Origin of the sequence: Pseudomonas fluorescens (genome assembly GCF_018614775.1) — a bacterium.
In the GTDB taxonomy this organism is placed as follows: domain Bacteria; phylum Pseudomonadota; class Gammaproteobacteria; order Pseudomonadales; family Pseudomonadaceae; genus Aquipseudomonas; species Aquipseudomonas fluorescens_BY.
In genome coordinates this window covers 1-57671 of record NZ_JAGGOF010000010.1, presented here as the reverse complement: position 1 = coordinate 57671, position 57671 = coordinate 1, and the positions used below count along the sequence as shown (strand labels likewise).

49 protein-coding genes and 1 pseudogene (1 of these 50 running past the window's edge) are annotated in these 57671 nt (G+C 62.3%); 26 read left to right on the top strand and 24 right to left on the bottom strand.

Going from position 1 to position 57671, the window contains the following annotated elements:
* The 4 genes from J7E36_RS02755 to tagH all read right to left on the bottom strand — a co-directional run.
* Positions 1-1183: the 5' portion of a DotU family type VI secretion system protein gene (locus tag J7E36_RS02755; RefSeq protein WP_214999639.1), read on the bottom strand. Its footprint begins 128 nt before the window's first position; 1183 of the gene's 1311 nt are visible here — the first part of the coding sequence; it begins with the start codon at positions 1181-1183; the stop codon falls past the left edge of the window.
* 6 nt (positions 1184-1189) lie between these two features.
* Positions 1190-2524, bottom strand: a complete 1335-nt coding sequence (gene tssK / locus J7E36_RS02750; protein WP_214999637.1) for a type VI secretion system baseplate subunit TssK — start codon at positions 2522-2524, stop codon at positions 1190-1192.
* A 15-nt stretch (positions 2525-2539) separates the two neighbouring features.
* A complete protein-coding gene (gene tssJ / locus J7E36_RS02745) occupies positions 2540-3052 on the bottom strand; it encodes a type VI secretion system lipoprotein TssJ (RefSeq protein ID WP_214999635.1) in 513 nt (170 codons plus the stop codon).
* A gap of 68 nt (positions 3053-3120) precedes the next feature.
* Positions 3121-4572, bottom strand: a complete 1452-nt coding sequence (gene tagH, locus J7E36_RS02740; RefSeq protein WP_214999633.1) for a type VI secretion system-associated FHA domain protein TagH — start codon at positions 4570-4572, stop codon at positions 3121-3123.
* Positions 4573-4990: 418 nt separating this feature from the next.
* Between tagH and tssA the strand changes: the two genes are divergently transcribed.
* The 15 genes and pseudogenes from tssA to J7E36_RS25450 form a co-directional block, all read left to right on the top strand.
* Positions 4991-6022 (top strand): type VI secretion system protein TssA, encoded by a 1032-nt coding sequence (gene tssA / locus J7E36_RS02735; protein WP_214999631.1) that lies wholly within the window; start codon positions 4991-4993, stop codon positions 6020-6022.
* Between the two features lie 81 nt (positions 6023-6103).
* Positions 6104-6610 (top strand): type VI secretion system contractile sheath small subunit, encoded by a 507-nt coding sequence (tssB, locus tag J7E36_RS02730; RefSeq protein WP_003177230.1) that lies wholly within the window; start codon positions 6104-6106, stop codon positions 6608-6610.
* Between the two features lie 2 nt (positions 6611-6612).
* Positions 6613-8109 carry a type VI secretion system contractile sheath large subunit gene (gene tssC, locus J7E36_RS02725; protein ID WP_214999629.1) on the top strand — a complete coding sequence of 499 codons (1497 nt, stop codon included), beginning with the start codon at positions 6613-6615 and terminating at the stop codon, positions 8107-8109.
* A gap of 213 nt (positions 8110-8322) precedes the next feature.
* Positions 8323-8811: an Hcp family type VI secretion system effector gene (locus J7E36_RS02720; protein WP_214999627.1), complete on the top strand. Its 489-nt coding sequence runs from the start codon at positions 8323-8325 to the stop codon at positions 8809-8811.
* A gap of 80 nt (positions 8812-8891) precedes the next feature.
* Entirely contained in the window at positions 8892-9332 is a 441-nt protein-coding gene (locus tag J7E36_RS02715) for a type VI secretion system amidase effector protein Tae4 (protein WP_214999625.1), read from the top strand.
* The gene (locus tag J7E36_RS02710) at positions 9329-9772 is read left to right on the top strand and encodes a hypothetical protein (protein ID WP_214999623.1); all 444 of its coding nucleotides are present in this window, start codon (positions 9329-9331) and stop codon (positions 9770-9772) included. Before J7E36_RS02715 ends, J7E36_RS02710 begins: the two co-directional genes overlap by 4 nt.
* Positions 9766-10278 carry a type VI secretion system baseplate subunit TssE gene (gene tssE, locus J7E36_RS02705; protein WP_214999621.1) on the top strand — a complete coding sequence of 171 codons (513 nt, stop codon included), beginning with the start codon at positions 9766-9768 and terminating at the stop codon, positions 10276-10278. Before J7E36_RS02710 ends, tssE begins: the two co-directional genes overlap by 7 nt.
* Positions 10275-12134: a type VI secretion system baseplate subunit TssF gene (tssF, locus tag J7E36_RS02700; RefSeq protein ID WP_214999619.1), complete on the top strand. Its 1860-nt coding sequence runs from the start codon at positions 10275-10277 to the stop codon at positions 12132-12134. Before tssE ends, tssF begins: the two co-directional genes overlap by 4 nt.
* Positions 12098-13150: a type VI secretion system baseplate subunit TssG gene (gene tssG, locus J7E36_RS02695; RefSeq protein WP_214999617.1), complete on the top strand. Its 1053-nt coding sequence runs from the start codon at positions 12098-12100 to the stop codon at positions 13148-13150. The genes tssF and tssG overlap by 37 nt, the downstream gene beginning before the upstream one ends.
* Positions 13143-15833 (top strand): type VI secretion system ATPase TssH, encoded by a 2691-nt coding sequence (tssH, locus tag J7E36_RS02690; protein ID WP_214999615.1) that lies wholly within the window; start codon positions 13143-13145, stop codon positions 15831-15833. Before tssG ends, tssH begins: the two co-directional genes overlap by 8 nt.
* Positions 15834-16006: 173 nt before the next feature.
* The gene (locus J7E36_RS02685; RefSeq protein WP_214999613.1) at positions 16007-17938 is read left to right on the top strand and encodes a type VI secretion system tip protein VgrG; all 1932 of its coding nucleotides are present in this window, start codon (positions 16007-16009) and stop codon (positions 17936-17938) included.
* An 18-nt stretch (positions 17939-17956) separates the two neighbouring features.
* Positions 17957-18391 (top strand): DcrB-related protein, encoded by a 435-nt coding sequence (locus tag J7E36_RS02680; RefSeq protein ID WP_214999611.1) that lies wholly within the window; start codon positions 17957-17959, stop codon positions 18389-18391.
* Positions 18392-18403: 12 nt separating this feature from the next.
* The gene (locus tag J7E36_RS02675; protein WP_214999608.1) at positions 18404-22855 is read left to right on the top strand and encodes an RHS repeat-associated core domain-containing protein; all 4452 of its coding nucleotides are present in this window, start codon (positions 18404-18406) and stop codon (positions 22853-22855) included.
* A complete protein-coding gene (locus J7E36_RS02670; protein WP_214999606.1) occupies positions 22856-23134 on the top strand; it encodes a hypothetical protein in 279 nt (92 codons plus the stop codon).
* A gap of 156 nt (positions 23135-23290) precedes the next feature.
* Positions 23291-23413, top strand: a pseudogene (locus J7E36_RS25450) (DUF6124 family protein); the annotation flags it as partial.
* Positions 23414-23502: 89 nt separating this feature from the next.
* On the opposite strand, the gene J7E36_RS02665 reads toward J7E36_RS25450, so the two are convergent.
* The 5 genes from J7E36_RS02665 to J7E36_RS02645 form a co-directional block, all read right to left on the bottom strand.
* A complete protein-coding gene (locus J7E36_RS02665) occupies positions 23503-24354 on the bottom strand; it encodes a universal stress protein (RefSeq protein ID WP_214999604.1) in 852 nt (283 codons plus the stop codon).
* Positions 24355-24365: 11 nt separating this feature from the next.
* Positions 24366-25853 (bottom strand): SulP family inorganic anion transporter, encoded by a 1488-nt coding sequence (locus J7E36_RS02660; protein WP_214999602.1) that lies wholly within the window; start codon positions 25851-25853, stop codon positions 24366-24368.
* 477 nt (positions 25854-26330) lie between these two features.
* Positions 26331-26606, bottom strand: coding sequence for an HU family DNA-binding protein (locus J7E36_RS02655; protein WP_003213368.1), 276 nt, complete (start codon positions 26604-26606; stop codon positions 26331-26333).
* 191 nt (positions 26607-26797) lie between these two features.
* Positions 26798-27946, bottom strand: a complete 1149-nt coding sequence (locus tag J7E36_RS02650; protein ID WP_214999600.1) for an NAD(P)/FAD-dependent oxidoreductase — start codon at positions 27944-27946, stop codon at positions 26798-26800.
* A gap of 37 nt (positions 27947-27983) precedes the next feature.
* Positions 27984-28151: a rubredoxin gene (locus tag J7E36_RS02645; RefSeq protein WP_003177199.1), complete on the bottom strand. Its 168-nt coding sequence runs from the start codon at positions 28149-28151 to the stop codon at positions 27984-27986.
* 195 nt (positions 28152-28346) lie between these two features.
* Between J7E36_RS02645 and J7E36_RS02640 the strand changes: the two genes are divergently transcribed.
* Positions 28347-28910 (top strand): chorismate--pyruvate lyase family protein, encoded by a 564-nt coding sequence (locus J7E36_RS02640; protein WP_231286325.1) that lies wholly within the window; start codon positions 28347-28349, stop codon positions 28908-28910.
* A complete protein-coding gene (gene ubiA, locus J7E36_RS02635) occupies positions 28910-29800 on the top strand; it encodes a 4-hydroxybenzoate octaprenyltransferase (RefSeq protein WP_214999595.1) in 891 nt (296 codons plus the stop codon). The genes J7E36_RS02640 and ubiA overlap by 1 nt, the downstream gene beginning before the upstream one ends.
* Positions 29801-29912: 112 nt before the next feature.
* Here the strand turns inward: ubiA and J7E36_RS02630 are convergent, their stop codons facing one another.
* Positions 29913-30296, bottom strand: coding sequence for a COG4315 family predicted lipoprotein (locus tag J7E36_RS02630; protein WP_214999593.1), 384 nt, complete (start codon positions 30294-30296; stop codon positions 29913-29915).
* A gap of 152 nt (positions 30297-30448) precedes the next feature.
* Here J7E36_RS02630 and phoB point away from each other — a divergent pair, with 152 nt between their 5' ends.
* From phoB to J7E36_RS02615, 3 genes are all read left to right on the top strand, one after another.
* On the top strand, positions 30449-31138 hold the full coding sequence (gene phoB, locus J7E36_RS02625) for a phosphate regulon transcriptional regulator PhoB (RefSeq protein WP_003177195.1): 690 nt from the start codon (positions 30449-30451) through the stop codon (positions 31136-31138).
* A gap of 148 nt (positions 31139-31286) precedes the next feature.
* The gene (gene phoR / locus J7E36_RS02620) at positions 31287-32573 is read left to right on the top strand and encodes a phosphate regulon sensor histidine kinase PhoR (RefSeq protein WP_231286326.1); all 1287 of its coding nucleotides are present in this window, start codon (positions 31287-31289) and stop codon (positions 32571-32573) included.
* A gap of 123 nt (positions 32574-32696) precedes the next feature.
* Complete coding sequence (locus J7E36_RS02615) at positions 32697-34037, top strand: hemolysin family protein (protein ID WP_214999590.1); 1341 nt, start codon at positions 32697-32699, stop codon at positions 34035-34037.
* Between the two features lie 114 nt (positions 34038-34151).
* On the opposite strand, the gene J7E36_RS02610 is transcribed toward J7E36_RS02615, so the two are convergent.
* From J7E36_RS02610 to J7E36_RS02575, 8 genes are all read right to left on the bottom strand, one after another.
* Positions 34152-35048, bottom strand: a complete 897-nt coding sequence (locus J7E36_RS02610; protein WP_214999588.1) for a peptidoglycan DD-metalloendopeptidase family protein — start codon at positions 35046-35048, stop codon at positions 34152-34154.
* Between the two features lie 140 nt (positions 35049-35188).
* A complete protein-coding gene (locus tag J7E36_RS02605; protein WP_214999586.1) occupies positions 35189-36109 on the bottom strand; it encodes a response regulator in 921 nt (306 codons plus the stop codon).
* A 167-nt stretch (positions 36110-36276) separates the two neighbouring features.
* Positions 36277-37038, bottom strand: coding sequence for a phosphate signaling complex protein PhoU (gene phoU, locus J7E36_RS02600; protein WP_214999584.1), 762 nt, complete (start codon positions 37036-37038; stop codon positions 36277-36279).
* 113 nt (positions 37039-37151) lie between these two features.
* Entirely contained in the window at positions 37152-37985 is an 834-nt protein-coding gene (pstB, locus tag J7E36_RS02595) for a phosphate ABC transporter ATP-binding protein PstB (RefSeq protein WP_214999582.1), read from the bottom strand.
* 138 nt (positions 37986-38123) lie between these two features.
* The gene (gene pstA, locus J7E36_RS02590) at positions 38124-39794 is read right to left on the bottom strand and encodes a phosphate ABC transporter permease PstA (RefSeq protein WP_214999580.1); all 1671 of its coding nucleotides are present in this window, start codon (positions 39792-39794) and stop codon (positions 38124-38126) included.
* A 15-nt stretch (positions 39795-39809) separates the two neighbouring features.
* Positions 39810-41843, bottom strand: a complete 2034-nt coding sequence (locus tag J7E36_RS02585) for an ABC transporter permease subunit (RefSeq protein WP_214999834.1) — start codon at positions 41841-41843, stop codon at positions 39810-39812.
* A 473-nt stretch (positions 41844-42316) separates the two neighbouring features.
* On the bottom strand, positions 42317-43315 hold the full coding sequence (locus J7E36_RS02580) for a phosphate ABC transporter substrate-binding protein PstS (RefSeq protein WP_214999578.1): 999 nt from the start codon (positions 43313-43315) through the stop codon (positions 42317-42319).
* A gap of 239 nt (positions 43316-43554) precedes the next feature.
* Positions 43555-44853 (bottom strand): MFS transporter, encoded by a 1299-nt coding sequence (locus tag J7E36_RS02575; protein ID WP_214999576.1) that lies wholly within the window; start codon positions 44851-44853, stop codon positions 43555-43557.
* 378 nt (positions 44854-45231) lie between these two features.
* Between J7E36_RS02575 and J7E36_RS02570 the strand changes: the two genes are divergently transcribed.
* A complete protein-coding gene (locus J7E36_RS02570; protein ID WP_003177184.1) occupies positions 45232-45636 on the top strand; it encodes an acyl-CoA thioesterase in 405 nt (134 codons plus the stop codon).
* A gap of 57 nt (positions 45637-45693) precedes the next feature.
* A complete protein-coding gene (locus tag J7E36_RS02565; RefSeq protein WP_214999574.1) occupies positions 45694-46593 on the top strand; it encodes a D-hexose-6-phosphate mutarotase in 900 nt (299 codons plus the stop codon).
* A 168-nt stretch (positions 46594-46761) separates the two neighbouring features.
* On the opposite strand, the gene J7E36_RS02560 is transcribed toward J7E36_RS02565, so the two are convergent.
* Positions 46762-47703 (bottom strand): LysR family transcriptional regulator, encoded by a 942-nt coding sequence (locus tag J7E36_RS02560; protein ID WP_214999572.1) that lies wholly within the window; start codon positions 47701-47703, stop codon positions 46762-46764.
* A 152-nt stretch (positions 47704-47855) separates the two neighbouring features.
* Between J7E36_RS02560 and J7E36_RS02555 the strand changes: the two genes are divergently transcribed.
* Positions 47856-49025, top strand: coding sequence for an MFS transporter (locus tag J7E36_RS02555; protein WP_214999570.1), 1170 nt, complete (start codon positions 47856-47858; stop codon positions 49023-49025).
* A gap of 33 nt (positions 49026-49058) precedes the next feature.
* On the opposite strand, the gene J7E36_RS02550 is transcribed toward J7E36_RS02555, so the two are convergent.
* From J7E36_RS02550 to J7E36_RS02530, 5 genes are all read right to left on the bottom strand, one after another.
* Positions 49059-49595, bottom strand: coding sequence for a DUF3299 domain-containing protein (locus J7E36_RS02550; protein ID WP_214999568.1), 537 nt, complete (start codon positions 49593-49595; stop codon positions 49059-49061).
* 89 nt (positions 49596-49684) lie between these two features.
* Entirely contained in the window at positions 49685-49930 is a 246-nt protein-coding gene (locus J7E36_RS02545; RefSeq protein ID WP_214999566.1) for a GlsB/YeaQ/YmgE family stress response membrane protein, read from the bottom strand.
* A gap of 103 nt (positions 49931-50033) precedes the next feature.
* Entirely contained in the window at positions 50034-51119 is a 1086-nt protein-coding gene (locus J7E36_RS02540; RefSeq protein WP_214999564.1) for a 5-(carboxyamino)imidazole ribonucleotide synthase, read from the bottom strand.
* A gap of 10 nt (positions 51120-51129) precedes the next feature.
* On the bottom strand, positions 51130-51621 hold the full coding sequence (gene purE / locus J7E36_RS02535; RefSeq protein WP_003196369.1) for a 5-(carboxyamino)imidazole ribonucleotide mutase: 492 nt from the start codon (positions 51619-51621) through the stop codon (positions 51130-51132).
* Between the two features lie 334 nt (positions 51622-51955).
* Positions 51956-52873, bottom strand: coding sequence for a LysR substrate-binding domain-containing protein (locus tag J7E36_RS02530; RefSeq protein WP_214999561.1), 918 nt, complete (start codon positions 52871-52873; stop codon positions 51956-51958).
* 180 nt (positions 52874-53053) lie between these two features.
* Here J7E36_RS02530 and aspA point away from each other — a divergent pair, with 180 nt between their 5' ends.
* From aspA to J7E36_RS02515, 3 genes are all read left to right on the top strand, one after another.
* Positions 53054-54478: an aspartate ammonia-lyase gene (aspA, locus tag J7E36_RS02525; RefSeq protein WP_214999559.1), complete on the top strand. Its 1425-nt coding sequence runs from the start codon at positions 53054-53056 to the stop codon at positions 54476-54478.
* A 490-nt stretch (positions 54479-54968) separates the two neighbouring features.
* On the top strand, positions 54969-56420 hold the full coding sequence (locus J7E36_RS02520) for an alanine/glycine:cation symporter family protein (protein ID WP_214999557.1): 1452 nt from the start codon (positions 54969-54971) through the stop codon (positions 56418-56420).
* Positions 56421-56551: 131 nt separating this feature from the next.
* Positions 56552-57556: an asparaginase gene (locus tag J7E36_RS02515; protein WP_214999555.1), complete on the top strand. Its 1005-nt coding sequence runs from the start codon at positions 56552-56554 to the stop codon at positions 57554-57556.
* The last annotated feature ends 115 nt before the right edge of the window (positions 57557-57671 follow it).

The window sequence follows — 57671 nt, the reverse complement described above, 5'->3', positions numbered from 1 at the left end:
CAGTCTTGGCCGACAGAATTTCCAACACCGAGCGCGCCCGTGCTTCGGACAGCGCCCAGTTGGACGGGAACCGCAGCGTAGCGATCGGGCGATTGTCGCTGTGGCCGGTCACCCGGACCTGGCCCTTGACCTTGCGCACGGCATCGGCGATGCGCAGCATCAACGGCTGGAAATCGTCCTTGATGCCAGCGCTGCCCGAGGCGAACAGCTCATCGCCACGGATGGTCACCACGGAACGGTCCACGGCGTCTTCCACGGCAACCCGGCCGGCCTTGATTTCATCGGCAAGGAAACCGGCCAGGCGCGGTCGCTCGATCAGCTTTGGCTGCACCACGGGGCGGTCGACCGTCTGCACCGGGATTTCCCCCAGGGCATGGATGTTCTTGAATACCGGCTCGGCATCGGCGGCCAGCTTCATGCGCAGGCCGAACAGCAACGCCAGCAACAGGGCGACGCCAATGGCCACGGCGATCCATGGCGGCATGAACTGCGCCAGTCGATCACGGGCCACGGTGACGCCGCGCCAGTGGGGCGACAGTTCGCGCTCGTATTCGCCACGGGCGCTGCGGATCACCGCGCTGGTTCGCTCGCGCAACGCTTCCAGTTGGCTGCGCCCGTCGTTCATCACCCGGTAGCGCCCCTCGAAGCCCAGGCACATGCACAGGTACAGCAGCTCCAGCAGGTACAGGCGTTCCCGTGGGCTTTGCAGGCAATGTTCCAGCAGCTGGAAGACTTTCTCGCCGCCCCAGGCTTCGTTGTGCACGGTGATCAACAGGCTTTGCTTGCCCCAGTCGCTGGTGCCGCCCCACGGGGTGCTCAACACCGCTTCGTCCAACGCGGTGCACAACGCATAGCGAGCCAGCAGCACATCGTTGCGCGCCACGCCGGCGGCCTCGGCGCGCTCTTCGAAGTGGCGCAGGTAGGCCAGCAGTTGTGCGCGTAAACTGGCCGGTGCCGGGTGGGCGATGGTGCTGCGCAGGCGCGTCAGCAGGGCCAGCAGCGGGCCCGCGGCGCTTTCCAGCGGGTTGAGGCCCTGGGCCTTGCCGGTCAGCACCGGCGCGGCCGGCATCGACAGCGGCGCCGGTGACGGGGTCGGCTGGGCGCGGCCCGGGTCCGGGCGGAACGGGTCGGCGCCACGGCCACCGGGGGTCGGCATGAACTGGGTACGATCGTCGTTGCTCATCGCGGTTTATCCTCGGATCGCCCAGAACGCCAGGTTCAGGCCTGGGAACTGGCCGGCGATGTGGAACGCAAAGCCGCCGGAGTTGCTCAGTTGCTGCCAGTGGTCGCTGCCGCGGTCGAGTTCGTAGTAGGTGGAACCGGCGTGGTACGGCAACTGCCGCGGCGCCACCGGCAACGGCAGCAGGCCGATGCCCGGCAGTTGCAGGTTGACCAGGTCACGGATGTGCTCCACCGAGCCGACCTTGCTCTGTTGGCCGAAGCGGCCGCGCAGGGTTTCGGCGGGGACATCGGCGCGCACCACCAGGATGAAGCTGGCGCTGTCGAGCAGGGTCTTGTCGGCCAGCATCGCCACGTGGATGCCGTAGGCTTTCTCGACAATCGGGATCGGCGTCGCCTTGCTGTCGATCAGCATCGACAAGGCCTCACGCAACGCCTGCATCACCGGGGCGTAACTCAGGGCCAGGTCATCGTGCTGGTACGGCGGGTATTCCTGCGGTCGGCGTCCGGAGGCGGTGAAAGTCGAGAACTCGCCGGCCAGCGCCACCAGTTCGCTGTAGAACCGCTCGGGGTGCAACGGGCTCAACTGGCTCAAGTGCTGGATCAGCGGCTGGGCGCGGTTGACCAGTTGCAGCAACATGAAATCGGCGATCTCCGAGGCGCCACCGGCACCGGACGCAACGACCCGCCCGGCCAGGGCTTCGCCGCGCTGGTGGAGCAGGCCCAGCAGCTCGCTGCGAAACGCCGTCAACGGCTTGGAGGCAACCACGTCCAGCAGCGGCGGGATGTAGCTGTCATCGAGCACCAGCGCCCGGTCGGCGCGTTTTTCCTTGATGCGCACCACGCCGACGGCGGCGTAGTCGCCAATGCCGTCCTGGGCGGTCAACAGACGCAGCGCCCGCGAACCGAGGGCCACCGGGGCACGGTTTTCGAACGGTGCGTTGTCGTCGCGCACTTCACTGACCTGGCTGACGTAGCGCGCAGCGCCCAGGGGCTCGCCTTCATCCACGGTGTCACGGGCACCGGCGCGCTTGAGCGGCAAGGCCAGGTACACCAGGCCGTCGCGCAGGTTGTCATCGACGTTCAGCGGCGTGGGCGCCAGGTCATCGTGGGGAATGTTGAAGGGCGTGCCGTCCGGCAACAGGCCTCGCGCCGAGATGATCGCCAGCTTGCCCTGAGCCAGCAGGCCCTGGTCGATCAGCAATTCGGAAAACCCCCAGGCGCCGGCCGACAACGGACGGCTGCGGGCGTCGATGAGGTTTTCCAGGTAACGGTCGTGCTGCTGGAAGTGCTGCGTTCCAATGAACATGCCTTCCGACCAGACCACGCGATTGTTCCAGGACATGGGGGCTCCGATTGCTTATTGGGCAGGGCTGGATGGGGGAACGACGACGCTGCTGCGCACGGCGTGCACGTCGAGGCTGATCTGGTATTCGGTGTATTCGCGCGCCGGCACACTCAACACCGTGCGCCACAGCGACTGATCCAGTTCGCGATAACCCACCAGGATGCCGATGTGCCGCGTGGCCGGGTCGAGATCACGTTGCAGGCTCAACTGTTGGTCGGGCTGGATCAGCACTTCATCCTGATCGATCAGGTCGGCGCCCAGCGTCGCCTGGGCGTGTTCGGCCAAGGCGAAATAATCGGAACGGCCGAAGACGGCGGCATTCTTCAGTTCGAAAATGCGCACCCGCACCGGGGCCGGCTGGCCGGTGGCGCCGGGGTTGAGGCCGGCAATGGCCTGAAAGTGCAACTCGACGGCGGCGGTGTTGGCCTCGGCTTCCGCCTCTTCGGGCTGCGGTTTCGCCGCATCCTTGGCACACGCCGTCAGCAGAAGCGCGGTGGCGACTGCGAGTAAAAACCTGGGAATCATCCTGCGTCCTCAATGACGTTTGAGCTATCCGTTGTGTGCTTGTAAGTGGTGTTAGGGGACGGCGACGCTCAGCGACGTCGCTGTCGTGTGCTGTGTTCTTCGTAGGCGCGGCTGAATTCACGACCGAACAGGTCCTGGAAATCCTCTTGGGCTTCCCGGGAAATATTGCTGTAGAGCTCGGTGAATTGCTGCCAGTACTGGGCCTGTCGCGAGCCATTGAAGATGCTGGATAACCCGCCGGGCTTGCCCATGCGCTCTTCCAGCTGCGCCGGTTCGAAGCGCGCCAGCAAATGCTTGATCGCGGCTTCCACGCCGGCCATCACCGCCAACTGGTGGGCGCGCAAGTCATCGAAACTGTCACGCACCGCCGCGTCCGGCGCCATGAACGCCTGGTTGCCGTGACGCAACAGCAACAGCATCGCTTCATCGACATTGGGGGCGAACTTCAGCGGGTTGTTTTCCACCGGCTGGATCATCGTCTGCTGGATGCGGAACTCGCCCTTGAGGCTGCTGCGGGCACGCAAGACATCGATCAGGCCTTCGACCATCAGCCGATAACTGCGGCCGATGCTCTCCATCTGCGCTTCGGCCTGGGCCTTGTCCAGGCGCAACTGATCCAGCCCGGCACCGCGCAGGAAGGCTTGCAGCAGGTCCGGCTGGGCAGCGTCGCCCCGGGTCGCCGGCGCTTCGGCACGGGTAACCGGGGGTTCGCGCAACGGCGCAGGCTCGACCGGCACACTGGCAAGGGGGGCGGCCGGCATCGGCGGCACGGGCGCAGGTACTGGCTCAACCACTGGCGGCGGCGCCACAGGCAGTGGCGCGACGGCGACCGGGGTCACCGCCACGGGTGCCGGCTTGTCGCTGAACAGGTCCCAATCCTCGGGAATCACCGGGGCAGCGCTCATTACCATGGGCTCGATCACCGGTGGCGGGTTCGGCCGCGGGATCGGGGTCGGCGGGCGGAAATCATGCTGCTCGGCGGGGACGTGGTCAGGCTGGGTGGCCGGCGGGACGCTGGCGGGCGCGAGGAAATCGAACAGGTCCGGGAGGGTGTCCATGGCCGACACGCCCTGGAAGTGCGCAGGCGAGGCCACGGGAATGAACGATGGCGCAGGGGCGGCGGCGCCTTGGCGGCCCATCAAGGCCTCGAAACTGCTGGGCGACTCGGCGAACGGGTTGCTGTCCGTGGCCGGCAGGCTGAAGTCGACACGCGCCTGGATTTCATAATCACCGATGCGGATCACCTCGCCATCCTGCAGCGGCTCACTGTTGCCCTTGCGCAAGCGGATACCGGCCTTGACCAATTCCACACCGTTGGTGCTGTTATCGGTTAAGTAATAGCGCCCGTCTTTGTATTGAATAACGCAATGTTTGCCGGACACCAGGCGCTCAGGGTCCGGCAACACCCAGTCATTATCAGAATTACGGCCAATTGCCATCACGCCCTGGTCCATGGACTTTTCCGAACACTGACCGGGGGTAATCTTGTGATAACTAGTGATAGTCAAACACAGCGGCATTTCGCCTCCTTGCTGAATACTTCTTTTCACGTACGCGACTTCGCGCGGGCGAACGCAGGGTGCATGACCCGCGAGGCGCCGAAAATCCTGCAAACAACCATGAAACGGCGTTTTGCCAGCATATTGGCCAATATTAACCGGCTTGCATGACAAAAAGCCTCTCTTGATACCCTTCCTCGACCAGCCAGTCGCGCGGGTTGTTAAGCGCCTCACAACTGTAACAGAGTCGAAATAGCTTACCTTGACAAGCGATAAGTACTACACCAAAAATGCACAACTTCTTGATGATCACTGATGGCACTTTAAGATCATATCGCATCTATCGAGCCATTACCGTCAAGGAACATGCGAAGTTCCACCCGGAACTTGCATGTGAACTGCCCGATAATGTCTCCGGGCGATAGGGAGATCGATCCAAGTGGATGTGCCTTTGTTGCTCGCCGCCGTTTCCGCGAACTCGCCTTGCGGTGAAGACCTGGAATATGACGCGGATTTCTTGCGCCTGGAACGCGATTCCCGAGGCCAGCCCGAGCGCAGCATGGGCGACTCGATCCTGCCGGCCGAACCGCCCGAGTGGCGCAGCATCCAGCAACAGAGCCTGGACCTGCTGCAACGCAGCAAAGACCTGCGCATTACCCATTTCCTGTTGCAAAGCAGCCTGGCCCTCGAAGGCATTGCGGGGCTGGCCCGTTCGCTGACGCTGATCAGCGAATTGCTCAAGCAGTACTGGGCCGACCTGCACCCGCGCCTGGACGCCGATGACGACAATGATCCCACCGTGCGCATCAACGCCCTCGCCGGCCTGACGTCCGACGTGACGATTCGCTTGCTGCGCGAAAGCATTCTGGCCCGCTCGCGAACCTTCGGTGCGGTCAGCCTGCGCGCCGCCGCCAACGCCAGCGGCCTGCAAAGCTTCGCCGATGAAAACCTCGGCGCCGAGCAACTCGCCGGGGCCCTGCTCGACAGCGACCCCGAGCAGTTGGAAATCACCCGTGCCGCGCTGCTGGAAGCCCGCAGCGCCGCCGAAGCCATCGAGCAACAGGTCAGTGACCAGGTCGGTTCCGCCCAGGGCGTGGACCTCGGTCCGCTGAAGCAGCCGCTGAAAATGGCCCTGCAGATCCTCGGCCAGTTCGCTCCGCAGAGTGGCGACAGCGCCCTGGCCGATCCGGTCGGCGACGACAGCACGGCGACGGCCGAGTCCGCCGCCACACCAAGCGCCCCGCGCAACACCGCCACGCTCAGCGGCGATATCAACAACCGCGACGACGTGCTGCGCAGCCTGGATCGGATTCTCGCCTACTACACCCGTCATGAGCCTTCCAGCCCGCTGCCGGTGCTGTTGAACCGGGCGAAGAATCTGGTGCACGCCGATTTTGCGGCGATCGTGCGCAACCTGATTCCCGACGGCATGAGTCAATTTGAAAACCTGCGCGGCCCGGACAGCGATTAACAGCGAGCGGATCACGCAGTCACGTCACCGGTTCCGCCGGATGACGCCAACACCGTCGCTCAAGCGACCAGGAGCAGCAACGTGGCGAAGCAAAGTTCTCAGAAATTCATCGCGCGCAACCGCGCGCCTCGAGTGCAGATCGAGTACGACGTCGAGCTCTACGGCGCCGAGAAAAAGGTCCAGTTGCCCTTCGTCATGGGCGTAATGGCTGACCTCGCCGGCAAGCCTGCCGAGCCTCTGGCACCGGTGGCCGATCGCAAGTTTCTCGAAATCGATGTCGACAATTTCGACTCGCGCCTCAAGGCCATGCAGCCGCGCGTGGCGTTCCATGTGCCCAACGAACTGACCGGCGAAGGCAACCTCAGCCTGGACCTGACCTTCGAAAGCATGGACGACTTCAGCCCGGCTGCCGTGGCTCGCAAGGTCGACTCGCTGAACAAGCTGCTTGAAGCGCGCACTCAGCTGGCCAACCTGCTGACCTACATGGACGGCAAGACCGGCGCCGAAGAAATCATCATGAAGGCGATCAAAGACCCAGCGCTGTTGCAGGCCCTGGCGAGCGCGCCGAAGCCAGCACAGGACCAATGATCATGACTGACAATACCGCCCGCGAAGGCGTCCAGAATCTCGGCGCGACCGAAGAAACCAGCGAGTTTGCGTCCCTGCTGCTGCAAGAATTCAAACCCAAGACCGAGCGTGCCCGCGAAGCCGTCGAGACTGCCGTGCGCACCCTGGCCGAACAGGCCCTGGCGCAGACCGACCTGGTGTCCAACGACGCCATCAAGTCGATCGAATCGATCATCGCCGCCATCGACGCCAAGCTCACCGCCCAGGTCAACCAGGTCATCCACCACCCCGACTTCCAGCAACTGGAGAGCGCCTGGCGTGGCCTGCACTACCTGGTCAACAACACCGAGACCGATGAGCAGCTCAAGATCCGCGTGCTCAACATCTCCAAGCCGGACCTGCACAAGACCCTGAAGAAATTCAAGGGCACCGCGTGGGACCAGAGCCCGCTCTTCAAGAAAATGTACGAAGAAGAATACGGCCAGTTCGGCGGCGAACCTTACGGCTGCCTGGTGGGCGACTACTACTTCGACCAGTCGCCACCGGACGTGGAGCTGTTGGGCGAACTGTCGAAAGTCTGCGCGGCCATGCACGCACCGTTCATTGCCGCCGCCTCGCCAACTGTCATGGGCATGGGCTCGTGGCAGGAACTGTCGAACCCGCGTGACCTGACCAAGATCTTCACCACGCCTGAGTACGCCGGCTGGCGTTCGCTGCGTGAATCGGAAGACTCGCGCTACATCGGCCTGACCATGCCGCGCTTCCTGGCGCGCCTGCCGTACGGCGCCAAGACCGACCCGGTGGAAGCCTTCGCCTTCGAAGAAAACACCGACGGCGCCGACAGCTCGAAGTACACCTGGGCCAACGCCGCCTACGCGATGGCCGTGAACATCAACCGCTCGTTCAAACACTTCGGCTGGTGCTCGCGCATCCGCGGCGTGGAGTCGGGCGGTGAAGTGGAAAACCTGCCAGCCCACACCTTCCCCACCGACGACGGTGGCGTGGACATGAAGTGCCCGACCGAAATCGCCATCTCGGACCGCCGTGAAGCGGAGCTGGCGAAGAACGGTTTCATGCCGCTGCTGCACAAGAAAAACACCGATTTCGCCGCCTTCATCGGTGCGCAGTCGCTGCAGAAGCCGGCCGAATACGACGACCCGGACGCCACCGCCAACGCCAACCTGGCCGCGCGCCTGCCGTACCTGTTCGCCACGTGCCGCTTCGCCCACTACTTGAAGTGCATCGTGCGCGACAAGATCGGTTCCTTCAAAGAGAAGGACGAGATGCAGCGCTGGTTGCAGGACTGGATCCTCAACTACGTCGACGGTGATCCGGCGCACTCCACCGAGACCACCAAGGCCCAGCATCCACTGGCTGCAGCCGAAGTGATCGTCGAAGAAGTCGAAGGCAACCCGGGGTACTACAACTCCAAGTTCTACCTGCGCCCGCACTACCAGCTCGAAGGGCTGACCGTGTCGTTGCGCCTGGTATCGAAACTGCCTTCGGCCAAGGGCGCGTAAAGCAAGCTGAACGGTACGCGGTAGAAGTGTGGGAGCGAGCCTGCTCGCGATGGCGGTGGATCAGTCATCCGTTGTGTGGCCTGACACGCCGTAATCGCGAGCAGGCTCGCTCCCACAGGGGGCCTTCATTGAGTTGAAGGTCACTGCTGTACAAAGAATTCGCAAGGTCGGCGTCAATCAAACAACGTGGTAGAGACCACACAGGGAGAAAACATGGCTGTTGATATTTTCATCAAGATCGGCGACATCAAGGGCGAGTCCATGGACAAGGCCCACAAGGACGAAATCGACGTCCTGAACTGGAGCTGGGGCATGTCCCAGACCGGCAACATGCACTCCGGCACCGGCGGTGGCGCGGGCAAGGTGAATATCCAGGATCTGTCGCTGACCAAGTACGTCGATAAGGCATCGCCGAACCTGATGATGCACTGCGCCAGCGGCAAGCACATCGACAAGGTCAAGCTGACCGTGCGCAAGGCCGGTGGTGAAAGCCAGGTCGAGTACATGATCATCAACCTGGAAGAGGTGATCATCACCTCCCTGAGCACTGGCGGTTCGGGCAGCGATGATCGCCTGACCGAGAACGTCACCCTGAACTTCGCCAAGGTGCTGGTGGACTACCAACCGCAGAAAGCCGACGGCACCAAAGAAGGCGGCCCGGTCAAGTTCGGCTGGAACATCCGCACCAACACCAAGGTGTAATCGAACACGCCCCCGGTGCCACGCGCCGGGGGTGTTTGGTGCTTGCTCGAATCCATTTTTCTGCGCGCGGTGTCTGAGTCATGGCCAAACCTTCGTTTATCAATTTGTGGAACAGCTATCCCGATACGCCAACGCCCTGCGACGGCCCTTGGGACAATCAATGCGCAATCCGCATGAGCGTCACGCTCAACGCGGAAAAAACCATCAAGGTCAACAAATCCACCTACACCGAACCCAAATGCGCCCACGAACACGCACGTGGCGCGGAGTCGTTGGCCAACTGGCTCTGGCGGCACCATCTGGGGCGTCCACTGATTCTCTCGGGAAGTGCCGAAGATCGGCGCAAGCTCGCTCAAAAGACCGGGATCATCTTCTTCAAGGACTGCTTTGCACGGCACGGGCAATCCCTGGAAGCGCGTACCGGCGACCACATCGATCTGTGGAATCGCGGCAGGGTCACGGGCGACTTTGCCGACCAGGCCCATCGCTCAAAGCAAGTCTGGTTCTGGGAACTGCCATGATCAAGCGTACGCTGCATTCACTGCTGTCGAGTTGCGTGCTGTTGAGTCTGTACGCCTGCGCCGAAACGGCCCCGGCCACAACCACCGCACAAGACAATCAGGTCGATCTTGGCGGCCAAGTATTGACCCTTGAGAACCACGATCAACGCTGCGCCTTGCGTAAACCGGATCAGAGCCTGTTGACCCTGGACATGCCCTGGCCTTGTCATTTGGGCGTCGATCGCCAAGGTAAACCACGCGTCGAAAACTTCAATAACGCCCAGATTATTATCGTCCAGCACTTTGCACCGGAACCTGCGCCGAGCACTGAATGCCGTTCTCAGTACCAGGCGATCAGGAAAGTCGCTGGTCAGCTGGAAGCCTCGATGGTAGCTGGCGGTGGTCACTGCCTGCCCGGCGCTTTCGACCAGAAAAACTTCGTGGCCCTTTTTACGTGGTAACCGAAATCGCCACCCGCGATCGCCTGCAACCGTCCCTGCTGGACCGGTTGACCGATGACGATCCGACCAATCCCAAGGAAAGCGCCGACAAACGCGTGCTCTCGCTCACCCAGTTGAAAGCCTCGGTGCTGCGTGACCTGGCGTGGCTGCTCAACACCACGTCGCTGCTCGGCCACGATGCCACGCTGCATACCCCGGCGGGCACTTCGGTGGTCAATTTCGGCTTGCCGGCTTTGGCCGGCAACAGCGCGTCGAACGTCGATATCCCGGCCCTGGAAGCGTTGATCCACCAGGCCATCGCCACCTTCGAACCGCGGATCCTGCGGCACACCCTGCGCGTGCGCGCCCGGGCGACGGCGGAGATGAACCACAACGCCTTGAGCTTCGAGATCGAGGGCGATCTCTGGGCCCAACCGGTGCCGTTGCGCCTGCTGTTGCAAACTGATCTGGACCTGGAATCCGGGCATGTGCGCGTGGTCAACGCCGATCAGCGGAGGCGCCCATGAACCCGCGCCTGCTGGAACTGTACAACCAGGAACTGCACCACGTGCGCGAAAGCGCGGCGGAGTTCGCCAAGGAATACCCCAAGATCGCCAGTCGGCTGACGTTGTCCGGCATGGACTGCGCCGACCCTTACGTCGAGCGCTTGCTGGAAGGCTTCGCCTACCTGACCGCGCGGGTGCAGCTCAAGCTCGACGCCGAGTACCCGACCTTCACCCATAACCTGCTGGAAATCGCCTACCCCCATTACCTGGCACCCACGCCGTCGATGACCGTGGTGCAGATGCAGGCCGACCCGGACGAGGGCTCGCTGAGCAGCGGCTTCACGCTGCCCCGCGACAGCGTCCTGCGCGCCGCTTTGGGCCGGGAAACCCAGACCTGCTGCGAGTACCGCACCGCCCACGCGGTGACGTTGTGGCCGTTGCAGGTCAGCCAGGCCGAGTACTTCGGCAACCCGTCCACCGTGCTCGGGCGCCTGGCAGCCAGCGAACCAAAAGCCAAGGCTGGCCTGCGCCTGACCCTGCGCACCGGCGCCGAACTGCCGTTCAACAGCCTGGCCCTGGACAACCTGCCGCTGTACCTCAGCGGCGCCGACGAGCAACCTTTCCGCCTCTACGAACAACTGCTGGGCAATGCCTGCGCGGTGTTCGCCCGCAAACCCGGCGGTGATTGGGTCGAACGCCTGCCGCAAGACGCGCTGCGCTCCCGTGGCTTCGATGATGCCGACGCCGCGCTGCCCGTTGTATCACGGGCCTTCCAGGGCTACCGCCTGTTGCAGGAATACTTCGCCCTGCCCCAGCGCTTCCTGTTCGTCGACTTCACCCAACTGAGCCGCGCGGTCAAGCGTTGCGACGGCCAGGAGCTGGAGCTGATCGTGCTGTTCGACCGTCACGATCCGAGCCTGGAAGGCAGCGTCAGTGCCGCGCAGTTTCTTCCGTTTTGCACCCCGGCGATCAACCTGTTTCCCAAGCGCCTGGATCGCATTCACTTGTCGGAACGGGTCAACGAGCACCACGTGATCGCCGACCGCACCCGGCCGATGGATTTCGAAGTGCATTCGCTGACCGGCCTCACCGGCCACGGCACCGGACCGGAGCAGCCGTTCCTGCCGTTCTATGCCGTGCGCGATCCATCCCGCTATGGCCGCGACCAGGCCTATTACACGGTGCGTCGCGAGCCGCGGGTGTTGTCCAGCGATCAGCGGCGCAACGGCCCGCGCTCGACCTACATCGGCAGCGAAACCTTCGTCAGCCTGGTGGACAGCCAGCAGGCGCCCTATCGCCATGACTTGCGCCAACTGGGCGTGACGGCACTGTGCACCAACCGCGACCTGCCGCTGTTCATGAGCGTGGGCAACGGCAAGACCGACTTCACCCTGGCCGACAGTGCCCCGGTCGGCGCCGTGCGCTGCGTGGCCGGACCGAGCCGCCCACGGGCCAGCCATGCCCACGACGCCAAAGCCTGGCGACTGATCAGCCAGCTGTCGCTGAACTACCTGTCCCTCGCCGAACAGGGCCAGGGCGCCGCCGCCCTGCGTGAACTGCTGCGCCTGTACGGCGACAGCAACGACGCGGCGCTGCAATTGCAGATCGAAGGCCTGCGGGACGTCAGCAGCAAGGCCTGCACCCGGCGTCTGCCGATGCCCGGCCCGATCGTCTTTGGTCGCGGCCTGGAGATCACCCTGGAGTTCGATGAAAATGCGTTTCGCGGCACCGGCGTGTTCCTGCTCGGTGCGGTGTTCGAGCGCTTCCTGGCACGCTACGTGTCGATCAACAGTTTTACCGAGACGGTGATCCGTACCACCGAACGCGGCGAGATCATGCGATGGAAAGCCAAGCCCGGACGTCGTCCGACCCTGTGAGTACCCTGGACGCGATGCACCAGAAACCCTGGGAATACGACTTTTTCCAGGCGTTGCGACGCATCGAGTGCGAGTCGCCCGAGCTGCCGCGCCTGGGCCATTCGTTGCGCCTGGCCGATGACCCGCTGCGCCTCGGACAACAGGCCGAATGCACCTTTGCCCCGGCGACGCTGGCTTCGGTACAGCCGGGCGTCGACGGTGCGCCGGCGCGGCTGGAACAGTTCTTCTTCGGCCTCGGCGGCCCCAACGGCCCGATGCCGCTGCACATCACCGAGTATGTGCGCGAGCGCCAGCGCAACCACGCCGACAGCACCAGCAAGCGCTTTCTCGATGTGTTCCATCATCGTTTGCTCAGCCTGTTCTACCGGGCCTGGGCCGAAGCACGGCCGACCGTCAGCCATGATCGCCCGGACGATGACTACTGGTCGGCGCGCCTCGCGGCCCTCAGCGGTCGGGGCATGCCGAGCCTGCTCAAGCAGGGTTTGATTCCCGACACCGCGAAGTTGCATTACAGCGGCCACCTGTCGGCACAAACCCGCTACCCCGACGGTTTGAAGGCCATCCTCGGCGAATACTTCGGCCTGCCGGTGGAGATCGAAGAATACGTCGGCCAATGGCTGGAACTGCCGGAGCGCAGCCGCGTCGGCGTCAGCGCCCATCAACTGCGCGTGGACTTCTGCCTGGGCCGCTACGTGTGGGATCGCCAGCACAAATTCCGCATTCGCCTGGGCCCGCTCAAGCTCGTCGACTACATGGGCATGCTGCCCGGCAGCCAGTCGTTCAACGAGCTGGTGGCCTGGGTCGCCGAGTACCTGGGTCATGAACTGGACTGGGACCTGAACCTGGTGCTGGAACAGCCCGAAGTGCCGGCACTGCAACTCAATGGTCGTTTCCGCCTGGGGTTCAACACCTGGCTGGGGCAGCCCGAAACAGATGCCAACGATCTAATACTGGCCCGGCATTACGCCGAACAGGCCACCACCTCACAGACCTCAAGGAGCCATGAGCATGGGTGAAATCAGTCGCGCCGCGTTGTTCGGCAAACTCAACAGCGTGGCCTATAAAGCCATCGAAGCCGCCACCGTGTTCTGCAAGTTGCGCGGTAACCCGTATGTGGAACTGGCCCACTGGTTTCATCAATTGTTGCAACTGCAGGACTCGGACCTGCACCGCATCATCCGTCAGTTCAACGTCGAGCCGGCGCGCCTGGCCCGCGACCTGACCGATGCCCTGGATCGGCTGCCACGGGGCTCGACATCGATCACCGACCTGTCCTCCCACGTCGAAGAAGCCGTGGAACGCGGCTGGGTCTACGGCAGCCTGATGTTCGGTGAGAGCCAGGTGCGCACCGGTTACCTGGTACTCGGCATTCTCAAGACCCCGAGCCTGCGCCATGCGTTGCTGGGCCTGTCGTCGGAGTTCGACAAGGTCAAGGCCGAAGCCCTGAGCGAGCGCTTTGACGAATACGTCGGTGACTCCCCGGAAAACGCCCTGAGCGCCAGCGATGGCTTCAACGCCGGTGCCGTGCCGGGCGAAGCCAGCGGCGCCATGGCCCCCAGCGCCATGGGCAAGCAGGAAGCCCTCAAGCGCTTCACCGTCGACCTCACCGAACAGGCCCGCAGCGGCAAGCTCGACCCGATCGTCGGCCGTGACGAAGAGATCCGCCAACTGGTGGACATTCTCATGCGCCGCCGGCAGAACAACCCGATCCTCACCGGTGAAGCCGGCGTGGGCAAGACTGCAGTGGTCGAAGGCTTTGCCCTGCGCATCGTCGCCGGCGACGTGCCGCCGTCCCTCAAGGACGTGGAGCTGCGCAGCCTCGACGTCGGCCTGTTGCAAGCAGGCGCGAGCATGAAAGGCGAATTCGAACAGCGCCTGCGCCAGGTCATCGAAGACGTCCAGGCTTCGCCGAAGCCGATCATCCTGTTCATCGACGAAGCCCACACCCTGGTGGGCGCCGGTGGCGCCGCCGGGACCGGTGATGCGGCCAACCTGCTCAAGCCGGCCCTGGCCCGCGGCACCCTGCGCACCGTGGCCGCCACGACCTGGGCCGAGTACAAGAAGCACATCGAGAAAGACCCGGCCCTGACCCGGCGTTTCCAGGTGGTGCAAGTGGCCGAGCCGTCGGAAGACAAGGCGCTGCTGATGATGCGCGGCGTGGCCTCGACCATGGAACAGCACCACCAGGTGCAGATCCTCGACGAAGCCCTGGAAGCCTCGGTCAAGTTGTCCCACCGCTACATTCCCGCGCGCCAGCTGCCGGACAAATCCGTGAGCCTGCTGGACACCGCTTGCGCCCGCGTCGCCATCAGCCTGCACGCCGTGCCGGCCGAGGTGGATGACAGCCGTCGGCGCATCGAAGCGCTGGAAACCGAGCTGCAGATCATCGCTCGCGAACAGGCGATCGGCGTGAACATCGGCAGCCGCCAGACCCAGAGCGAAAACCTGTTGAGCGCCGAGCGCCAGCGCCTCGCTGAACTGGAAAGCCGCTGGGCCGAAGAGAAAACCCTGGTGGACGAACTGCTCGCCACCCGCGCCACCCTGCGTGAACGCGTCGGCGTGGTGGACAGCGAGGACGGCAGCGAAGCTTGCGACAACGAAAACCACGCCCTGCGCGAGAAACTGGTGGACCTGCAACAGCGCCTCAGCGCCCTGCAAGGCGAAACCCCGTTGATCCTGCCGACCGTGGACTATCAGGCCGTGGCCTCGGTGGTCGCCGACTGGACCGGCATTCCGGTGGGCCGCATGGCCCGCAATGAACTGGAAACCGTGCTCAACCTCGACCAGCACCTGAAAAAGCGCATCATCGGCCAGGACCACGCCTTGCAGATGATCGCCAAGCGCATCCAGACCTCCCGCGCCGGCCTCGACAACCCGAGCAAGCCGATTGGCGTGTTCATGCTCGCCGGCACCTCCGGCGTGGGCAAGACCGAAACCGCCCTGGCCCTGGCCGAAGCCATGTACGGCGGCGAGCAGAACGTCATCACCATCAACATGAGCGAGTTCCAGGAAGCCCACACCGTGTCCACCCTCAAGGGCGCGCCACCGGGCTACATCGGCTATGGCGAAGGCGGCGTGCTGACCGAAGCCGTGCGGCGCAAACCGTACAGCGTGGTGCTGCTGGACGAGGTGGAAAAAGCCCACCCGGACGTGCACGAGATCTTCTTCCAGGTGTTCGACAAGGGCGTCATGGAAGACGGCGAAGGCCGGGTGATCGACTTCAAGAACACCTTGATCCTGCTGACCACCAACGCCGGCACCGAACTGATTGCCCAGGTCTGCAAAGACCCGCAAAACGTGCCCGAGCCGGAAGCAATCGCCAAGGCCCTGCGCCAGCCGCTGCTGGAGATTTTCCCGCCGGCCCTGCTCGGTCGCCTGGTGACGATTCCGTACTACCCACTCAGCGACGAAATGCTCAAGGCCATCACCCGCCTGCAACTCAACCGCATCAAGAAGCGTGTGGAGAACACCCACAAAGTGGCGTTCGACTACGACGACGCGGTGATCGACCTGATCGTCTCGCGCTGCACCGAAACCGAAAGCGGCGGCCGGATGATCGACACCATCCTGACCAACAGCCTGCTGCCGGACATGAGCCGCGAGTTTCTCACCCGCATGCTCGAAGGCAAGGCCCTGGCCGGTGTGCGGATCCGCGCCGTGGATAACGAATTGCAGTACGATTTCAGCGACGCGACCTGACCTGACAGGAACACAGTCACTCCTGTGGAAGATACCCCTGTGGGAGCGAGCCTGCTCGCGATTGCGGTGGGTCATTCAACCTCGATGTTGAATGTAACTCCGCTATCGCGAGCAGGCTCGCTCCCACAGTAGGTTGCGTTCCTTCAGCTATTAAAATTTGCACGGGACACCCGATGTTATTCAACCAAGCCACACGCCTGGCCAAAATCACCAGCCCCCTGGGGCCCGAGGTGCTGCTGCTCAAGGACATGGGTGGCGGCGAAGAGCTGGGAAGGCTGTTCAACTACGAGTTGCAGTTGCACTCGCTGGACAACGCCATCGACCTCAACCAGTTGCTTGGCAAACCGATGTGCGTGAGCCTGCTGCTGGACGGCGGTGGCGAGCGCTATTTCCATGGCATCGTGGCCCGCTGCAGCCAGAACGTCGACCAGGGCCAGTTCGCCAGTTACCAGGCCACGCTCAGGCCTTGGTTCTGGCTGCTGACACGCACCTCCGATTGCCGGATCTTCCAGAACCTGACCATCCCGCAGATCATCAAGCAGGTGTTCCGCGACCTGGGCTTTTCCGATTTCGAAGACGCCTTGAGCCGGCCGTATCGCGAGTGGGAATACTGCGTGCAGTACCGCGAGACCAGCTTCGATTTCGTCAGCCGACTGATGGAACAGGAAGGTATCTATTACTTCTTCCGCCATGAGCAGGGCCGCCACGTGCTGGTGCTGGCCGATGCCTACGGCGCGCACGCCAGCGCGCCCGACTATGCGTCGGTGCCCTACTACCCGAAGAACGAACAGCACCGCGAACGCGACCACATCCACGATTGGCACCTGGCCCAGGAAGTCCAGCCAGGTTCATTGGAGCTCAACGACTACGACTTCCAGCGCCCCAGCGCGCGCATCGACGTGCGCTCGGCGATGCCGCGTCCGCACACCGCTGGCGACTATCCGCTGTACGACTACCCCGGCACCTACGTGCAAAGTGCCGACGGCGAGCATTACGCCCGCACCCGCATCGAAGCCTTGCAGACCCTGCACGAACAGGTCGAGCTGACGGGTAATGCCCGGGGCCTGGGATCGGGGCATCTGTTCAGCCTGACCGGCTTCACCCGCCAGGACCAGAACCGCGAATACCTGATCGTTGGCGCCCGCTATTACATCTCCCAGGAAAGCGGCGAAACCGGTGTTGGCGCGCCGTCGGCACAGTTCGAAAGCAGCCTGACCTGCATCGACGCCCAGCAAAGCTACCGGCCGTTGCCCATCACTCACCGCCCTGTCGTCAAAGGCCCGCAGACCGCGCTGGTGGTCGGTCCCAAGGGTGAGGAAATCTGGACCGATCAGTTCGGTCGGGTGAAGGTGCATTTCTACTGGGACCGCCACGACCAGTCCAACGAGAACAGCTCGTGCTGGATTCGCGTGTCGCAATCCTGGGCCGGCAAGAACTGGGGCTCGATGCAGATTCCGCGCATTGGCCAGGAAGTGATTGTCAGCTTCCTCGAAGGCGACCCGGACCGGCCGATCATCACCGGTCGCGTCTACAACGCCGAACAGACCGTGCCCTACGACTTGCCGGAAAACGCCACCCAAAGCGGCATGAAGAGCCGTTCGAGCAAGGGCGGCACGCCGGCGAATTTCAACGAAATCCGCATGGAAGACAAGAAAGGCGCGGAGCAGTTGTACATCCATGCCGAGCGCAACCAGGACATCGTGGTAGAGGTGGATGAAAGCCATTCGGTGGGGCACGACCGCAACAAGAGCATCGGCCACAACGAGACGGTGATCATCGGCAACAACCGCCTGCGCATCGTCAAGCAGGAGGACATCCTGTCGGTGGGCTTGCGCAAGACCGACAGCATCAGCCAGAGCTACGTCATTGAAGTGGGCGAAAACCTGAGACTGGTGTGCGGTAAAAGCATCCTGGAACTCAACGCCAGCGGCCAGATCAACCTGAGCGGCGTGCAGATCAGCTTCTATGCCAGCGGCGATGCCGAGTTCAACACCGGCGGCGTGCTGCACCTGAACAACGGCGGCGGCCCCGGCGCCACGCCGGACGGCCAGGGCGTCAAGGCGAGTATCGACGCCAACATCAAAGCCGCGTTCCCCAAAGGTTAACCCAGAGATTCAGGCGCCATGACTTACCGCATCAATGAATTCCAGCTCCAACTGCCGCCCGGCGAATTGCTGGACGCGACGATCAACATCCTCAAGTTCCCCGAGCTGGGCACCTCCTTGATCGTCAGCCGCAGCTTGCTGGCCGAGGGCGAGACCCTGCAAAGCAACCTCGACGACCAGCTGGCGCGCCTGGAAAAACAAGTCCAGGACCTGCGCTGCCAACCGGGCGCCGCCGTGCGCCTGGGCGCCCAGCAGGAAGTCGAAGCCATCGAGTTGCGCAGCCAGTTCAGCAAGGGCAACGAAAAGGTCTTCCAGTTCCAACTGGCCCTGGTCCTGCCCGGCACCCGCAAGATGCTCGCCCTGAGCTACGTCAAGGCGCAAAAGCTCGGCGACGCCGAAGCCGCGCACTGGGCGACGATCAAGGGGTCGTTGGTGTTTGACGGGGCGGTTTGATGAGCGACTTGCATGTCTGACGCGCTTTGGGCCGCACGGCTAGGCGACGCACTGGACCACACCTCGATGATGGCCGACATCCTCGGCGGCGTGCTGGAGGTGGCGGCCAATATCGCGATCACCGCCCTGGCGACGGCTGCTGTGGTCGCGGCCACCGGTATCACCGTGGTCACTGGCGGCCTCGGCTGTTTCGTCCTCGGCCTGGTGGTTGGCACCATTGTCGGCCTGGCCATGAGCAAGACCGGGGCCGACAAGGGCTTGAGCAATTTATGCGAGGGCATCGGCAACGCCCTCTTTCCGCCCACGGTGCAGGCCAACATCCTCACCGGTTCCACCGACACCCTGACCAACAATATCCCCGCCGCTCGCGCCGCTGGGGCGATCCAGTCCCATGTCGCGCCGGCCGGCACCGAGCTGGAACCCCCCGAGCCGCAAGCCGAACCCAGCTACCTGGACATGGCCGAGAATTTCTTCTCGCAGATGTGGCGTCCCACCGTTGCCACCCCTGCCCCAGGCGCCGTGCCCAAGCCGCTGGACATGGTCGTTTGCATGAAGCATCCGCCGATGCCACCACAGTTCCTGGCCGAAGGCTCGGACAAGGTCACCATCAACGGCCAACCCGCCGTGCGCAGCGGCGACCGCAGCACCTGTGATGCCAAGGTCGTATCGTCCGGGTTGATTTCGTCCAATGTCACCATCGGCGGCGGTTCGGTGGTGGTGCGCGAGATCCGCAGCGGCAAGACGCCCGGCGTGGGGCTGGCGGTCACCGCGCTGCTGATGCTCAAGGGCGGCAAAGGCAAATTCCTCAGCAACCTGCCCTGCATGCTGATCGGTGGCGCAGCGTCCATGGCCGTCAGCAGTGCAATGGGCGCCGTCGCCAACGCTGCGATGGGCTCGTCGAACCCGGTGCACGCGGCGACCGGTGCCAAGGTGCTGGGGGATATTGACGAACTGGACTTCGTGCTGCCCGGCATATTGCCAATTGACTGGCAACGTTTATACAACAGCCGCGACGAGCGTAGGAACGGGATGTTCGGCGCGGGCTGGAGCGTTTCCTACGAAGTATGCGTCGAGATCCTGCCCCATCCCGAGGGCGGCGAAACGCTGGTCTACACCGACGAACAGGGCCGGCGCATCGACATGGGTTCGATCCCTCCGGGCGGCGCCGTATTCAGCGCAGGTGAAGGGCTCAGTGTGCGCAGGCATGCCAACGGTGAGTTGCTGATCGACAGTTCGGATGGGCTGTACCGGCTGTTCACCCCGTCACCGGGCTGTACAACGCGTCTACGCCTGAGCCAGCTCGGCGATCGCAACGACAACCGCATCTATCTCGATTATGACGACGCTGGTCGTGTGACACAGCTGCGGGAAACCTTTGACCTGGTTCGTATCGCACTGGCTTATGACGACCGCTGGCCACAACGGGTCAGTCGGATCGACCGGCTCTACTCCGATGACCGTCGGGAAGTGCTGATGCACTATGGCTATGACACCCAAGGCGACCTGGCCGAGGTCCGTGCCTCCAACGGCCAGGTAAAGCGCCGCTATGCCTACGACGCCGGGCGGCGCATGGTGGAGCACCAACTGCCTGCCGGACTGCGCTGTTTCTACGAATGGGCGTTGATTGAAAACCTGGAATGGCGCGTGGTTCGCCACTGGACCGACGCAGGCGACGCCTACAGCTTCGACTATGACCTGACTGCCGGGACCACGCGCATCACCGACGGCCTGAATCGCACCAGTACCCGTCGCTGGGACGCTCGCTATCAGATAATCGAAACCACCGACGCCTTGGGCCGCCGCTGGGCGTTCCAGTGGAATGACGAAAGCCAGTTGGTCGAGGCGACCGATCCCAATGGCGGACAGCATCGGTTCAGTTATGACGAAGCCGGCAACCTTTGTGAAACCCGTGACCCGTTAGGGCGCTGCGAATCGACACTGTGGCTTGAGCACTGGGCACTGCCCCTGGCGGAAACCGATGCCGCCGGGCATACCTGGCAGTACCGCTATGACTCGCGTGGCAATCGCATTCGCGAAACCGACCCTCTGGGCCATGTCACCCGCTACCGCCACGACGCCCATGGCCAGGTGGTGGAGGTCATCGACGCCACCGGCAAAAGCAAGAAAATGCGCTGGACAGCCCTCGGACAGCTCAGCGAACACACCGACTGCTCGGGTTACACCACACGCTTGAGCTATTGCGAGCGCGGGCTGTTGCTCAGCAGCACTGACGCGCTGGGCGAACGGACGCTTTTTACTTATGACGATCAAGGTCGGTTGCTGAGCAAACAACTGCCGGACGGACGCACTGAGCAATACCAGCTCGATGCGAGCGGCCAGTTGATCGGCTACAGCGATCCTGCCGGGCACACCACACATTTCCAGCACACCCTGACCGGGCAACTGCGCATACGCACCGACGCCCACGGCCGCCGGGTCGAACTGAGCTACGACAACTACGGACGTTTGCTGGCCCTGACCAACGAAAACGGTGAACGCTATCAATTCACCTGGGACGCCGGTGATCGCCTTACCGTCCAGCACAGCCTGGACGGCAGCTTCAAACGCTACGCCTACGACGCGTTGGACAACGTCAGCCGCGTGGAAATGCATGCGGTGCCGGGTAGCACCGACCTGGCCCTCGCTCCCCAGGCACCGATCATTCATGAGCTCGAACGCGATGCGATGGGGCGGCTGGTCGCCAAGACCACTGCCGACGGCCGCACTGAATATCGCTATGACGCGCTTGATCAGGTCAACACCATCACGTTCACCAACCTGACTGGCGAGCAGCAGGAAATCGGCTTTGGTTATGACGCCCTCGGGCAACTCATGACAGAGCAAAACTGGGCCGGGCAGCTGGAGCATCGCTACGACGAGCTGGGCAACCTGACCCAGACGCTGCTACCCGATGGCCGCTGGCTGAACCGTCTGCACTACGGTAGCGGTCACCTGCACCAGATCAATCTGGACGGCAGGGTAATCAGTGACTTCGAACGCGACCGCCTGCACCGCGAAGTACAACGCACCCAGGGGCGGATGAGCACCCGCAGCGAATACGACCGCAGCGGCCGCCTGCGTGCCCGCCGTCGCCGGCAACAGGACCAATCGACACTGCTGCCGCCGGCAGCACAGTCACTGTTCGGTTATGACGCCAGCGATCAACTGGTGGAGCGCTTCGACGGCCAGCCCGGCACACCGCATCGGCAACTGTTGCATTACGACGCCACCGGTCGCGTCCTCGCCAGTCAGGACAACGTTCAGGGGCAGCGCGAGAGCTTTACCTATGACCCTGCCGCAAACCTGCTCGACGGGCTGTCGACGGGTACAGGACACGTCGCGCATAACCGCTTGTTGACCTATCAGGACAAGCGCTATCGCTATGACGGCTTCGGTCGCATGGTGGAAAAGCGCAGTAATCGCCGCGGCACCCAGCGCTTTCACTATGACGCTGAACAGCGCCTGGTGGAGGTCTGCAATGACAACGGCTCGGTTGTAAAAATGACCTACGACCCATTGGGTCGGCGCATTGAAAAAGCCGAATACGACCGCAACGCCACCCTGCTCAGTCGCACCCGTTTCACGTGGGATGCACTGCAACTGTTGCAGGAGCACCGCGATAGCCAAACCAGCCTCTACATTTACGTCGACGAAGGACATGAGCCGTTGGCGAGAGTCGACGGCCTGGGCGAGCATCAGAAAGTCCGTTACTACCACAATGATTCCAACGGCCTGCCCGAACAACTCTGCGAAACTGACGGCCACACACTATGGCGCGCCCGTTACCAGGTATGGGGCAATACCGCCGAAGAGTTGCGAGAGCCGTATTACGTCGAAGAGCAGAACCTGCGGTTCCAGGGCCAGTACCTGGATCGGGAAACCGGACTGCACTACAACACCTTGCGCTTCTACGACCCGGACATCGGCCGTTTCACCACGCCGGACCCCATCGGGCTGGTCGGTGGGCTGAACCTTTATCAATACGCGCCGAATCCCGTGAGCTGGATCGACCCCCTGGGGTTGATGAAATGTACAACGCCGCCGAAGGGCCGCAAGGTCAACCGGACCGTTTATCGTTTTGAAGAGCCAGGGCGAATCAGCACGACGTGGACGGCTCACAAATGGAACGTAGCCTCCAGACACCGCTACACCGCCCCGGGGCTGGGAGGGGTATACGGCGCGAACTCACGCAAGACCGCCATGGGCGAGGTCAACCACTGGGGTGTAGACCTGTCTACGAGGGTACTGGTGAGCAAAAAAGTGCAACTCAACAACGTCCTGGATTTAACTCGGGCCGATGTGCGCAAACAACTCGGAGTTTCCCTCAAGAGCATTACGGGCGACAAATACACCCAGACCCATCAGATTGGCGCCTGGGCGAAAGCCAACGGCTATGATGGGATCCTGGCACCGTCGGCGCGAAACCCGACCGGCAGCAACTTGATTTCCTTTGCAGGTTTTTAAATGGGACTGGAAGACGAATACGTGGGCGATGCCCAATGGCAGACCTTCGTAGCCTTGTATGAAGAAGACTATCTCGACGACAACGCACGCACGCTCGCCAAGGCAATGGACGATCACCTCGATATGGCCGTTGTGCTTTACGGTAAGAGAGGGCTCAAGGAAGGGCTTTGGTGGCTGGAACAGAAAGTGCCCGCCTTGGGTGGCTTAAGTCCGACGGACTGCCTCAAGACACCAACGCTGGTCAGGCGCCTGAGAATGGCGCTGATGAGCATGCCGTAACTGGCTTGCTCGCGATGGGGTAGCGAGGCTTCAGAAAAGCCGGTCGTCTGTTCGTATAAACCGAACGGGCAATACCGTGTCTGTCCCTTTTCCCCCGGTGTGTCTGGTTGCTTGAGTCGGCAGGGTTGGTGCCGCTTCGTGGCCCAGCGGGGATAAATCAGCGACCTGGCTTTCGACCTGGACGGCTCACGCCGCCACGTTGCGCTCGGCATCCAGCAACTGATCGAGCTGAGCTCATTGCTGGCTAATCGGGTGTTGGATAACGTCGATCCACGATAGTCACAAACCCAAAGGGTATATCGATTTGATCGGTATGCCCTTTCAGCTATCAGACTCAACTGCCCGAAGCGCAAATAGCGTGGCGTGGGTCAGCGAAGCAGCAACACTGGAAGGGTGGCGTTTCGAAGCATTGTCGTGGTCGTGCTGCCCACCAGAAACTGCCTGATGCGTGAGTGCCCGTAGGCCCCCATCACCAGCAGGTCAATGGCGTGCTCGGCTTGATAATCGTGCAGAGCCGCTTCCACGTCGCCTTGCCGGATATGCGCGTGGACTTCAAAGCCTGAAGCCAGGAGCATGTCACAGGCTTTCTCCAGCGCCTCCAGGTTGCTTTGCGACTCGACAGCCACCATGACCAGATGAATCGGCAGCCCGGTACATAGAGGGCTGCTCGCAAGCATCTGCACGATTTTGAAAGCTGTGGCGCTACCGTCAAACGCGAGCATGACTTTTTCCGGCGTTTTGAAGCGACTGGCGGTAATCAGGATCGGGCGCGGGATGGACCGCACCACCGCTTCGATCTGGCTGCCGAGGCGGTGCAGATTGCGTGGGCTGTCTTCACCGACTCGCCCAATGATCAACAGTCGAATATCGTCTTCGAGGTCGCTCAGGCTTTCTACCAGGTGGCCGTGCCGCTGCCTCAACTCAGGAATCGCCGCGCCGCTGAGGACCGTTCGCTCCCTGGCGTTTTCAAGCATGTGTTGACCCTGCTCCAGGGCGAGCCTGGCGCGCTGGGCATCCAAGGTCGCCAGTTCCTCCAGCAGATGCTCTCGGCTTCCCAGGCCAATATTGCCGCTCAGGTTGGCCGATGTCGGGTATTTCGCTTCATCCAGTACATGCAGCAGGATCAGAGGCGCATCAAGTTGTCGTGACGCCCATGCTGCGTAGTCGCAGACCGCCAGCGAGGATTGTGAACTATCAATGCATGCCATTACTTGGGTCATTGTAGATCTCCTTAGTGGCTCATGAGCTTGTCGATGGCGTCCGGTTTGTCGTGCACGCCGAAGCGGTCGACGATCGTGGCGCTGGCCTCATTCAGGCCCAGCACCATGACTTCAGCACCTTCACGGCGGAACTTGATGACCACTTTATCCAGCGCCGCGACGGCAGTGATGTCCCAGAAATGCGCCTGGGTCAGGTCTATGGTGACTTTGCGCAGCGCTTCCTTGAAGTCGAAGACCTGGGTGAACTTGTCCGCAGAACTGAAGAACACCTGGCCCACCACGCGATAGGTGCGGTGCGATCCCGCCTTTTCAAGGCTGCTCTGGATGTCGAGGTAATGTCCGACCTTGTTCGCAAAGAACAGCGATGCCAGCAACACGCCCACCAGTACGCCATAGGCCAGGTTATGCGTGGCCACGACGACCACGACCGTGGCGACCATGACGAGGTTGGTCGACAGGGGATGCTTTTTCAGATTGCGCAGGGAGTCCCAGCTGAAGGTACCGATGGACACCATGATCATCACCGCGACGAGCGCCGCCATCGGGATCCTGGAGAGCCACTCACCCAGGAACACCACCATCAGCAACAAAAAGACACCGGCACACAAGGTGGAGAGACGGCTACGGCCACCGGACTTCACGTTGATGATCGACTGGCCGATCATGGCGCAGCCCGCCATGCCACCGAGCATCCCGGCGGCAATGTTGGCAATGCCTTGGCCCTTGCATTCGCGATTCTTGTTGCTGGTGGTGTCAGTCAGATCATCGACGATGGTCGCGGTCATCATGGACTCCAGCAGGCCCACAACGGCCAGGGCGGCCGAATACGGGAAAATGATGCGAAGCGTTTCAACGTTCAGCGGGACTTCAGGCCACAGGAATACCGGCAGCGTGTCCGGCAACTGTCCCATGTCACCGACGGTGCGGACATCCAACCCCAGGTAAATCGCGACGGCAGTCAGCGTCAGGATGCACACCAGCGGCGAGGGGATCAACTTGCCGACCTTCGGCACATACGGAAATAAGTAGATGATTGCGAGGCCCGCAGCGGTCATGGCGTAGACGTGCCAGGTGACATGGGTGAGTTCAGGTAACTGCGCCATGAAAATCAGGATGGCCAGTGCGTTCACAAAACCGGTAACCACCGAGCGCGAGACAAAGCGCATCAGCGAACCCAGCTTCAGGTACCCCGCGAGGATTTGAAGAACCCCACAGAGCAGCGTGGCCGCCAGCAGGTATTGGAGCCCATGATCTTTTACCAAGGTGACCATGAGCAGCGCCATGGCGCCGGTAGCGGCCGAGATCATGCCGGGGCGACCGCCGACGAAGGCAATCACGGCGCAGATACAGAACGAGGCGTAGAGCCCGACCTTCGGGTCGACGCCGGCAATGATCGAGAAGGCGATGGCTTCGGGGACGAGTGCCAGGGCGACTACGATCCCCGCCAGCACGTCTCCACGAACGTTGGAAAGCCACGTTTGCTTGAGTGATTGCAGCATAAGAATATCCAAGGCAATGCACCGCACACACGCCGGGTAAATGGCGAGCGCGTCGATACGAGTTCAAATTGTGAGGAATGAATGGGCTGTGTGCTTTGGGTGTAGGAACCGGGCATACAGCAGCACGCACCGCGAGCGAAGCCGGCGGAAGCGACGTATTGCGAGGGGGCGTAGCGCTAAGGCGGCGTAGGCTGCCAGTAGATCGTTTGACGTACAGTCATGCTGTTGTTCCTGTAGCTCAGGGGTGTGCGGCGCAGGGAGTATACAGCGAAGCTTTCGCCAATTGCGACCCGCCCCCTGATCGATGGGCTACCCCGGACCAGAAGGTAACTTGGCGGCCGCATGGACGCGCCGGTATCGCGGGCAAGCCTTACTCCCACACACCATTAACCTAAGTCCGAAAAAAAAGGCACCCGACTCCATCGGCGTGCCCTTTTTTGCTACCACCTGCCCCTCTCACTGAGGAACCCTCAGCCATTATGGATTGACGCTGTCCTTCAGCGACTTGCCCGGCTTGAAGGCAACGGTGTTGCTGGCCTTGATCTTCACCGGTTCGCCGGTCTGTGGGTTTTTGCCGGTGCGAGCGCCGCGGTGGCGTTGCAGGAAGGTGCCGAAGCCCACCAGGGTGACGCTGTCCTTGCGATGCAGGGCGCCGGTGATTTCTTCGAGGACGGCGTTGAGGACGCGGTTGGCTTGTTCTTTGGTGAGGTCTGCCTTTTCCGCGATGGCGGCGGCGAGTTCTGGTTTACGCATGAATGAAGCCCCTTTGACGGTTTTTTTGTTGTTATGTCCGTGCTGTTCTCTTCGGAACAACCCCTAAGGCGCCGCAGGCTCTACTCTGCGGCAGACGGGAGTGAGGATGGCACGGGGCCGAAGGCGACGCCAGTGTCGCAGCGACGTTTGTGGGCCCAAAAGCAGGGTTTTTGCGACAGAACGACCCGTATTTACGCCAGCAGGGCCGGAAGTTCCTTGTTCAGCGCCAGTTTTTCCATCACCGCCGCGCCGGTCAGGGCATAGCCCAGCAGGTTGCCCTGGGCGTCACGGCACAGGGCCTTGATATCGCCACCCTGCCCTTCGACGCTCCAGGCGCCTTCACTGCCCCGCGGTGGTGGCGACACCACCAGCGGACATACCGGGGTCTTCACGGTAATCGGCATGGCGCCGTAGCTGACGGCGATAGGGTTGCCAGCCAGCGTCTGGGCCAGCGCGCGGGCGCAGCTCATCAGCGGCATGACGTACAGCAGGTTCAAACCGTCGACTTCGGCGCAGTCACCCAGGGCGTAAATGTTGGCGTGGGAGGTTTTCAGGTGGCGGTCGACGACCACGCCGCGATTGACCACCAGGCCAGCGGCAGCCGCCAGGTCAATGCGCGGGCGCAGGCCGATGGCCGAGACCACCAGGTCGCAGGCGATCACCTGGCCGTCGGACAGGTGCGCCTGCAACCCGTCATCCACCCGTTGCAAGCGATTGAGCACCGGGCCCAGGTGGAAACGCGCCCCGAGGCTTTCCAGCCCGGCCTGCACCGCTGCGGCGGCCGCCGGGTGCAACAGCGTCGGCATGACTTGCTCACACGGCGCCACCAGTTGCACCTCATAGCCGCCGAGGATCAGGTCATTGGCGAACTCGCAGCCAATCAGGCCGGCGCCGAGCAACAGCACCCGGCGCTTGCCCGCGGCAGCGGCCCGGAAGCGCGCGTAATCTTCCAGGTCGTTGATGGGGAAGATCAGGTCCGCGGCATCGCCCTGCACCGGCACGCGCACGGTTTCGGCGCCCCAGGCCAAGACGAGGTCGCGGTAGTTCACCGCCTCTTCACCGATCCACAGGCGTTTGTGACCCGGGTCGATGCCACTGATGCGCGTGTGGGTGCGCACTTCGGCCTTGAGCTGCTCGGCCATGGCCCCCGGCTCAGCCATGCTCAGGCCGTCGGCGTCCTTGTTCTTGCCAAAGCCGGTGGAGAGCATGGGTTTGGAGTAGGAGCGACCGTCATCGGCGGTGATCAGCAGCAACGGGGTTTCGCTGTCGAGCTTGCGAAACTCCCGGGCCAGGTTGTAGCCGGCCAGCCCAGTACCGACGATGACGACAGGTGCGCTCATGTTGCTCTCCATCCGGGGAAACGATCAGGGAAAACGCTTAGTTGATTTCGATCATTTCGAAATCCATCTTGCCGACGCCGCAGTCCGGGCACAACCAGTCTGCCGGTACGTCTTCCCAACGGGTGCCAGGAGCGATGCCGTCATCCGGCCAACCATCGGCTTCGTTGTAGATCAGGCCGCAGACGATACATTGCCACTTCTTCATTCAGGTACTTCCTCAGGTGTCAGGCAGTTGCCGGTATTGGTGGGGTGATGGAGACGCCCTTCCGGCTCAGGGCGTTTTGTACTGATCGATTGCGCCAGATGCAAGCAGGATCGACGCGACGACGACCCAGGCCAGTCAAAACACCCCACCGGCATGGTAAGCTCGCGGCCTCATTTGCTGCCATTCAAGACCTCCGTGCCGCCGATAAATTCGCTATTTCCTACACGCCAATGGCTGCCGGGGCACCTGCTGTCGCCCCGCCCCGATGCCGGTGTACTCGACTGGCTGTTCGACGAAGGTTCCTTGACCCGGCGGCTGACGGATCTCTCGGACGGCCATTTCAGCGTGACGCCGTTGTTCGAAGGTTGGCAGCCGTTGCGCAGCGATGAGTGCGCTGCGCTGGACCTGGCCGAAGGCAGCGAGGGCTGGGTGCGCGAGGTATACCTGCGCGGCCATGGCGAGCCGTGGGTATTTGCCCGCAGCGTGGCGTCGCGCAGCGCGTTGCAGGGCGATGGCTTGCATATGGATGAACTGGGCAGCCGGTCCCTGGGCGAGCTGCTGTTTTGTGACCGGGCGTTCCAGCGCCGCGCTATCGAGGTTTGCCATTATCCCGAGGCGTGGTTGCCCGCAGACGTGCGCCGTCGTGAGCTGTGGGGCCGCCGCTCGCGTTTCGACCGCGGCGCGCTGAGCGTGCTGGTGGCGGAAGTCTTCCTGCCACGGGTGTGGACCGTGGCCCGCGCCTATTCGGAGAACTGCTGATGTACCTGCAACTGCTCAAATCCCTGAACCGCCTGAACCCGCGGGCCTGGGACTTCGTGCAACTGACCCGCATGGACAAGCCCATCGGCATTTACCTGCTGCTGTGGCCGACGTTGTGGGCCCTGTGGGTGGCCGGTGAAGGTTCGCCGTCCCTGGCCAATATCGTGATTTTCGTCCTCGGGGTGGTGTTGACCCGCGCCGGCGGTTGCGTGATCAACGACTGGGCCGACCGCAAGGTCGACGGTCACGTCAAACGCACCGCCCAGCGCCCGCTGGCGAGCGGCAAGATCAGTTCGAAGGAAGCGCTGGTGTTCTTCGCCGTGCTGATGGGCGTGAGTTTCCTGTTGGTGCTATGCACCAATGCGCCGACCATCCTGCTGTCCCTGGGCGGGCTGGCGCTGGCGTTTACCTACCCGTTCATGAAGCGCTACACCTATTACCCGCAAGTGGTGCTGGGCGCGGCGTTCTCCTGGGGAATGCCGATGGCGTTCACCGCCGAAACCGGCCATTTGCCGGCGGCCGCGTGGCTGTTGTACATCGCCAACCTGCTGTGGACAGTGGGCTACGACACCTACTACGCGATGACCGACCGGGACGATGACCTGCGGATCGGCGTGAAGTCCACGGCGATTCTGTTCGGCGATGCCGACCGGGTGATCATTCTGACGCTGCAAGGCCTGGCCCTGGGCTGCCTGTTGCTGGCCGGGTCGCAATTCAAGCTCGGCGGCTGGTTCCACCTCGGCCTGGTGGCCGCCGCCGCCTGCTTTGCCTGGGAGTTCTGGTACACCCGGGGCAAGGACCGGATGCGCTGCTTCCAGGCGTTCCTGCACAACCACTGGGCCGGGTTGGCGATTTTCGTCGGGATTGTGCTGGATTATGGGTTGCGTTGATCGGCGAACCTGTGGGAGCGAGCCTGCTCGCGATAGCCATTTATCATCCAACATGGATGTCGACTGACAGAACGCTATCGCGAGCAGGCTCGCTCCCACATGGGTTTAGCCATTACTTGGCCTTGGCAACTTTCCAGGCGCCGTCCATTTTGCCATCGCCCTCCATGTCTCCTGCCTTCTTGTCCATCACGAAGGTGTACAGCGGCATGCCCTGATAGGCCCATTGCATTGAACCGTCATCACGCTTGATCACGGTCCAGTCACCCATGGATTTATCATCCGCCTCAGCCACCAGCGGAGGCCAGTTGGCCGCACACTTGTCATTGCACACCGACTTGCCGGCCGAGTCCTTGGCGAAGGTGTAAAGGGTCATGCCCTTATGGTCGGTAAACATGCCGTTCTTCTCCATCGCAGGATCGGCAGCCACTGCAAATCCAGGCAGAGCCACGGCAGCCGCCAGCAGCAGGGCTTTGAAAGAAACAGTCATTTGATTCATGGAAACCTTCTTTTGTGGTTGTCAGGATTCGGACTGAAAAGTCTAGCCCAGGATCCTCCGCGCTGCCGGGCGATGAAATAACTGTCACACGACTGCAATATTTCCGTTATCTAATGCGGCGCAAGACAGTTAAATGACAAGAGGATTACCCCATGGTTGGCAGGAGCATTCTGATCGTCGACGACGAGGCGCCCATCCGCGAGATGATCGCCGTTGCGTTGGAGATGGCCGGCTATGACTGCATGGAAGCAGAGAACTCTCAACAGGCCCACGCCATCATCGTCGACCGCAAGCCCGACCTGATCCTGCTGGACTGGATGCTGCCCGGCACGTCAGGCATCGAACTGGCACGACGGCTCAAGCGCGACGAGCTGACCGGGGATATCCCGATCATCATGCTCACCGCCAAGGGCGAAGAGGACAACAAGATCCAGGGCCTGGAAGTCGGTGCCGACGACTACATCACCAAGCCGTTCTCCCCACGGGAGCTGGTGGCGCGCCTGAAGGCGGTGCTGCGCCGGGCCGGGCCGACCGACGGTGAAGCGCCGATCGAAGTCGGCGGCCTGCTGCTGGACCCGATCAGCCACCGCGTGACCATCGACGGCAAACCCGCCGAGATGGGCCCTACCGAATACCGCCTGCTGCAGTTCTTCATGACCCACCAGGAACGCGCCTACACCCGCGGGCAGTTGCTGGACCAGGTCTGGGGCGGCAACGTCTATGTCGAGGAGCGCACCGTGGACGTGCACATCCGACGCCTGCGCAAAGCCCTCGGCGATGCCTATGAGAATCTGGTACAAACCGTGCGCGGCACCGGCTATCGTTTTTCGACAAAGGCATGAGAAAAGCAGCCACGAGTTTCAAGCTACAAGCTGCAAGCAAGAGCCACTACCGACCCGCTCCAAACTTGCAGCTCGAAGCTTGCAGCTTTCAGCTGCTTCCGAAGGAAGCCCCGTGAATCAAAACTGGCATGGCACCCTGATTCGCCACATGTTGTTGCTGGTGACCGGCAGCCTGGTCGTCGGCCTCGTCACTGGCTATTACGGCTGGAGCCTCGCGGCGGGCCTGGGGTTGTACCTGGCCTGGACCCTCAAGCAATTGCTCCGCCTGCATGAATGGCTGCGCCTGCACCAACCCGACGAAGCCCCGCCCGACGGCTATGGCCTGTGGGGCGAGGTATTCGACAGCATCTACCACCTGCAACGCCGCGACCAGCGCGTGCGCGGCCGCCTGCAAGCGGTGATCGACCGGGTCCAGGAGTCCACCGCCGCGTTGAAAGACGCCGTCATCATGCTCGACAGCGACGGCAACCTGGAATGGTGGAACCGCGCCGCCGAGACCCTGCTGGGCCTCAAGACGCCCCAGGACAGCGGCCAGCCGGTAACCAACCTGGTGCGCCATCCGCGCTTCAAGGAATATTTCGAGCAGGACAATTACGCCGAGCCGCTGGAAATTCCTTCGCCCACCAACGACCGGCTGCGCATCCAGCTGTACATCACCCGCTATGGCAACAATGAGCACCTGATGCTGGTGCGCGACGTCACGCGCATCCATCAGCTGGAACAGATGCGCAAGGATTTCATCGCCAACGTGTCCCACGAATTGCGCACGCCGCTGACGGTGATCTGTGGCTACCTGGAAACCCTGCTCGACAACGTCGAGGACGTGAACCCGCGCTGGAGCCGGGCCTTGCAGCAGATGCACCAGCAAGGCGGACGCATGCAGACCCTGCTCAACGACTTGCTGCTGCTGGCGAAGCTGGAAGCCACCGACTATCCGTCGGACAACCAGCCAGTGCCCATCGACGACCTGCTGCAGACCATTACCGAGGATGCCCAGGAGCTGTCCGGCCCCAAGCAGCAGACCATCACCCTGGAAGCCGACCCGGCCGTGCAGCTCAAAGGCAGCGAGGCGGAACTGCGCAGCGCGTTTTCCAACCTGGTGTTCAACGCGGTCAAGTACACACCCGAGCAAGGCCGGATCCATGTGCGCTGGTGGGGCGACGAACAAGGCGCGCACCTGAGCGTGCGCGATTCGGGCATCGGTATCGACAGCAAACACTTGCCGCGCCTGACCGAGCGCTTCTACCGCGTCGACTCCAGCCGCAACTCCAACACCGGAGGTACCGGCCTGGGCCTGGCGATCGTCAAGCATGTCCTGCTGCGCCATCGCGGGCGCATGGAAATCAGCAGCGTGCCCGGCCACGGCAGCACGTTCACCTGCCATTTCACCCAGGCACAAGTGGTTCGTGCGCGCCTCGCCAGCCCGGCCGATTGATACCGGCCGGCATTCCCCCCTAGGCAACTGCCGAGTCAGCCGCTACATTGGCTGACTTGTGCCTGCCTTTTCAGGCGCTCATTTCCAATTTCCACGCACCTACGGAACCCGCAAAACTCCATCATGGACCCTTCCCCTGGCTTGTCCCTCGTTACGCTCTTTGCCGAATTCGGCATGATTCTTTTTGCTCTGATCCTGGTTTTGCTCAACGGCTTCTTCGTTGCGGCCGAATTCGCCATGGTCAAGTTGCGCTCGACCCGGGTCGAGGCCATCGCCGACAAGAACGGCTGGCGCGGGCATATCCTGCGCACTGTCCACAGCCAGCTCGACGCCTACCTGTCGGCCTGCCAGCTGGGTATCACCCTGGCTTCGCTGGGCCTGGGCTGGGTCGGCGAGCCGGCGTTCGCACACATTCTCGAACCGCTGCTGGACGCGGTCGGCGTCCAGTCGCCGGAAGTGATCAAGGGCGTGTCGTTCTTCACTGCGTTCTTCATCATTTCGTACCTGCACATCGTCGTTGGTGAGCTGGCGCCCAAATCCTGGGCGATCCGCAAACCCGAGCTGCTGTCGCTGTGGACCGCCGTGCCGCTGTACCTGTTCTACTGGGCCATGTACCCGGCGATCTACCTGCTCAACGCCAGCGCCAACGCGATCCTGCGCATCGCCGGCCAGGGTGAGCCCGGCCCGCATCATGAGCATCATTACAGCCGTGAAGAACTCAAGTTGATCCTGCACTCCAGCCGCGGCCAGGACCCCAGCGACCAGGGCATGCGCGTATTGGCCTCGGCCGTGGAGATGGGCGAGCTGGAAGTGGTGGACTGGGCCAACTCCCGGGAAGACCTGGTGACGCTGGAGTTCAACGCGCCGCTCAAGGAAATCCTGGCGATGTTCCGTCGCCACAAGTTCAGCCGCTACCCGGTGTACGACAGCGAGCGCCAGGAGTTCGTCGGCCTGCTGCACATCAAGGACCTGCTGCTGGAACTGGCGGCCCTGGATCACATCCCGGAGTCGTTCAACCTGGCCGAACTGACCCGGCCGCTGGAGCGCGTGTCGCGGCACATGCCGCTGTCGCAGCTGCTGGAGCAGTTCCGCAAGGGCGGCTCGCACTTCGCCGTGGTCGAAGAAGCCGACGGCAACATCATCGGTTACCTGACCATGGAAGACGTGCTGGAAGTGCTGGTGGGCGACATCCAGGACGAACACCGCAAGGCCGAGCGCGGCATCCTCGCCTACCAGCCAGGCAAGCTACTGGTTCGCGGTGACACGCCACTGTTCAAGGTCGAGCGCCTGCTGGGCATCGACCTGGACCACGTCGAGGCCGAGACCCTGGCCGGGCTGGTCTACGAAACCCTCAAGCGGGTGCCGGAAGAGGAAGAAGTGCTGGAAGTCGAAGGCCTGCGGATCATCATCAAGAAGATGAAAGGGCCGAAGATCATTTTGGCGAAGGTGTTGATGCTCGGTTGAACCGTTGACTCCAGGTCCGCGGCGCTCCCTTCGCGAGCAGGCTCGCTCCCACGGGAGATTGCATTCCAATGTGGGAGCGAGCCTGCTCGCGGAGGCGCCAGTACCCGCGACACATCACTGCTTGCCCAACGCAAAGTTGGGCAGCTCACCCACCGGTTGATTGAACTGGTAGGGAATCGACACCAGCCCCAACCCGGTGTTGCGCTGCACCACGAAATGCAGGTGCGGGCCCGAGCTGTTGCCGGTGTTGCCCGACAGCGCCAACGGCGAGCCCACCGTCACCCGCTGCCCTTCCCGCACGCTCACCGAACCTTTCTGCAGGTGCAGGTAGACGCCCATGGTCCCATCATCGTGCAACACTCGTACGAAGTTGCCCGAGGGGTCATCGCCACGCCCGGTCTGCTCGTTCTCGGTCTTGATCACTACGCCGCCGCGCGCCGCGATGATCGGTGTGCCCTCGGGCATGGCGATGTCCATGGCGTAGCGGTTTTTCGGGCCATAGTGACTGTACTGGCCGTTGGCGCCCTGGCTCAGCCGGAACGGCCCACCGCGCCATGGCAGCGGGTAGCGATAGGCCTGCGCGGCGTCTGCCGGGTCGCCCAGGGAATATTCGAACCTGGGGGTGTACACCAACGGCTTTCCAGGCTGAGAGGCCGTGAGCAACGCCAGGCGCAAGTTGCTGCGGGCCGGCAGCACCCGACGAATCGGCCGGCTCGGCGCCCCGCTCACATTGTGCAAGCCGGCGAAACTCAGCTCGATCTCCACCGGCGCGTACAAGTCATTGCGCACGAACACCGCGTCCACCCCCTTCTGCTTCTTGATATCGAGGAAGACTTGCCGCTCCAGGTGCTCGACCATGCGGTCGCGGAACACGAACACCTGGGCGCCCCGGCTGGGGCGGTCGCTATAGGACACCACGCCATTGGCGTCAGTGGATTTGTAGATGGTCATCGCCATGGCCGAGGTGGAGGCCAGGACAAGACCGCAGGCGAACAGCAGGGGCGCGAGCATGGGCAAAGGTTCTGTCGAAAGAATGAAGGCCTGCACAGCAGCCTAGCAGCTGGGATGGACCAGCGTAGTCGACGGATGTTTCAAAATTGGATCAGAGCGGTGATCGTTCCCACGCTCCGCGTGGGAACGATCTCTGAGGATCAGGCACCCGGCACGAAGTGCTTCTGGGCGGTGCCGCGGGCGATCAGGCGCGAGATGTAGTCGAGTTTCTGCGGGTCTTTGTCGACGAAGCGGAAGGTCAGTTGCAGCCATTCGCTGTCAGGGGTCTGCTCGTGGGCCACGATGGCGTGCAGGTAGCCGTTCAGACGAGCGGTTTCAGCGTTGTCGCCCTGCTCCATGTCCAGCACCGCGCTTTCGAGCACTTGCGGCAGGGTCTCGGTGCGCTTGACCACCAACAAGGCTTCCTTGAGGCTCAGGCCCTTGATCACACAGGGCTGGGTGCCGCTGGACAGGCGCAACTGACCCTGGCCACGATTGCCGGCAAGCGTCGCGGAAGCTGCGGGGGCCTTGACGGGCGGGCTGTTCAGCAAGCCACGGGCGGGTGCGGCAGCGGCTGGAGCGGCGGCAACGGCAGCGGCAGCAACCGGCGCAGCCTTGCCACCGGTGAGGGCGCTCAGGGAGTCATTACCGAACGCCGAATTCATCTTGGTCGGGGCACTGCTCATCAGCGTGTCGAGCTTGCCGACCTTGTGCATCGCCTGCTTGACCTTGGTCAGCAGTTGCTCGTTGGTGAACGGCTTGCTGACGTAGCCGGAAACGCCGGCCTGGATCGCCTGGACCACGTTTTCCTTGTCACCGCGGCTGGTGACCATCACGAACGGCATGCCCTTGAGGTTGTCCTGCTGGCGGCACCAGGTCAGCAACTCCAGGCCGGACATTTCCGGCATTTCCCAATCGCACAGCACCAGGTCGAACGCCTCGCGAGCCAGCAGGGCCTGGGCTTTCTTGCCGTTCACCGCGTCTTCGATACGCACGCCCGGAAAGTAGTTGCGCAGGCACTTCTTCACCAGGTCACGAATGAACGAAGCATCGTCCACGACCAACACACTGACCTTACTCATCCAGATACACCTCTAAAAAATCCCGGCAAGCATACCGCTTTTACTAATGGCACATTGCCTAAAAGCTTCAGTCACGCCGGGACTTTTCGTTCGCGGGGTGCTGCTTTCGATTAAAAAAAACCCAAAAAAAAGCCCGACCAGAAGGCCGGGCGCTTTTCTTGGCAATCTTACTTATCGTCAGTTTCGCCCGGAACATTAGCAGTTTCGGACGGCATGCCTTCAACTTCTTCTTTCATTCGCTTGAGCCCCATGTGCCGTACATCGGTACCGCGCACCAGGTAGATCACAAGTTCGGAGATGTTGCGCGCATGATCGCCGATACGCTCCAGGGAACGCAGCACCCAGATGATGCTCAGCACCCGCGAGATTGAGCGCGGGTCTTCCATCATGTAGGTCGCCAGTTCACGCAGGGCGGTCTTGTACTCGCGGTCGATGATCTTGTCGTACTGGGCCACCGACAACGCCAGGTCGGCGTCGAAACGGGCGAAGGCGTCCAGCGCATCGCGGACCATGTTGCGCACCTGGTCGCCGATGTGGCGAACCTCGACGTAACCGCGCGGGGCTTCGCCTTCTTCGCACAACTGGATGGCCCGACGGGCGATCTTGGTGGCTTCATCGCCGATGCGCTCGAGGTCGATCACCGATTTGGAGATGCTGATGATCAGGCGCAGGTCGGAAGCCGCCGGCTGGCGACGAGCCAGGATACGCAGGCATTCCTCGTCGATGTTGCGCTCCATCTGGTTGATCTGGTCGTCGATCTCGCGCACTTGCTGGGCCAGGCCGGAGTCGGCCTCGATCAGCGCGGTGACCGCGTCGTTGACCTGTTTTTCCACCAGCCCGCCCATGGCCAGCAGGTGGCTGCGCACCTCCTCGAGCTCAGCGTTGAACTGTGCGGAAATGTGGTGGGTAAGGCCTTCCTTCGAAATCATGGGTTTTGCTCCGCAAAAGCTGTGAGCTGCAAGCTTCAAGCTGCAAGCTGATGTGTGTCGTTACGCTGAACTGCTTTTACTTGCCGCTTGAAACTTGCGGCTCGCAGCTGCCGCTAGCCGTACCGGCCCGTAATGTAGTCTTCGGTCTGCTTCTTGGCCGGGTTGGTGAACAGGGTGTCGGTGTCGCCGAATTCCACCAGTTTGCCCATGTACATGAACGCGGTGTAGTCGGAAACCCGCGCCGCCTGTTGCATGTTGTGGGTCACGATGACAATGGTGAATTTGGACTTGAGTTCGTAGATCAGTTCTTCGACTTTCAGCGTCGAGATCGGGTCCAGGGCCGAGCACGGCTCGTCGAGCAGCAGCACTTCCGGCTCCACGGCGATGGTGCGGGCGATCACCAGGCGTTGCTGCTGGCCACCGGACAGGCCCAGGGCCGATTCATGCAGGCGGTCCTTGACCTCATCCCACAGCGCCGCGCCCTTGAGCGCCCATTCCACGGCCTCATCAAGAATGCGCTTCTTGTTGATGCCCTGGATGCGCAGGCCGTAGACCACGTTCTCGTAAATGGTCTTCGGGAACGGGTTGGGCTTCTGGAACACCATGCCCACGCGCCGCCGCAGCTCGGCCACGTCCTCGCCCTTGCGGTAGATGTTGTTGCCGTAGAGGTTGATTTCACCTTCGACGCGGCAACCGTCCACCAGGTCGTTCATGCGGTTGAAGGTGCGCAGCAAGGTCGACTTGCCGCAACCCGACGGACCGATGAACGCGGTAACGCGCTGCTTCGGGATGTTCAGGCTGACGTCGTACAGCGCCTGCTTCTCGCCGTAGAACAGGCTCAGGCCGGGCACTTCGATGGCGACGGTTTCCTGGGCCAGGTTCAGGCTCTGCTTGTCGCGACCCAGGGCCGACATGTTGATGCCGTGTGTCTGTGCTTCGTGTTGCATGGGAGGCTCCCTGTGCTAACAAATTCGGTTCGGTTGTGTGGGAGCGAGCTTGCTCGCGATTCAGGCGACTCGGTTTGACTTTGAACCGAGGCGATACCATCGCGAGCAGGCTCGCTCCCACAGGAAATCAGTGTGTAATCAACTATCGAGTGCCTTGTACTTCTCGCGCAGGTGGTTGCGGATCCACACCGCCGACAGGTTGAGCGTGGCGATCACCAGCACCAGCAACAGGGCCGTGGCGTATACCAGCGGTCGCGCCGCTTCGACGTTCGGGCTCTGGAAGCCGACGTCATAGATGTGGAAGCCCAGGTGCATGATCTTCTGGTCCAGGTGCAGGTACGGGTAGTTGCCGTCCAGCGGCAGCGACGGGGCCAGTTTCACCACGCCCACCAGCATCAGTGGCGCCACTTCACCGGCGGCGCGGGCCACGGCGAGGATCATGCCGGTCATCATCGCCGGGCTCGCCATCGGCAGGACGATTTTCCACAGGGTCTCGGCCTTGGTCGCGCCAAGGGCCAGGGAGCCTTCGCGCACGGTGCGCGGGATCCGCGCCAGGCCTTCTTCCGTCGCCACGATCACCACCGGCACCGCCAGCAGCGCCAGGGTCAGCGATGCCCAGAGCAGGCCCGGGGTGCCGAAGGTCGGCGCCGGCAAGGCCTCGGGGAAGAACAGCCGGTCGACCGAGCCACCCAGCACGTAGACGAAGAAGCCCAGGCCAAACACGCCGTAGACGATCGCCGGCACACCGGCCAGGTTGTTCACCGCAATGCGGATCAGTCGGGTCATCGGCCCCTGGCGGGCGTACTCACGCAGGTAGACCGCTGCCAGCACGCCAAACGGCGTGACGATCATCGCCATGATCAGGGTCATCATCACCGTGCCGAAAATCGCCGGGAAGATCCCGCCTTCGGTGTTGGCTTCACGCGGATCGTCGCTGAGGAACTCCCAGACCTTGCTGAAATAGAAGCCGACCTTGGTCAAGGTGCCCATGGCGTTCGGCTGATAGGCATGCACCACCTTGCCGATGCCGATCTCCACTTCCTTGCCGTTGGCATCGCGGGCGGTCAGGCTGTCGCGGTTGAACTGCGCATGCAGGTCGGACAGGCGCGCTTCGATGTCCTTGTAACGGGCATTGAGTTCGGCACGCTCGCTGTCCAGGTCGGCCTGGGCAGCGGCGTCGAGCTTGCCGTCCAGTTCCAGTTTGCGTCCGTGCAGGCGGATACGCTCCAGGCCGGCGTTGATCGCACCGATGTCGGATTTTTCCAGGGTCTTGAGGTCGCCGGCCAACTGGTTGACGCGTTTCACCCGGGCCTGCAGTTCCGGCCAGGCGGCCTCGCCCTCGGCGATGACCTTGCCGTCTTCCTTGACGTTGACCAGGTAGCCGTAGAAGTTGCCCCACTCACGACGCTCGATCGCCATCAGTTCCGGCGGCGTGGTCTGGTTGGTCAGCCATTCGCCAACGATCCAGGTGAAGTCGGTGCCGTTCAGGTCACGGTTGCCGACCTTGACCAGTTCGCGGGTCATGAACTCGGGGCCTTCGTCCGGCACCGGCAGGCCGGCGCTTTTCAGGCGCTCGCGAGGCACTTCTTCCTTCTGCACCACTTCGCCCACCACCAGGTGCGCGGGCATGCCCGGCACGTTGTAGTTGGCGTGGATCAGGTCCGCCGGCCAGAAGTGGCCCAGGCCGCGCACGGCAATCACTGCCAGCAGGCCAATGGTCATGATGACCGCGATGGACACCGCGCCACCGCTGATCCAGACGCCGGGGGCGCCGCTCTTGAACCATCCTTTCAGGGAGTTCTGTTTCACAGACTTCTACCTTTCTTAAAGCGACGAATATTTCTTGCGCAGACGCTGACGGATCAGCTCGGCGAGGGTGTTCATGACGAAGGTGAACAACAGCAGCACCAGCGCCGACAGGAACAGCACGCGGTAATGGCTGCCACCGACTTCCGATTCGGGCATTTCCACCGCCACGTTGGCGGCCAGGGTGCGCAGGCCTTCGAACAGGTTCATTTCCATGACCGGGGTGTTGCCGGTGGCCATCAGCACGATCATGGTCTCACCCACCGCACGGCCCATGCCGATCATCAGCGCCGAGAAAATGCCCGGGCTGGCGGTGAGGATCACCACGCGGGTCATGGTCTGCCACGGCGTGGCACCCAGGGCCAGGGAGCCCAGGGTCAGGCCGCGAGGCACACTGAACACGGCGTCTTCGGCAATGGAATAGATGTTCGGGATCACTGCGAAACCCATCGCCAGGCCCACCACCAGGGCGTTGCGCTGGTCGTAGGTGATGCCCAGGTCATGGGAGATCCACATGCGCATGTCGCCGCCGAAGAACCAGGCTTCCATATACGGGCTCATGTACAGCGACAGCCAGCCGACGAACAGGATCACCGGAATCAGCAGGGCGCTTTCCCAACCATCCGGCACCTTCAGGCGAATGGACTCAGGCAGGCGGCTGAAGGCGAAGCCGGCCACCAGGATGCCAATCGGCAGCAGCATCAGCAGGCTGAAGATCCCCGGCAGGTGGCCTTCGACGTACGGCGCGAGGAACAGGCCGGCGAAGAAACCGAGGATCACCGTCGGCATCGCTTCCATCAGCTCGATCACCGGCTTGACCTTGCGACGCATGCCCGGGGCCATGAAGTACGCGGTGTAGATCGCTGCGGCCACTGCCAGCGGCGCGGCCAGCAACATCGCGTAGAACGCCGCTTTCAAGGTACCAAAGGTCAGCGGCGAAAGGCTCAGCTTGGGTTCGAAGTCGGTGTTGGCGGCGGTCGATTGCCAGACGTACTTGGGTTCGTCGTAGTTTTCGTACCAGACCTTGCTCCACAACGCGCTCCACGACACTTCCGGGTGCGGGTTGTCCAGCAGCAGCGGTTGCAGTTTGCCGCCCTGCTCGACGATCAACCGGTTGGCCCGTGGCGACAGGCCGAACAGGCCCTGGCCGTCGACCACCTGGTCCACCAGCAAGGTGCGGTGGGCGGTGCTGTGGAACACGCCGAGCTTACCGGCCGCGTCGAGGGCAACGAAGCCTTTGCGACGTTCCTCGGCGGTGATTTCAACGATCGGTGTAGTGCCCATCTGGAACGTGCGGATCTGCTTCAGGCGCTGCTCACCGTCAGGATCGCGGGCCATGAACCATTGGCTGAGACCACCCGCGGAGTCGCCGACAATCAGCGAAATGCCACCCACCAGCTGGGTTGCAGCGGTGACTTGGGCTTCGCCGTTCTCCAGCAGTTTATAGCGACCGTTGAGGCTCTTGTCCCGCAGGCTGAACACGTCGGCCTGGGCCCGTCCATTGATCACGTACAGCCATTGCTGGCGCGGATCGACGAAGATGTTCTTCACCGGCTCGGTCATTTGCGGCAGCTCGATACGCGCCTGCTCGCTGGTGACTTCGCCGGTCATCATGTTTTCTTCGCGGCTGAGGGACAGCACATGCAACTGGGCGCCACTGGAACCGGCCAGCAGCAGGGTCGAATCGGTGGCGTTGAGGCTGACGTGCTCCAGGGCCGCGCCCTGCTCGTTCAAGACGATCGGCGTTTCGCCGTACGGGTACTCGACAGCGGGCGAAATGGTTTTCTTGCCGTCCGGGTAGCTGACCTTATAGGTGTGGCGGAACACCAGGGCCTGGCCGTTGGACAGGCCGATCACCACCAGCGGGCTGCCGGGCTGATCTTCGCCAATCGAAGTCACCTGGGTGCCCGCCGGTACCGGCAGGTCGACACGGCGCAGTTCGGCACCGTTGCTGATGTCGAAAAACAGCGCCTGGCCCTTGTCGGAAACCCGCATCGCCACTTGGTTCTGCTCTTCGATGGAGATCATCAGGGGCTTGCCGGCGTCCTGCATCCAGGCCGGGGTGATCGAGTCCTTGGCGGTCAGGTCCGCGCCCTGGAACAGTGGCAGCACCACATAGGCCAGGAAGAAGAAGATCAGGGTAATGGCGGCGAGCACGGCGAGGCCGCCCACCAGGACGTACCAACGGGTCAGGCGGTCCTTGAGCGCGCGAATACGGCGCTTGCGTTGCAGCTCAGGCGTATTGAAGTCAATGCGCTTGGGAGGGGAAGTCGTAGTCATTGTGGAATTGGCCAGATCATTCATGCGCACACCCTAGCGATCCTGTATGACAGAAAGATGACAATGCAGTGACGCAACAAATCCGCCGCCCGTGGAAGCTGGCAGCGGACAGAAAATTCGTGTCTGTGGGAGCGGGCTTGCTCGCGAAGGGGCCAGCACATTCGACATGGATGTCGACTGATCAACCGCTTTCGCGAGCAAGCCCGCTCCCACATGAGGCCGGGCATTTGGCCCGGACTCAGGTCTTACTGCTTGGCGACGCTGCCGCCTTCCGACAGACCCAGGTCAGCCAGGGCCTTGGCGGCTACCTTGGCTGGCAGTGGGATGTAGCCGTCCTTGACCACGACTTCCTGGCCTTGCTTGGACAGGACCAGCTTCACGAACTCGGCTTCCAGCGGGGCCAGAGGCTTGTTCGGCGCCTTGTTGACGTACACGTAGAGGAAGCGCGACAACGGGTATTTGCCGTTCAGGGCGTTTTCTTCGCTGTCTTCGATGAACTCAGTGCTGCCTTTCTTGGCCAGGGCCACGGTCTTCACGCTGGCGGTCTTGTAGCCGATGCCCGAGTAACCGATGCCGTTCAGCGAAGAGCTGATCGACTGCACGACCGAAGCCGAGCCAGGTTGCTCGTTGACGTTGGCCTTGTAGTCGCCTTTGCACAGGGCTTCTTCCTTGAAATAGCCGTAGGTGCCAGATACCGAGTTACGACCGAACAGTTGCACTGGCTTGTTGGCCAGGTCGCCGGTCACGCCCAGGTCACCCCAGGTCTTGACGTCGGCTTTACCGCCACACAGACGGGTGGACGAGAAGATCGCATCGACCTGTTCCATGGTCAGGTGCTGGATCGGGTTGTCCTTGTGCACGAATACCGCCAGGGCGTCCACGGCAACCGGGATAGCGGTTGGCTTGTAGCCGTACTTCTGCTCGAAGGCCTGCAGCTCGTTGTCCTTCATCTTGCGGCTCATCGGGCCCAGGTTGGAGGTGCCTTCGGTGAGTGCGGGCGGCGCGGTGGAAGAACCGGCGGCCTGAATCTGGATGTTTACGTTCGGGTATTCTTTCTTGTAGTTCTCGGCCCACAAGGTCATCAGGTTGGCCAGGGTATCGGAGCCGACGCTGGACAGGTTGCCCGATACACCAGTGGTCTTGGTGTAGCTCGGGATCGCAGGGTCAACAGCGGCAACCGCGTTGGCAGTCGCAACGCCAGCGGCGACAAAGGTCATTGCCGCCATCAAACGCTTCAGTTTCATGCCTTACTCCTAGCAGATAGGGTGTGTTAAGTCGGCCAAGTATCGGTAAGCCGTGTGAACACTCTATGGCTGAAATATGACAATTGGATGAAAGGCCAGCATGGAGTTTTACAAGATGATTCGCGCAGCCCCTATCGCGAGCAAGCTCGCTCCCACACAGATTTGCATTCACCGCAAAAAACCTGTGGGAGCGAGCCTGCTCGCGATGAGGCCGGAATGATCAATACAAAGACGTCGGCCTAGCGCCCTTTCTTCCAGAGATACCCCCCCACCACCATCCCGAGCCCACACAGCACCGCCACATAATAAGCCGGCCCCATAGGGTTTTCCTTGAGCAGCAGGCTGACGATCATCGGTGTCAGTCCACCGAAAATGGCGTAGGCCACGTTGTAGGAAAACGACAAGCCGCTGAAGCGCACCACGGGCGGGAAGGCCTTGACCATGACGTAGGGGACCGCGCCGATGGTGCCCACCAGCAGGCCGGTGATGGCGTACATCGGGAACAGCCAGTCGGGGTGCTCGGCGAGGCTGTGGTAGAAGGTCCAGGAGCTGACCAGCAACGCGGCACAGCCGAACACGAAGACCCGGCCCGCGCCGAAGCGGTCTGCCAGAGCGCCGGCCAGGATGCAGCCGATGCTCAGCAGCACGATCGCCACGCTATTGGATTGCAACGCGGTGGTCGGCGCGAAGTGGTAGACCGTTTGCAACACCGTCGGGGTCATCAGGATCAGCACGACGATGGCGGCGGACAGCAACCAGGTCAGCAGCATCGAAATGGCGATGGCGCCGCGATGATCTCGCAGCACCGCGCGCAACGGCACTTCCTCGGCCAGGGCCTTGCGCAGCTGCAGCTCGGCGAACACCGGGGTTTCATGGAGCCAGCGGCGCAGGTACACCGAAAACAGGCCGAATATGCCACCCAGCAGGAAGGGAATCCGCCAGGCGTAATCCGCCACTTCCACCGGTGTGTAGAGACTATTGATCGCGGTAGCCACCAGCGAACCCAGCAGGATCCCCGCCGTCAGGCCGGACGTGAGCGTGCCGCAGGCATAGCCGATATGGCGCGCAGGAACGTGCTCGGAAACGAATACCCAGGCCCCCGGCACTTCACCGCCAATGGCCGCGCCCTGGATCACCCGCATCAATAGCAGCAGGATTGGCGCCCACATGCCGATCTGCGCGTAGGTCGGCAGCAGGCCCATGATCAGGGTCGGCATAGCCATCATGAAGATGCTCAGGGTGAACATCTTCTTGCGCCCCAGCAGGTCGCCGAAGTGGGCCATGACGATCCCGCCCAGTGGCCGGGCCAGATAGCCGGCGGCAAAAATGCCGAAGGTCTGCATCATGCGCAGCCACTCGGGCATCTCGGCCGGGAAGAACAATTTGCCGACCACGGTGGCGAAGAACACGAAGATGATGAAATCGTAGAACTCCAACGCCCCCCCCAAGGCGGACAGCGACAGGGTCTTGTAATCGTTGCGGGTCAATGGACGTGCGGGTTGTGCGGGCGTCGCCGTGCTCGAAGGCGCAGTGGTCATGGCAAGGGCTTCTCTTATAGTCAATTCTGCCGCCCTGACGGTACGGGTTGGGGCCTGGGCAGGTTCGGCACCATAGCAAATTGTTCGAAAAAACACATAGAAGCGCGCAATTGAGAGTCGAAAACAGAACCGGGTGGTCGTCTCGACGCCTATCGCCCGATATACTCGCAACCTGCAACACTCTGTAAGGGGTTGCTGTGCGAAAACGTCGTTGGTGGCGTAGGACCAGACCGAGCCAGCCGGTTTCGCAGAGTATCCCTTTGGCACGCCTTTACGAAAAAGTGATGAACGTGGCCTCTTCGGGCTGAATCGTTTTTTACGAAGACGGCTATTCACCTGAAGCATCAGACAGCGTTACGGGTCAGAGGCACCCCCGGCATGATAGAGCTCGAACAGGAAGATCCAATTCCGCAAGGCGACCTGGCCCTGCAAATCACCGCGCTCCCGCGCGAGACCAACGGCTTTGGCGATATTTTCGGCGGCTGGCTGGTGTCCCAGATGGACCTGGCCGGCACCGCCATGGCCAGCAAGGTCGCGGGCGGCCGCGTGGCGACCGTGGCAATCGATCGCATGGCGTTCCTGGTGCCGGTGGCCGTGGGCGCGCAGTTGTCGTTCTATACCCAGGCACTGGAAATCGGCCGCAGCTCGATCCAGATGATGGTCGAGGTCTGGAGCGACGATCCGCTGTCCAGTGAGTGGCGCAAGGTGACCGAGGCGGTCTTTGTCTTCGTCGCCATCGACGGCAGTGGTCGCACCCGCTCGGTTCCGCCCCGCGCCCGTTAAACGCGGCGGCTTTTTTGCGGTCCATCGTAGCCCGTGTTCCAGAGCGAGATTTGCCACATGCCTACGCCCAACCTCGAAGCCGTCAAACTGGATGAACTGAACGCTTGGCGCATTCGCCACGGTCAGGCCGAGTTGCTGGTGGCCCAGCAAGGCGCGCATGTGCTCAGCTATCAAGTGGACGGCCAGCCGCCGCTGATCTGGCTCAACGACCAGGCGACGTTCAAGGCCGGCAAGAGCATCCGCGCCGGCGTGCCGGTGTGCTGGCCGTGGTTCGGCAACCTGACGCGCAACCCCGACAGCGTGCAGGCCATGCGCGTGAGCAACGACCCGGCCACGGCCCATGGCCTGGTGCGAGCGATGGATTGGGAATTGAAGGGCATCGAAACCGAGGGCGACAGCCTCAAGGTCGAATTCGTGCTGCCCTACCCCGAGAACGGCCTCTCGGGCTGGCCTCATCAGGTGGACCTGACGCTGACCCTCGTCCTGGACGAGCAGTTGCACATCAGCCTGACCAGCCACAACCGGGGCAGCGAAACCGTCTGCCTCAGCCAGGCACTGCACAGTTATTTCGCCGTGAGCGATGTGCGCAACGTGCACGTCGAAGGGCTCGATGGCTTGAGTTATATCGAAACCCTGGACGACTGGAAAACCGTCACCCAGGCCGGCGACCTGCACTTTGCCGGCGAGACCGACCGCATCTACCTCAACACCCCGCCGACACTGAGCATCGTCGATGCCCATTGGCAACGCCGGATCGAGCTGACCAGCCGTGGTTCACGCTCGGCGGTGATCTGGAACCCCTGGACCGAACGCGCCAAGGCCTTCAGCGACATGGCCGACGATGGCTGGCAGCGCATGCTGTGCATTGAGACGGCGAATGTGATGGATGACGTGGTGACGCTGGTGCCCGACGCCAGCCATACCCTCGGGGTGAGCATCGCTAGCAAGCCGCTCTAAGCCACACGGAAAAACCTGTGGGAGCGAGCCTGCTCGCGATGGCGGACTGTCAGCCAACATTATTGTGACTGATACACCGCCATCGCAAGCAAGCTCGGCTCCCACAGGATCCGGCGCTGCTCCTGAATATTGAGCGCGTCCAGAGGGGATTTGGCCGCTAGCCAGCAGTCATGGGAGTGTTGCGACCGGTGCTATAGCCCGAAAACCACTACCAGCCACCTGCGCGACGAGTAACAGTTCATCAACCACCACCCGCAGTTTTGGCTGAAGGTAACTGGTCTTCGTCCAGATGATGTGAATCGGCATTTCTCCGCCTGACAGCTCGCTGAGCACAGGAACCAGCGTACCTGCGCGTAGATGCTCTTCAGCCAACCACGTCGGAATCTGGACCAGGCCACCGCCGGCCAGAGCAGCGGCCAGTAGCGCCTCGCCATCCGCTATTTCGTGACGCACCGGGATGTCATAAAGCTCGCACTCTCCATTTTCGCTTCCGAGCAACCATGCATGACGCTGGCCCCGGCGCCAACTGATGATGCAATCATGTTGCTGAAGATCTTCCCTTGTCAGCGGCATCCCATGCTTGACGATATAGGATGGCGCACCACAAATGACCAGGCGCTGCTCGCCGAGCCTACGTGCGACCAGATCGGCATCCTCCTCAAGTGCACCGATACGCACCGCCAGGTCAATATCATCAGCCACCAGGTTGACCTTGCGCTCGCTGAAACTCACCGACAGGTCCAGTCGCTCGTGACGGGCGGCAAGCTCGATCAACACAGGCAGTACATAGCGGCGTCCGAATGCCACCGGCATGTCGATACGCACTCGACCGCTGGGGATCTGTTGCCCGGTCAGTAAATTGGTTTCGGCCTCTTCAAGAATGGCCAGCGCGTGCTGGCAACTGGCGAGATAGACATCCCCCTCATGGGTCAGGCTGACCTTGCGGGTGGTGCGGTGCAGCAGTTTGACCCCCAGCCGCGCTTCAAGCCGCATGACGCTCTTGCTCAAGGCTGACCCGGTCATTCCCAGCGCCAGCCCTGCGGAGGTGAAGCTGCCGGCCCGAGCGATGGCGACGAAATTCCTCACCTCGGTGAATGGAGGGTTGATCATGCCCAATTGATTCCTCACGGGACTTAAAGATTGAAATTCAGCCTACTTAATCAATTGACAGGAAGCAATTAGACTCGCCGGCAACATTCACTGCCCTCGCGGGTATATGAAGTTTTCGCAGGCTAAATACGCTTCACGAGAGACGAACTCCCATGACGAAATATAACTCCTCACTATTGTGGGCCTTGGCGCTCGCTGTCTTCGCTATCATCACTACCGAGCTCGGCATCATCGGTTTGCTTCTACAACTGGTCAGTCAACGCGGTTTCAGCGCTGCCGAAGTCGGACTGCTTGTCAGTGCCTACGCCATTGTCGTTGCAGTGACGGGCCCTTTCACAACCCTGCTGATGTCGAGGTGGAATAAAAAACATATCCTGCTCGGCATCATGCTGTTATTTGTCATCACCAACATCGTGAGCGCCTATGCGGACAATTACAGCACAATGATGTGGTTCCGCATCTTGCCGGCGCTGGTGCATGCGCCGTTCTTCGCCGTGACCCTGGTGGTGGCGGCCAATTCCGTTGCTCCCGAAAATCGTCCCGGGGCGACGGCCAAGGTTTTTGCCGGCGTCGCGGTTGGGCTGGTGCTTGGCGTGCCCTTGAGTGCATTCATCGCCGACCACTTTTCGCTGCCGGCGGCCTTTCTCTTCGGCGCCTGGGCCAGCGGCCTGGCATTTGTCGCCATTGGCTTCCTGATGCCTTCCATGCCCACTACCGGGAAAGTATCCCTGGGTAAGCAACTCGCCATTTTGCGCAGAGGTAAGTTGTGGTTGACGATTGCTACGGTGGTCTTTGTATTCGCCGCAATGTTTTCAGCCTATAGCTTTATTGCGGAATACCTGCGGGACATCAGCCACATGGATGGCAACTGGATCAGTGCCATGCTGATGTTGTTTGGTGTCTTCGGGATCATCGGTAACTTCATCTTCAGCAGACTGCTGCAGAAAAATATTGTCCGTACTGTCGTCTTCTATCCGCTGTTGTATATCGGCGTCTATCTGCTGGTATACGGATTGGGTTTCTCGTTGCCTTTGATGGTCGGCCTAGTCGTGTTGTGGGGGTTATTGCACTCCGCCGGTCTGGTGGTCAGCCAGACCTGGCTGATGCGTGAGGCACAGGACGCTCCCGAGTTCGCCAACAGCCTGTATATATCGTTCTCCAACCTGGGCATCACGCTGGGCACGATACTGGCAGGTTGGTTTATCACGCACCTGGGCACCCACAGCCTGATGTGGAGCAGCATCCTCTTCGCGGCACTGGCCCTACTGAGCATCCTGATAAAGATCGGCGTGGACCGATCGAGTACCAGATCGGTCGCCTGATCGCAGGGCACTGGGTCGAACAGATGTCCGGCGTTACAAATCCGCCTCCTTCACCACCCTCACCTTCTCCGCCTCCAGCGCATACGCCGCGCTGGCCAGGTCGTTGTCGACCTTTTCGATCTTCAGCGTGCCGATCACCCACAGCGGCGTGTAGATGTCGTCCAGCTTCAGGCCCTTGGGATAGCGCACCAGCACCAGTTGATTGGGCGGCGGTGGCGGGACGTGGATGCAGGCGCCGGGGTAAGGCACCAGGAAGAACAGCGTGCTGCGGCCCTTGGCGTCGGTTTCCAGGGGCACCGGGTAACCGCCGAGGCGAATGTGCTTGTCATTCATCGACGGCACGGTCTTGGTCGAGTACATCACCGCCGGCAAGCCTTTGCTCTGCTTCAGGCCACCCTTGTTGGTGAAGGTGCCGTTGGCTTCGGGGGAGTTGTGGTCGATGTCGGGCATGGCCTCGAGGGCCTTCTGGTCCGACTTGGGCATCAGTTCGAGCCAGTCGGTTTCCGGCAGTTCGGCAGCATGGGCCAGGCCACTGCCCAGCAAAAGAAGGGTCAACACTAGACGGCGCATGAACGGGCTCGGCAATGATTGAGAAGTGAAACGCCGGGCATTCTAGCCCTCTGCGCGCGCCGCGAGCAGAGGGCTTTGTCGCATTTGAATCAGTTTCTTTTGATCAGGCCGTAGATCACAAGCAGCACGATCGCGCCCACCAGGGCACCGAGGAAGCCGGCGCCTTCGCCAGCGTGGTAGATGCCCAGGGCCTGGCCGCCGTAGGTGGCCGCCAACGAACCGCCGATACCGAGCAGGATGGTCATGATCCAGCCCATGCTGTCATCGCCCGGTTTCAGGAAGCGCGCCAGCAGGCCGACGATCAAGCCGATAAAGATGGTTCCGATGATTCCCATGGCAATTCCCCTTTCAATTTAGATTCATGCCAAAGCCTAGCCAGACTTTGGCACCTTGCCATGAGAGAATCCGGCCGACGAATGGTTCCAACGATGTTTCAGATTATTGCTCGGCGATCAGCGCTTCGACCTTGATGATCTGCTGGGCCAGGGTGGCCCGGTCAGCGCAGCGCAGGTTGGCGTGGCCGACCTTGCGCCCGGCCTTGAACGCCTTGCCATAGTGGTGCAGATGGCAATCGGCAATCGCCAGGACTTTCTCGGTGTCCGGCACCTTGCCGATGAAGTTCAGCATCGCGCTTTCACCGACCTTGGCGGTCGACCCCAGCGGCAACCCGGCCACCGCCCGCAGGTGGTTTTCGAACTGGCTGCACTCGGCGCCTTCGGTGGTCCAGTGCCCGGAGTTGTGCACCCGCGGCGCGATTTCGTTGGCCTTGAGGCCACCGTCCACTTCAAAGAACTCGAACGCCATCACGCCGACGTAGTCGAGCTGCTTGAGCACGCGGCTGGAATAGTCTTCGGCCAGGGCTTGCAGCGGGTGGTCGGTGCTGGCGACGGACAGCTTGAGGATGCCGTCCTTGTGGGTGTTGTGCACCAGTGGGTAGAAGCGGATTTCACCATCGCGGGCCCGCACGGCGACCAGCGAGACTTCCCCGGTGAACGGCACGAAACCTTCCAGCAGGCAGGCCACGCTGCCCAGTTCGGCAAACGTGCCGACCACGTCTTCAGGCTTGCGCAGGACTTTCTGGCCCTTGCCGTCATAACCCAGGGTGCGGGTCTTGAGCACCGCCGGCAAGCCGATGGTGGCCACGGCGGCGTCCAGGTCGGCCTGGGACTGAATGTCGGCGAAGGCTGGCGTGGGGATGCCCAGGTCCTTGAACATGTTCTTCTCGAACCAACGGTCGCGGGCGATCCGCAGGGCTTCGGCGCTTGGGTAGACCGGGACGAACTGGGACAGGAAGGCGACGGTTTCGGCCGGGACGCTTTCGAATTCGAAGGTCACCAGGTCGACTTCATCGGCCAACTGGCGCAGGTGATCCTGATCGCCGTAGTCGGCCCGCAGGTGCTCGCCCAGTGCCGCGGCACAGGCGTCCGGCGCCGGGTCCAGGAAAGCGAAGTTCATCCCCAGCGGCGTACCCGCCAGGGCCAACATGCGGCCCAACTGGCCGCCACCGATTACACCGATCTTCATCTCAACAACCTCAGGCAATGCGTGGGTCTGGATTATCCAGGACGCTGTCTGTCTGCTCAGCACGGAATTTTTTCAGCACGGTATGAAACTGTGGGTGCTTGGCGCCCAGGATGCTCGCCGAGAGCAGGGCCGCGTTGATCGCACCGGCCTTGCCGATGGCCAGGGTCGCGACCGGAATGCCGGCCGGCATCTGCACGATCGACAGCAACGAGTCGACGCCCGAGAGCATCGACGACTGGACCGGCACGCCCAGCACCGGCAGGTGGGTCTTGGCCGCACACATGCCCGGCAGGTGGGCCGCGCCGCCGGCACCGGCGATGATCACCTCGATGCCACGGGCTTCGGCCTCTTCGGCGTACTGGAACAGCAGGTCCGGGGTGCGGTGGGCAGACACCACTTTCACCTCGTACGGAATGCCGAGCTTTTCCAGCATATCGGCGGTGTGGCTAAGGGTGGACCAGTCGGACTTGGAGCCCATGATCACGCCAACCAATGCACTCATCAATGTGCCTCTTCTGTCTGGGCGCCCGCAGACGCGTCAAAAAACAACAAGCCACGCGGGAAACCGGCGTGGCTTGTTGTACGAATTATGGCCAGTCTGGACCGGCCGAAGGCCGCGAAGTATACCGCAATGAAGCAGATAAACAGCCCCTGTCGCGACCATCCGTCTTTTGCGTTTAAACGGCGGTTTTATTGACCCGAAGGTCAGCGAAAGCACACCTCAATTCCCCTGTGGGAGCGAGCCTGCTCGCGATAGCGGTGGGTCAGTCTGCATCAATGTTGCTGACCCGACGCTATCGCGAGCAGGCTCGCTCCCACAGGGTTTGGCATTGCCTTCAAGAACCGGTGCCTCCCTGCGCTGCCCCACCCTCCAGCTTGCGCCACAACAACCGCACATTGGCCTTGCGCACCAGGGCGCAGCGGTACAGGCGGATCTCCAGCGGGACGTGCCACTGCGCCCCGCCGCAAATCACCAGTTCGCCCCGGGCCAGTTCGGCGCGCACGCTCAGGTGCGGCACCCAGGCGATACCGAGGCCTTCCAGGGCCATGCTTTTCAGGCTGTCGGCCATGGCTGTCTCGTAGACCGTGGTGAACCGCAGCGCCCGCTGGCGCAACAACTGGTTCACCGACCGCCCGAGAAACGCCCCGGCGCTATAGGCCAGCAACGGCACGCTGGCCTCGCCTTCGAGATCGAACAACGGGTTGCCGTCGGCATCGGCGGCACACACCGGCAGCATCTCGGTCTGGCCCAGGTGCAGCGACGGGAAAATCTCCGGGTCCATCTGCATGGCTGAATCGGGATCGTAGAAGGCCAGCATCAGGTCGCAACCCCCTTCACGCAGCGCATGAACGGCGTCACCGACGTTGGTCGCCACCAACCGCGTGGCGATGTTCATGCCGTCGTTGCGCAGTTGCGCGATCCAGCGCGGGAAAAAGCCCAGCGCCAGGGAGTGGGCAGCGGCCACCTGGATCACTTCGCCCTGCCCGCCTTCCAGGTGGTGCAGATGGCGCAGCACTTCGCCCAACTGCTCAACCACGGTGCGCGCCGTGACCAGGAACAATTGCCCCGCGGCCGTCAGTTCGATGGGTGTACGGGAGCGGTTCACCAAGGTCAACCCGAGCGCCGCTTCGAGGCTGCGAATCCGCCGGCTGAACGCCGGTTGCGTCACGAAGCGCCGCTCGGCCGCCTGGGAGAAACTGCGGGTCGCGGCCAAGGCGCTGAAGTCTTCCAGCCATTTGCTTTCAAGATTCATAACGTTCTCCCACACACGCACCAAAACAGGTCACACGTTCGCCGCGCCGTCGGCGTCACAGCCACATTATGCCGAATATGCATAGGGCAGTGCTTAACAGCATTGGCCCTAATTTTCATGGAAGCCTAGGATTCGAGGCGTTCCGGCTCTGACCGGGTCCTTATCGAGATGATTTCCATCATGTCCTCCGCTGCATCATTCCGCACAGAAAAAGACCTGCTTGGCGTACTTGAAGTACCGGCGCAAGCGTATTACGGCATCCAGACCCTGCGAGCGGTGAACAACTTCCGTCTCTCCGGCGTTCCGATCTCGCATTACCCCAAGCTGGTGGTCGGTCTGGCGATGGTCAAGCAGGCCGCCGCTGATGCCAACCGCGAGTTGGGCCAGCTCAGCGAAGCCAAGCACGCAGCGATCAGCGAAGCCTGTGCACGATTGATCCGCGGTGATTTCCACGAAGAATTCGTGGTGGACATGATCCAGGGCGGCGCCGGTACGTCGACCAACATGAACGCCAACGAAGTCATCGCCAACATCGCCCTGGAGGCCATGGGTCACCAGAAGGGCGAGTATCAGTACCTGCACCCGAACAACGACGTGAACATGGCGCAGTCCACCAACGACGCCTACCCGACCGCGATCCGCCTGGGTCTGCTGCTGGGCCACGACGCGTTGCTGGCCAGCCTCGACAGCCTGATCCAGGCGTTCGCGGCCAAGGGTGAAGAATTCAGCCACGTCCTGAAAATGGGCCGTACCCAGTTGCAGGACGCTGTGCCGATGACCCTCGGCCAGGAATTCCGCGCCTTCGCCACCACCCTGGGCGAAGACCTGGCGCGCCTGAAAACCCTGGCGCCGGAACTGCTCACCGAAGTGAACCTGGGCGGCACCGCCATCGGCACCGGCATCAACGCCGACCCGCGCTACCAGGCCCTGGCCGTGCAACGCCTGGCAACCATCAGCGGCCAGCCGCTGGTACCGGCTGCCGACCTGATCGAGGCCACGTCCGACATGGGCGCCTTCGTACTGTTCTCCGGCATGCTCAAGCGCACCGCGGTCAAGCTGTCGAAGATCTGCAACGACCTGCGCCTGCTGTCCAGCGGCCCGCGCACCGGCATCAACGAAATCAACCTGCCGGCTCGCCAGCCAGGCAGCTCGATCATGCCCGGCAAGGTCAACCCGGTGATCCCGGAAGCGGTCAACCAGGTGGCGTTCCAGATCATCGGCAACGACCTGGCCCTGACCATTGCGGCCGAAGGCGGCCAGCTGCAACTGAACGTGATGGAGCCGCTGATCGCCTTCAAGATCTTCGACTCGATCCGCCTGCTGCAACGGGCCATGGACATGCTGCGCGAGCACTGCATCGTCGGCATCACCGCCAACGAAGCGCGTTGCCGCGAACTGGTCGAGCACTCCATCGGCCTGGTCACTGCCCTGAACCCGTACATCGGCTATGAAAACGCCACCCGCATCGCCCGTGTTGCCCTGGAAAGTGGCCGCGGCGTGCTGGAACTGGTGCGCGAAGAAGGCTTGCTCGACGACGCCATGCTCGACGACATCCTGCGCCCGGAAAACATGATTGCTCCACGTCTGGTCCCGCTCAAAGCGTGATCGACGCTGCTATTGCTCACCAGGTCGAGGGACTAGACACCTCTCACCTTTTGAGGGCTTGGGGATTTTTTCCCCAAGCCCTTTTTTTTAACCAACAGGCACAAGGGATACAGAACCTGTGGGAGCGAGCCTGCTCGCGATGAACGATGACGCGCTGCCGTTTGAAAAAACCGTGTCGCCAGCCATCGCGAGCGGGCTCGCTCCCACAAGAACCTGACCGACCGGCCAGGTGCTGCAAAAGGTCCGTTTCGTCGGACGCACCACAACCGTGCAGACGGGCACCGCACTGATCGGTATAGTGCCGCCCCTCTTCGCGTGAGCGGTCGTCGGTAACGAGGCCAAACACATGCGAAAACCGAACTAATAACAAACCCGCGAAATGGACCGGGACGAAACATCGCCTCGCCTGTCGTGCCGCTTGCCGGCCGATGTAACGCGATGTTTCCAAATGGCCAGCATTTGCTTAAACAAAAAACAGCGAGGAATACTCATGCTCGAAGTCATCAACGACTTCCTCTCAGGGAAAGTACTGATCGTGCTCATTGTCGGGCTCGGCAGCTACTTCACGATCCGCTCGCGTTTCGTCCAGTTCCGCCATTTCTTCCACATGTTCGCGGTGTTCCGTGACAGCCTCAGAAGCAGCGCCGGCCAGCTCAGCTCGTTCCAGGCCCTGATGCTCAGCCTGGCCGGCCGCGTCGGCGCGGGTAACATTGCCGGCGTCGGCATCGCCGTGACCCTCGGTGGGCCCGGTGCGGTGTTCTGGATGTGGGTGACCGCGCTGGTCGGCATGTCCAGCAGCTTCTTCGAATGCTCCCTCGGCCAGCTCTACAAGCGCTGCGACTCCGAAGGCCAATACCGTGGCGGCCCGTCCTACTACATCCAGCACGGTCTGCAGAAGCGCTGGCTGGGCATGATCATGGCGTTCCTGCTGCTGATCACCTTCGGCTTCGCCTTCAACGGCCTGCAAGCCCACGCCGTGACCCACTCCCTGAACAACGCCTTCGGCCTCGACACCACCTACACCGGCCTGGGCCTGGCGGTGCTGCTGGGCCTGGTGTTCATCGGCGGGATCAAGCGCATCGCCAAGGTTGCCGACCTGCTGGTACCGGTCAAAACCCTGGTGTACATCGGCGTGACCATCTACGTGATCGTGCTGCAATTCGACCACGTACCGGCCATGCTCGCGACCATCGTCAAGAGCGCCTTCGGCCTCGACCAGGCCTTCGGCGGCCTGATCGGCAGCGCTATCGTCATGGGCGTCAAGCGCGGTGTGTTCGCCAACGAAGCCGGCCTGGGCAGTGCGCCTAACGTCGCCGCCGTTGCATCGGTCGAGCACCCGGTGGCACAGGGTGTGGTCCAGGCGTTCAGCGTGTTCCTCGACACCTTCGTGATCTGCACCTGCACCGCACTGCTGATCCTGTTGTCGGGTTTCTACACCCCGGGCTTCGAAGGCGACGGCATTGCCCTGACCCAGAACTCCCTGGCAGCCGTGGTCGGCGACTGGGGCCGGATGTTCATCTCCGTGGCCCTGGCGTTGTTCGTGTTCACCTCGATCCTCTACAACTACTACCTGGGTGAGAACAACCTGCGCTTCATGCTCGGTGAAAACCGCAAGGCACTGATCGCTTATCGCACGCTGGTGCTGGTCCTGATCTTCTGGGGCGCTATCGAAAACCTCAGCACCGTGTTTGCGTTTGCCGACATCACCATGACCCTGCTGGCGTTCGTCAACCTGATCGCGCTGTTCCTGCTGTTCAAGGTTGGCATGCGCATCCTGCGCGACTACGACGACCAGCGTTCGGCGGGCATCAAGGTCCCGGTCTTCGACTCCAGCAAGTTCCCGGACCTGGACCTGGACCGCAAAGCCTGGCCAGCCAACCCGTCGGTACCGGTCGCCAACTCGCAAAACGCCCCTGCAGGCGTGGCCGCAGCGCAACGCTGATCGGCAGGTTGATCGTTAACCACCGGGCGCATCCCCTGCGCCCGGCGTGACACAGCGTAAGGTCGGCGTCATGCTCGGCCTTATGTTGTGGCAGCCAGTTGAAGCTGCCGTTTCTTCCTCGGAGAACCCCCATGAATGCTTCGTCCTACCCTGCCGCCCAGCACGTCATGGTGCTCTACACCGGCGGCACCATCGGCATGCAGGCCAGCGCCAACGGCCTGGCCCCGGCATCCGGTTTTGAAGCGCGGATGCGCGATTACCTGCACAGCCAACCCGAACTTGCCGTCCCGCAATGGCGCTTTCGGGAAATGTCGCCGCTGATCGACAGCGCCAACATGACCCCGGCCTATTGGCAGCAACTGCGCGAAGCCGTGGTCGATGCGGTGGATGTGCAGGGTTGCGACAGCGTGCTGATCCTGCACGGCACCGACACCCTGGCCTACAGCGCGGCGGCGATGAGCTTCCAGCTGCTCGGCTTGCAGGCACGCGTCTGCTTTACCGGTTCGATGCTGCCCGCCGGCGTGACGGACAGCGACGCCTGGGAAAACCTCGGCGGCGCCCTGGTCGCCCTCGGCCAAGGCTTGGCCCCGGGCGTGCACCTGTACTTTCACGGTGAACTGCTGGCGCCGACCCGCTGCGCGAAAGTGCGCAGCTTCGGGCGTCACCCGTTCAAGCGCCTGGCGCGCCAGGGTGGCGGCCTCAAGGCGCCGTCCCTGCCGGCGCAATTGAACTACAACCAGCCCAAGCAGCTGGCGAACGTCGCGGCGCTGCCGCTGTTTCCGGGCATCAGCGCCGACCTCCTCGATGGCCTGCTGGGCAGTGGAGTCCAGGGCCTGGTGCTGGAGTGCTACGGCAGCGGCACCGGCCCGAGCGACAACCCGGCGTTTCTTGCCAGCCTCGAACGCGCCCGGGACAACGGCGTGGTGGTGGTAGCCGTGACCCAGTGCCATGAAGGCGGCGTCGAGCTGGACGTGTACGAGGCCGGCAGTCGGCTACGTGGCGTCGGCGTGCTCTCCGGTGGCGGCATGACCCGCGAGGCGGCGTTCGGCAAGTTGCAGGCGCTGATTGGCGCGGGGCTGCCAGTGGAGGAGATCCGGCGGATGGTGGAGCTGGATGTATGTGGTGAGCTGAGCTGACACCCTACACAACCTGTGGGAGCGAGCCTGCTCGCGATGGCTGACTTTCATTCGACATCTATGTTGAATTTTGCACCGCTATCGCGAGCAGGCTCGCTCCTATCAAACAAAACCT

Bases quoted from the DNA above. Each gene is read 5' to 3' on its own strand.
- ubiA (WP_214999595.1), top strand. From the start codon at position 28,910: ATGTACCTGCAACTGCTCAAATCCCTGAACCGCCTGAACCCGCGGGCC.
- J7E36_RS02570 (WP_003177184.1), top strand. From the start codon at position 45,232: ATGATAGAGCTCGAACAGGAAGATCCAATTCCGCAAGGCGACCTGGCC.
- J7E36_RS02555 (WP_214999570.1), top strand. From the start codon at position 47,856: ATGACGAAATATAACTCCTCACTATTGTGGGCCTTGGCGCTCGCTGTC.
- J7E36_RS02610 (WP_214999588.1), bottom strand. From the start codon at position 35,048: ATGCTCGCGCCCCTGCTGTTCGCCTGCGGTCTTGTCCTGGCCTCCACC.
- J7E36_RS02515 (WP_214999555.1), top strand. From the start codon at position 56,552: ATGAATGCTTCGTCCTACCCTGCCGCCCAGCACGTCATGGTGCTCTAC.
- tssH (WP_214999615.1), top strand. From the start codon at position 13,143: ATGGGTGAAATCAGTCGCGCCGCGTTGTTCGGCAAACTCAACAGCGTG.
- J7E36_RS02580 (WP_214999578.1), bottom strand. From the start codon at position 43,315: ATGAAACTGAAGCGTTTGATGGCGGCAATGACCTTTGTCGCCGCTGGC.
- J7E36_RS02540 (WP_214999564.1), bottom strand. From the start codon at position 51,119: ATGAAGATCGGTGTAATCGGTGGCGGCCAGTTGGGCCGCATGTTGGCC.
- tssK (WP_214999637.1), bottom strand. From the start codon at position 2,524: ATGTCCTGGAACAATCGCGTGGTCTGGTCGGAAGGCATGTTCATTGGA.
- J7E36_RS02545 (WP_214999566.1), bottom strand. From the start codon at position 49,930: ATGGGAATCATCGGAACCATCTTTATCGGCTTGATCGTCGGCCTGCTG.
- tagH (WP_214999633.1), bottom strand. From the start codon at position 4,572: ATGCCGCTGTGTTTGACTATCACTAGTTATCACAAGATTACCCCCGGT.
- J7E36_RS02585 (WP_214999834.1), bottom strand. From the start codon at position 41,843: ATGCAGGACGCCGGCAAGCCCCTGATGATCTCCATCGAAGAGCAGAAC.
- tssJ (WP_214999635.1), bottom strand. From the start codon at position 3,052: ATGATTCCCAGGTTTTTACTCGCAGTCGCCACCGCGCTTCTGCTGACG.
- J7E36_RS02665 (WP_214999604.1), bottom strand. From the start codon at position 24,354: ATGACCCAAGTAATGGCATGCATTGATAGTTCACAATCCTCGCTGGCG.
- aspA (WP_214999559.1), top strand. From the start codon at position 53,054: ATGTCCTCCGCTGCATCATTCCGCACAGAAAAAGACCTGCTTGGCGTA.
- J7E36_RS02680 (WP_214999611.1), top strand. From the start codon at position 17,957: ATGACTTACCGCATCAATGAATTCCAGCTCCAACTGCCGCCCGGCGAA.
- J7E36_RS02565 (WP_214999574.1), top strand. From the start codon at position 45,694: ATGCCTACGCCCAACCTCGAAGCCGTCAAACTGGATGAACTGAACGCT.
- J7E36_RS02530 (WP_214999561.1), bottom strand. From the start codon at position 52,873: ATGAATCTTGAAAGCAAATGGCTGGAAGACTTCAGCGCCTTGGCCGCG.
- J7E36_RS02670 (WP_214999606.1), top strand. From the start codon at position 22,856: ATGGGACTGGAAGACGAATACGTGGGCGATGCCCAATGGCAGACCTTC.
- J7E36_RS02655 (WP_003213368.1), bottom strand. From the start codon at position 26,606: ATGCGTAAACCAGAACTCGCCGCCGCCATCGCGGAAAAGGCAGACCTC.
- J7E36_RS02650 (WP_214999600.1), bottom strand. From the start codon at position 27,946: ATGAGCGCACCTGTCGTCATCGTCGGTACTGGGCTGGCCGGCTACAAC.
- J7E36_RS02560 (WP_214999572.1), bottom strand. From the start codon at position 47,703: ATGATCAACCCTCCATTCACCGAGGTGAGGAATTTCGTCGCCATCGCT.
- J7E36_RS02520 (WP_214999557.1), top strand. From the start codon at position 54,969: ATGCTCGAAGTCATCAACGACTTCCTCTCAGGGAAAGTACTGATCGTG.
- phoU (WP_214999584.1), bottom strand. From the start codon at position 37,038: ATGATTTCGAAGGAAGGCCTTACCCACCACATTTCCGCACAGTTCAAC.
- J7E36_RS02605 (WP_214999586.1), bottom strand. From the start codon at position 36,109: ATGAGTAAGGTCAGTGTGTTGGTCGTGGACGATGCTTCGTTCATTCGT.
- J7E36_RS02710 (WP_214999623.1), top strand. From the start codon at position 9,329: ATGATCAAGCGTACGCTGCATTCACTGCTGTCGAGTTGCGTGCTGTTG.
- phoB (WP_003177195.1), top strand. From the start codon at position 30,449: ATGGTTGGCAGGAGCATTCTGATCGTCGACGACGAGGCGCCCATCCGC.
- J7E36_RS02675 (WP_214999608.1), top strand. From the start codon at position 18,404: ATGTCTGACGCGCTTTGGGCCGCACGGCTAGGCGACGCACTGGACCAC.
- purE (WP_003196369.1), bottom strand. From the start codon at position 51,621: ATGAGTGCATTGGTTGGCGTGATCATGGGCTCCAAGTCCGACTGGTCC.
- J7E36_RS02550 (WP_214999568.1), bottom strand. From the start codon at position 49,595: ATGCGCCGTCTAGTGTTGACCCTTCTTTTGCTGGGCAGTGGCCTGGCC.
- J7E36_RS02645 (WP_003177199.1), bottom strand. From the start codon at position 28,151: ATGAAGAAGTGGCAATGTATCGTCTGCGGCCTGATCTACAACGAAGCC.
- tssG (WP_214999617.1), top strand. From the start codon at position 12,098: ATGGAAAGCCAAGCCCGGACGTCGTCCGACCCTGTGAGTACCCTGGAC.
- J7E36_RS02720 (WP_214999627.1), top strand. From the start codon at position 8,323: ATGGCTGTTGATATTTTCATCAAGATCGGCGACATCAAGGGCGAGTCC.
- tssC (WP_214999629.1), top strand. From the start codon at position 6,613: ATGACTGACAATACCGCCCGCGAAGGCGTCCAGAATCTCGGCGCGACC.
- J7E36_RS02615 (WP_214999590.1), top strand. From the start codon at position 32,697: ATGGACCCTTCCCCTGGCTTGTCCCTCGTTACGCTCTTTGCCGAATTC.
- J7E36_RS02715 (WP_214999625.1), top strand. From the start codon at position 8,892: ATGGCCAAACCTTCGTTTATCAATTTGTGGAACAGCTATCCCGATACG.
- J7E36_RS02630 (WP_214999593.1), bottom strand. From the start codon at position 30,296: ATGAATCAAATGACTGTTTCTTTCAAAGCCCTGCTGCTGGCGGCTGCC.
- J7E36_RS02685 (WP_214999613.1), top strand. From the start codon at position 16,007: ATGTTATTCAACCAAGCCACACGCCTGGCCAAAATCACCAGCCCCCTG.
- J7E36_RS02660 (WP_214999602.1), bottom strand. From the start codon at position 25,853: ATGCTGCAATCACTCAAGCAAACGTGGCTTTCCAACGTTCGTGGAGAC.
- tssF (WP_214999619.1), top strand. From the start codon at position 10,275: ATGAACCCGCGCCTGCTGGAACTGTACAACCAGGAACTGCACCACGTG.
- phoR (WP_231286326.1), top strand. From the start codon at position 31,287: ATGTTGTTGCTGGTGACCGGCAGCCTGGTCGTCGGCCTCGTCACTGGC.
- pstB (WP_214999582.1), bottom strand. From the start codon at position 37,985: ATGCAACACGAAGCACAGACACACGGCATCAACATGTCGGCCCTGGGT.
- J7E36_RS02575 (WP_214999576.1), bottom strand. From the start codon at position 44,853: ATGACCACTGCGCCTTCGAGCACGGCGACGCCCGCACAACCCGCACGT.